55 protein-coding genes and 1 pseudogene (1 of these 56 running past the window's edge) are annotated in these 57,671 nt (G+C 57.0%); 41 read left to right on the top strand and 15 right to left on the bottom strand.

The window, feature by feature from the left end:
* Positions 1-244, top strand: partial view of a cob(I)yrinic acid a,c-diamide adenosyltransferase gene (locus VD17_RS16745; protein ID WP_046054747.1) — the final stretch only. Its footprint begins 338 nt before the window's first position; 244 of the gene's 582 nt are visible here — the last part of the coding sequence; its start codon lies off the left edge, out of view; it ends in the stop codon at positions 242-244.
* A gap of 137 nt (positions 245-381) precedes the next feature.
* Here the strand turns inward: VD17_RS16745 and VD17_RS16740 are convergent, their stop codons facing one another.
* From VD17_RS16740 to secA, 4 genes are all read right to left on the bottom strand, one after another.
* Positions 382-1,326 carry a Nudix family hydrolase gene (locus VD17_RS16740; RefSeq protein WP_046054746.1) on the bottom strand — a complete coding sequence of 315 codons (945 nt, stop codon included), beginning with the start codon at positions 1,324-1,326 and terminating at the stop codon, positions 382-384.
* Complete coding sequence (locus tag VD17_RS16735) at positions 1,323-1,955, bottom strand: glutathione S-transferase family protein (protein ID WP_046054745.1); 633 nt, start codon at positions 1,953-1,955, stop codon at positions 1,323-1,325. Before VD17_RS16735 ends, VD17_RS16740 begins: the two co-directional genes overlap by 4 nt.
* Positions 1,956-2,130: 175 nt before the next feature.
* Complete coding sequence (argJ, locus tag VD17_RS16730; protein ID WP_046054744.1) at positions 2,131-3,348, bottom strand: bifunctional glutamate N-acetyltransferase/amino-acid acetyltransferase ArgJ; 1,218 nt, start codon at positions 3,346-3,348, stop codon at positions 2,131-2,133.
* 122 nt (positions 3,349-3,470) lie between these two features.
* Entirely contained in the window at positions 3,471-6,206 is a 2,736-nt protein-coding gene (gene secA / locus VD17_RS16725; protein ID WP_046054743.1) for a preprotein translocase subunit SecA, read from the bottom strand.
* A 307-nt stretch (positions 6,207-6,513) separates the two neighbouring features.
* On the opposite strand from secA, the gene VD17_RS16720 reads away from it, so the two are divergent.
* On the top strand, positions 6,514-6,969 hold the full coding sequence (locus tag VD17_RS16720; protein ID WP_046054742.1) for a DUF721 domain-containing protein: 456 nt from the start codon (positions 6,514-6,516) through the stop codon (positions 6,967-6,969).
* 125 nt (positions 6,970-7,094) lie between these two features.
* On the opposite strand, the gene VD17_RS16715 is transcribed toward VD17_RS16720, so the two are convergent.
* The gene (locus VD17_RS16715) at positions 7,095-8,582 is read right to left on the bottom strand and encodes a helicase HerA-like domain-containing protein (protein ID WP_046054767.1); all 1,488 of its coding nucleotides are present in this window, start codon (positions 8,580-8,582) and stop codon (positions 7,095-7,097) included.
* 189 nt (positions 8,583-8,771) lie between these two features.
* Between VD17_RS16715 and VD17_RS33125 the strand changes: the two are divergent.
* From VD17_RS33125 to VD17_RS16695, 5 genes and pseudogenes are all read left to right on the top strand, one after another.
* Positions 8,772-9,803: pseudogene (locus VD17_RS33125) on the top strand (HAMP domain-containing protein); the annotation flags it as partial.
* A 93-nt stretch (positions 9,804-9,896) separates the two neighbouring features.
* Positions 9,897-10,661 carry a methyl-accepting chemotaxis protein gene (locus VD17_RS33120; protein WP_440130571.1) on the top strand — a complete coding sequence of 255 codons (765 nt, stop codon included), beginning with the start codon at positions 9,897-9,899 and terminating at the stop codon, positions 10,659-10,661.
* Between the two features lie 190 nt (positions 10,662-10,851).
* Entirely contained in the window at positions 10,852-11,973 is a 1,122-nt protein-coding gene (locus VD17_RS16705; protein WP_046054740.1) for a glycosyltransferase family 4 protein, read from the top strand.
* A 3-nt stretch (positions 11,974-11,976) separates the two neighbouring features.
* Entirely contained in the window at positions 11,977-12,741 is a 765-nt protein-coding gene (locus VD17_RS16700) for a DUF2334 domain-containing protein (RefSeq protein WP_046054739.1), read from the top strand.
* The gene (locus VD17_RS16695; RefSeq protein WP_046054738.1) at positions 12,738-13,733 is read left to right on the top strand and encodes a lysylphosphatidylglycerol synthase transmembrane domain-containing protein; all 996 of its coding nucleotides are present in this window, start codon (positions 12,738-12,740) and stop codon (positions 13,731-13,733) included. The genes VD17_RS16700 and VD17_RS16695 overlap by 4 nt, the downstream gene beginning before the upstream one ends.
* A gap of 61 nt (positions 13,734-13,794) precedes the next feature.
* On the opposite strand, the gene VD17_RS32210 is transcribed toward VD17_RS16695, so the two are convergent.
* Both VD17_RS32210 and purU read right to left on the bottom strand, forming a co-directional pair.
* A complete protein-coding gene (locus tag VD17_RS32210; RefSeq protein ID WP_185753166.1) occupies positions 13,795-13,971 on the bottom strand; it encodes a hypothetical protein in 177 nt (58 codons plus the stop codon).
* 86 nt (positions 13,972-14,057) lie between these two features.
* Positions 14,058-14,906, bottom strand: a complete 849-nt coding sequence (gene purU / locus VD17_RS16690; RefSeq protein ID WP_008147434.1) for a formyltetrahydrofolate deformylase — start codon at positions 14,904-14,906, stop codon at positions 14,058-14,060.
* A gap of 339 nt (positions 14,907-15,245) precedes the next feature.
* Here purU and mvaT point away from each other — a divergent pair, with 339 nt between their 5' ends.
* A complete protein-coding gene (mvaT, locus tag VD17_RS16685; RefSeq protein ID WP_046054737.1) occupies positions 15,246-15,623 on the top strand; it encodes a histone-like nucleoid-structuring protein MvaT in 378 nt (125 codons plus the stop codon).
* A gap of 101 nt (positions 15,624-15,724) precedes the next feature.
* Here mvaT and sbcB read toward each other — a convergent pair whose 3' ends face one another.
* Positions 15,725-17,155 (bottom strand): exodeoxyribonuclease I, encoded by a 1,431-nt coding sequence (gene sbcB, locus VD17_RS16680; RefSeq protein ID WP_046054736.1) that lies wholly within the window; start codon positions 17,153-17,155, stop codon positions 15,725-15,727.
* Positions 17,156-17,338: 183 nt separating this feature from the next.
* Between sbcB and VD17_RS16675 the strand changes: the two genes are divergently transcribed.
* From VD17_RS16675 to VD17_RS16640, 8 genes are all read left to right on the top strand, one after another.
* Positions 17,339-18,064: an RDD family protein gene (locus tag VD17_RS16675; RefSeq protein WP_046054735.1), complete on the top strand. Its 726-nt coding sequence runs from the start codon at positions 17,339-17,341 to the stop codon at positions 18,062-18,064.
* The gene (locus tag VD17_RS16670; protein WP_046054734.1) at positions 18,061-19,038 is read left to right on the top strand and encodes a stage II sporulation protein M; all 978 of its coding nucleotides are present in this window, start codon (positions 18,061-18,063) and stop codon (positions 19,036-19,038) included. The genes VD17_RS16675 and VD17_RS16670 overlap by 4 nt, the downstream gene beginning before the upstream one ends.
* Positions 19,025-20,569, top strand: coding sequence for a DUF4129 domain-containing protein (locus VD17_RS16665; protein WP_046054733.1), 1,545 nt, complete (start codon positions 19,025-19,027; stop codon positions 20,567-20,569). Before VD17_RS16670 ends, VD17_RS16665 begins: the two co-directional genes overlap by 14 nt.
* Positions 20,566-21,729, top strand: coding sequence for a DUF4350 domain-containing protein (locus VD17_RS16660; RefSeq protein ID WP_046054732.1), 1,164 nt, complete (start codon positions 20,566-20,568; stop codon positions 21,727-21,729). The genes VD17_RS16665 and VD17_RS16660 overlap by 4 nt, the downstream gene beginning before the upstream one ends.
* A gap of 140 nt (positions 21,730-21,869) precedes the next feature.
* Complete coding sequence (locus tag VD17_RS16655; RefSeq protein ID WP_046054731.1) at positions 21,870-23,012, top strand: tyrosine-type recombinase/integrase; 1,143 nt, start codon at positions 21,870-21,872, stop codon at positions 23,010-23,012.
* The gene (locus tag VD17_RS16650) at positions 23,012-24,691 is read left to right on the top strand and encodes a hypothetical protein (RefSeq protein WP_046054730.1); all 1,680 of its coding nucleotides are present in this window, start codon (positions 23,012-23,014) and stop codon (positions 24,689-24,691) included. Before VD17_RS16655 ends, VD17_RS16650 begins: the two co-directional genes overlap by 1 nt.
* On the top strand, positions 24,688-26,571 hold the full coding sequence (locus VD17_RS16645) for a tyrosine-type recombinase/integrase (RefSeq protein ID WP_046054729.1): 1,884 nt from the start codon (positions 24,688-24,690) through the stop codon (positions 26,569-26,571). The genes VD17_RS16650 and VD17_RS16645 overlap by 4 nt, the downstream gene beginning before the upstream one ends.
* Positions 26,568-26,996, top strand: coding sequence for a hypothetical protein (locus tag VD17_RS16640; RefSeq protein WP_046054728.1), 429 nt, complete (start codon positions 26,568-26,570; stop codon positions 26,994-26,996). Before VD17_RS16645 ends, VD17_RS16640 begins: the two co-directional genes overlap by 4 nt.
* A gap of 426 nt (positions 26,997-27,422) precedes the next feature.
* Here VD17_RS16640 and VD17_RS16635 read toward each other — a convergent pair whose 3' ends face one another.
* Positions 27,423-28,241, bottom strand: coding sequence for an abortive infection family protein (locus VD17_RS16635; RefSeq protein WP_046054727.1), 819 nt, complete (start codon positions 28,239-28,241; stop codon positions 27,423-27,425).
* A gap of 657 nt (positions 28,242-28,898) precedes the next feature.
* On the opposite strand from VD17_RS16635, the gene VD17_RS16625 reads away from it, so the two are divergent.
* From VD17_RS16625 to VD17_RS16610, 4 genes are read left to right on the top strand one after another with little or no spacing between them, the layout of a single operon-like run.
* Positions 28,899-29,198, top strand: coding sequence for a metal-sensing transcriptional repressor (locus VD17_RS16625; RefSeq protein ID WP_046054725.1), 300 nt, complete (start codon positions 28,899-28,901; stop codon positions 29,196-29,198).
* Between the two features lie 7 nt (positions 29,199-29,205).
* Positions 29,206-30,354, top strand: a complete 1,149-nt coding sequence (locus VD17_RS16620) for a nickel/cobalt efflux protein RcnA (protein WP_046054724.1) — start codon at positions 29,206-29,208, stop codon at positions 30,352-30,354.
* The gene (locus VD17_RS16615; RefSeq protein ID WP_046054723.1) at positions 30,355-30,792 is read left to right on the top strand and encodes a YqaA family protein; all 438 of its coding nucleotides are present in this window, start codon (positions 30,355-30,357) and stop codon (positions 30,790-30,792) included.
* Positions 30,789-31,532, top strand: coding sequence for a TraX family protein (locus VD17_RS16610; RefSeq protein ID WP_046054722.1), 744 nt, complete (start codon positions 30,789-30,791; stop codon positions 31,530-31,532). Before VD17_RS16615 ends, VD17_RS16610 begins: the two co-directional genes overlap by 4 nt.
* Positions 31,533-31,925: 393 nt before the next feature.
* On the opposite strand, the gene copD is transcribed toward VD17_RS16610, so the two are convergent.
* From copD to VD17_RS16590, 4 genes are all read right to left on the bottom strand, one after another.
* The gene (copD, locus tag VD17_RS16605) at positions 31,926-32,876 is read right to left on the bottom strand and encodes a copper homeostasis membrane protein CopD (protein WP_046054721.1); all 951 of its coding nucleotides are present in this window, start codon (positions 32,874-32,876) and stop codon (positions 31,926-31,928) included.
* A gap of 3 nt (positions 32,877-32,879) precedes the next feature.
* Positions 32,880-33,263 (bottom strand): copper homeostasis periplasmic binding protein CopC, encoded by a 384-nt coding sequence (gene copC, locus VD17_RS16600; protein WP_046054720.1) that lies wholly within the window; start codon positions 33,261-33,263, stop codon positions 32,880-32,882.
* A gap of 359 nt (positions 33,264-33,622) precedes the next feature.
* Positions 33,623-35,011, bottom strand: coding sequence for a heavy metal sensor histidine kinase (locus VD17_RS16595; protein WP_046054719.1), 1,389 nt, complete (start codon positions 35,009-35,011; stop codon positions 33,623-33,625).
* A complete protein-coding gene (locus VD17_RS16590) occupies positions 35,008-35,697 on the bottom strand; it encodes a heavy metal response regulator transcription factor (RefSeq protein WP_046054718.1) in 690 nt (229 codons plus the stop codon). The genes VD17_RS16595 and VD17_RS16590 overlap by 4 nt, the downstream gene beginning before the upstream one ends.
* 209 nt (positions 35,698-35,906) lie before the next feature.
* On the opposite strand from VD17_RS16590, the gene VD17_RS16585 reads away from it, so the two are divergent.
* The 7 genes from VD17_RS16585 to VD17_RS32955 all read left to right on the top strand — a co-directional run bounded on the left by VD17_RS16585 (position 35,907) and on the right by VD17_RS32955 (position 41,472).
* Positions 35,907-36,266 carry a co-regulatory protein PtrA N-terminal domain-containing protein gene (locus tag VD17_RS16585; RefSeq protein ID WP_046054717.1) on the top strand — a complete coding sequence of 120 codons (360 nt, stop codon included), beginning with the start codon at positions 35,907-35,909 and terminating at the stop codon, positions 36,264-36,266.
* Between the two features lie 170 nt (positions 36,267-36,436).
* Positions 36,437-36,973, top strand: a complete 537-nt coding sequence (locus VD17_RS16580) for a cupredoxin domain-containing protein (protein WP_046054716.1) — start codon at positions 36,437-36,439, stop codon at positions 36,971-36,973.
* Positions 36,974-37,070: 97 nt separating this feature from the next.
* Complete coding sequence (locus VD17_RS16575) at positions 37,071-37,325, top strand: DUF2933 domain-containing protein (RefSeq protein WP_185753165.1); 255 nt, start codon at positions 37,071-37,073, stop codon at positions 37,323-37,325.
* Positions 37,326-37,327: 2 nt separating this feature from the next.
* Positions 37,328-39,664, top strand: a complete 2,337-nt coding sequence (locus VD17_RS16570) for a heavy metal translocating P-type ATPase (protein ID WP_046054714.1) — start codon at positions 37,328-37,330, stop codon at positions 39,662-39,664.
* A gap of 156 nt (positions 39,665-39,820) precedes the next feature.
* Positions 39,821-40,864, top strand: coding sequence for a YVTN family beta-propeller repeat protein (locus VD17_RS16565; protein WP_046054713.1), 1,044 nt, complete (start codon positions 39,821-39,823; stop codon positions 40,862-40,864).
* A 183-nt stretch (positions 40,865-41,047) separates the two neighbouring features.
* Positions 41,048-41,230, top strand: a complete 183-nt coding sequence (locus VD17_RS16560; protein WP_046054712.1) for an ATP-binding protein — start codon at positions 41,048-41,050, stop codon at positions 41,228-41,230.
* The gene (locus tag VD17_RS32955; protein ID WP_028624357.1) at positions 41,227-41,472 is read left to right on the top strand and encodes an ATP-binding protein; all 246 of its coding nucleotides are present in this window, start codon (positions 41,227-41,229) and stop codon (positions 41,470-41,472) included. The genes VD17_RS16560 and VD17_RS32955 overlap by 4 nt, the downstream gene beginning before the upstream one ends.
* Here the strand turns inward: VD17_RS32955 and VD17_RS16550 are convergent.
* Complete coding sequence (locus VD17_RS16550) at positions 41,469-42,731, bottom strand: hypothetical protein (RefSeq protein WP_046054711.1); 1,263 nt, start codon at positions 42,729-42,731, stop codon at positions 41,469-41,471. The genes VD17_RS32955 and VD17_RS16550 overlap by 4 nt on opposite strands.
* Before the next feature lie 381 nt (positions 42,732-43,112).
* On the opposite strand from VD17_RS16550, the gene VD17_RS16545 reads away from it, so the two are divergent.
* The 12 genes from VD17_RS16545 (at position 43,113) to VD17_RS16490 (ending at position 54,912) form a co-directional block, all read left to right on the top strand.
* Positions 43,113-44,225: a hypothetical protein gene (locus VD17_RS16545; protein WP_221174435.1), complete on the top strand. Its 1,113-nt coding sequence runs from the start codon at positions 43,113-43,115 to the stop codon at positions 44,223-44,225.
* Between the two features lie 431 nt (positions 44,226-44,656).
* Positions 44,657-44,833: a YncE family protein gene (locus tag VD17_RS31630; protein ID WP_259674564.1), complete on the top strand. Its 177-nt coding sequence runs from the start codon at positions 44,657-44,659 to the stop codon at positions 44,831-44,833.
* A gap of 374 nt (positions 44,834-45,207) precedes the next feature.
* Positions 45,208-45,477: a DUF2933 domain-containing protein gene (locus VD17_RS16535; protein WP_046054710.1), complete on the top strand. Its 270-nt coding sequence runs from the start codon at positions 45,208-45,210 to the stop codon at positions 45,475-45,477.
* Between the two features lie 2 nt (positions 45,478-45,479).
* Positions 45,480-46,127: a methyltransferase family protein gene (locus VD17_RS16530; RefSeq protein ID WP_046054709.1), complete on the top strand. Its 648-nt coding sequence runs from the start codon at positions 45,480-45,482 to the stop codon at positions 46,125-46,127.
* 314 nt (positions 46,128-46,441) lie between these two features.
* Positions 46,442-47,317, top strand: a complete 876-nt coding sequence (gene ppk2 / locus VD17_RS16525) for a polyphosphate kinase 2 (protein WP_185753164.1) — start codon at positions 46,442-46,444, stop codon at positions 47,315-47,317.
* Positions 47,318-47,339: 22 nt separating this feature from the next.
* Entirely contained in the window at positions 47,340-49,766 is a 2,427-nt protein-coding gene (locus VD17_RS16520; protein WP_046054708.1) for a heavy metal translocating P-type ATPase, read from the top strand.
* 909 nt (positions 49,767-50,675) lie between these two features.
* Positions 50,676-51,308 (top strand): LemA family protein, encoded by a 633-nt coding sequence (locus VD17_RS16515; RefSeq protein ID WP_046054707.1) that lies wholly within the window; start codon positions 50,676-50,678, stop codon positions 51,306-51,308.
* Complete coding sequence (locus VD17_RS16510; RefSeq protein WP_046054706.1) at positions 51,305-52,150, top strand: TPM domain-containing protein; 846 nt, start codon at positions 51,305-51,307, stop codon at positions 52,148-52,150. Before VD17_RS16515 ends, VD17_RS16510 begins: the two co-directional genes overlap by 4 nt.
* A 2-nt stretch (positions 52,151-52,152) precedes the next feature.
* Entirely contained in the window at positions 52,153-52,650 is a 498-nt protein-coding gene (locus VD17_RS16505; protein ID WP_046054705.1) for a TPM domain-containing protein, read from the top strand.
* A gap of 61 nt (positions 52,651-52,711) precedes the next feature.
* On the top strand, positions 52,712-53,260 hold the full coding sequence (locus VD17_RS16500) for a general stress protein (RefSeq protein ID WP_046054704.1): 549 nt from the start codon (positions 52,712-52,714) through the stop codon (positions 53,258-53,260).
* A gap of 51 nt (positions 53,261-53,311) precedes the next feature.
* A complete protein-coding gene (locus tag VD17_RS16495; RefSeq protein ID WP_046054703.1) occupies positions 53,312-53,566 on the top strand; it encodes a heavy-metal-associated domain-containing protein in 255 nt (84 codons plus the stop codon).
* 116 nt (positions 53,567-53,682) lie between these two features.
* On the top strand, positions 53,683-54,912 hold the full coding sequence (locus VD17_RS16490) for an MFS transporter (protein ID WP_259674563.1): 1,230 nt from the start codon (positions 53,683-53,685) through the stop codon (positions 54,910-54,912).
* Between the two features lie 1,042 nt (positions 54,913-55,954).
* Here VD17_RS16490 and flgB read toward each other — a convergent pair.
* A complete protein-coding gene (gene flgB, locus VD17_RS16485; RefSeq protein WP_046054702.1) occupies positions 55,955-56,368 on the bottom strand; it encodes a flagellar basal body rod protein FlgB in 414 nt (137 codons plus the stop codon).
* Positions 56,369-56,772: 404 nt separating this feature from the next.
* Between flgB and VD17_RS16480 the strand changes: the two genes are divergently transcribed.
* Both VD17_RS16480 and VD17_RS31620 read left to right on the top strand, forming a co-directional pair.
* Positions 56,773-56,979 carry a co-regulatory protein PtrA N-terminal domain-containing protein gene (locus VD17_RS16480; protein ID WP_046054701.1) on the top strand — a complete coding sequence of 69 codons (207 nt, stop codon included), beginning with the start codon at positions 56,773-56,775 and terminating at the stop codon, positions 56,977-56,979.
* Positions 56,980-57,200: 221 nt separating this feature from the next.
* A partial coding sequence (locus tag VD17_RS31620; RefSeq protein WP_185753163.1) for a multicopper oxidase domain-containing protein occupies positions 57,201-57,671 on the top strand: 471 nt, incomplete at its 3' end.

Raw genomic sequence — 57,671 nt, 5'->3', positions numbered from 1 at the left:
GCTGGAGAATTTCATTTTGCCGGGTGGTTCGGCGTTGATTGCCCAGGCTCATGTGTGCAGAAGCCTGGCGCGCAGTGCCGAGCGACGGTGTCAGCATTTGAATACCGTCGAACCGTTGGCCGGAGTTGGGTTGGCGTACATCAATCGGTTGTCGGACTTGTTGTTTGTGGTGGCGCGGTTGATCGCCAAGCGGCAGGGGATTGCCGAGATTTTGTGGCAGCCAGCAGCAAAACCTCAGGTTTAGTCGGCGCTTGCCAGGCCGCCTTCGCGAGCAAGCCCGCTCCCACAATTGATCTTTGGTGCTCACAAATCTTGTGTTCACAGAAGATCCACTGTGGGAGCGAGCTTGCTCGCGATGAGGCCAGTAAACTCACCGCAAAATCAGGCTTCAGGCCAGAACGCCCGAATCCCCGCCACACCCTGTGCGCCCGCTTCCCAGGCTTTTTGAAGCTCTGCCGGGCCAACACCACCCAGCAAGAACACCGGTTTGCTGAAGCCTTCGATCAACGCGCAAGCCTGCTCCCAACCCAGCGGCTGAGCCCCCGGATGAGTCAGGGTCGGTTGCACCGGTGACAGGGTCACAAAATCCACCCCCATCTGCTCGGCCAACGCCAGCTCTTCAGCGTTGTGGCAGGACGCCGCCAGCCAGCGAGACGCCGGTAACGGGCGGCCAGCCGCCGCGTGCTTGCGCAGTTGCGCGGAGGTGATGTGCCAACCGGCGGACGGGAAATCTCCCAGCCATTCGAACGGCCCCTTGATCATCAACTGCGCCTTGCCGGCACACAGCCCCGCCGCGTCCACCGCCAGATCGCGGTACTTCGGATCGTAGCCGTTGGGTGCCCGCAACTGGATCAGCTTGATGCCGCCTGCAATGGCTTTCTGAATGCCGCGCAGCAAGGCCGGGGTTTCCAGGTCTTCCGGGGTAATCAGGTACTGCGCCGGTAACCGTGCAGCCGCAACAATCGGCTGGTTGGCCGCCGGAAACTCGTAATTCAGCAGATCGCGAGGCGCGACCCATTCCAACGGCTGGCCTTCGGCGCCGTGCGGTTCGCCGGTAAAGGCCGACACTTCCCAAACGTCCAGCAACACTTGCTTGTCCGGGTAGTCGTGCCGGACCTTGATCAGCGGGCGCGCCGCGTTGACCACGATGCCCAACTCTTCAAGGAGCTCGCGAGCCAGGGCGGTTTCGACGGATTCGTCGGCCTCGACCTTGCCACCGGGGAACTCCCACAGGCCACCCTGATGCTGGGTATCGGCACGGCGGGCAATGAGGATCTTGCCACTGCCATCGCGGATGACAGCGGCGGCTACGTGTACTCGCTTCACTGCCCGACCTCCTCCAGACCCGCCTTCTGCCACGCCTTGAAGGCTGGCCATTGGTAGATCGTTTCGACGTAGGCCGCGTCCGCTTCGGGCAGCCTCACCTGATAGGTGCGCAGGCGCACGGCGATCGGTGCGAAGAAGGCATCCGCCAAGGTCGCGCCGCCGAACAGGAACGGACCGGTTTCGGTGGCGGCGGCGCGGCACTCGGCCCACAACGCCAACATCCGCTCGATGTCGGCCTGAACGTCAGACGGGGTCGGCGACAGCGCAGCGTCGTGGCTCAAGTCGAATGGCATGTTGCCGCGCATGGCGAAAAAACCGCTGTGCATCTGCGCGCAGGCCGAACGGGCCTGGGCGCGGGCGGCGGTGTCTTTGGGCCAGAGGCCGGCGTCGGGGAACTGCTCTGCCAGATACTCGGCAATCGCCAGGGAGTCGGCGATGGTGCCATGTTCGGTTTTCAACAGCGGGACTTTGCCGGTCGGCGAGTGCTTGAGCAGACGCTCACGCGTATCCGGCTGGTTCAGCTTGATCAGTTCTTCGGTGTAAGGAACGCCGGCCAGGTCGAGGGCCAACGCGCCGCGCAGGGACCAGGAGGAATGCAGTTTGTCGCCGATGATCAGGTGAAGGCTCATGTTCGGGACCTTTAGATGAGGGGGACAGGCCAGTCTATTTAGTGACTGGCAGACCGTCATCGCGAGCAAGCTCGCTCCCACATTTGATCCTGTTGTTCGCACTGTTTGTGTTCACTGAAGATCTCCTGTGGGAGCGAGCTTGCTCGCGATTGCAGCGACTCGGTCTAGCGAGTGATCAAGTACGGTATTCGGCGTTGATTTTCACGTATTCGTGGGACAGGTCGGTGGTCCAGATGGTTTCGCTGCAATCACCGCGACCCAGCTCGATTCGGATTGTGATTTCTTCCTGCTGCATCACGGCCGCGCCCTGGGCTTCGGTGTAGGTCGATGCACGAGCGCCACGGCTGGCGATACACACTTCACCGAGGAACACGTCGATCTTGCTCACGTCCAGGTTCGGTACGCCGGCACGGCCGACGGCGGCCAGAATGCGGCCCCAGTTCGGGTCGGAGGCGAACAGTGCAGTCTTGATCAGCGGCGAGTGAGCCACGGTGTAACCAACGTCCAGGCATTCCTGGTGATTGCCGCCGCCGTTGACTTCAACGGTCACAAACTTGGTCGCGCCTTCGCCGTCACGAACGATGGCCTGGGCCACGTCCATGCACACTTCAAACACCGCTCGCTTCAGCTTGGCGAACAACTCGCCTTCGGCGCGGGTGATTTCCGGCAGCGCAGCCTGACCGGTGGCGATCAGCATGCAGCAGTCATTGGTCGAGGTGTCGCCGTCGATGGTGATGCGGTTGAACGACTTGTTGGCACCGTCCAGCAGCAGGTTTTGCAGCACGTCGCGGGAGACTCTGGCGTCGGTGGCGATGTAGCCGAGCATGGTCGCCATGTTCGGGCGGATCATGCCCGCGCCTTTGCTGATACCGGTGACGGTGATGGTCACGCCGTCATGCTGGAACTGGCGGCTGGCACCTTTTGGCAGGGTGTCGGTGGTCATGATGCCAGTGGCGGCAGCTTCCCAGTTGTTGACCGACAGGTCGTCGAGGGCAGCTTGCAGAGCCCCTTCGATTTTCTCGACCGGCAGCGGCTCGCCGATCACACCGGTGGAGTACGGCAGCACCAGGCTGGCGTCGACGCCGGTCAGTTCAGCCAGTTTGGCGCAGGTGCGCTCGGCGGCGGCAAGGCCTGGTTCGCCAGTACCGGCGTTGGCATTGCCGGTATTGGTCAACAGGTAACGCACCGGACCTTGCACGCGCTGCTTGGCCAGGATCACGGGCGCCGCGCAAAAAGCGTTCAGGGTGAACACGCCAGCGACCGTGGAGCCTTCGGCACAGCGCATGACCACAACATCCTTGCGCCCCGGGCGCTTGATGCCAGCCGAGGCGATACCGAGTTCAAAACCGGCAACCGGGTGCAACGTTGGCAAAGGACCAAGACCAACAGCCATGAATGCGCTCCTTAATAAATGATGTCAGCACCGCTTTCAGGAAGAACGGTGGTTTGAATGGCAAAACGCCGCGACGGCATAAGCCGGTCGCGGCGCGGGTATTTCAGCGTATGAAACGGGTTTTACTGGATCTGCCCGTGGCAATGCTTGAACTTCTTGCCCGAACCGCAGTAGCAAAGTTCGTTACGGCCCAGCTTCTGTTCATTGCGTACCGGAGCGATGGCAAGGGCGACATCGATCTCTTCACCTAGCAGTTCCGGTTGCTCAAGCCCCGGTGCTTCGTCGTGCTGGAACTGCATGCGCGCAGCCAGCGCTTCGGCTTCCTGGCGCAGGCGTTGTTCTTCTTCGATCGGATCTTCGCGGCGAACCTGAACGTGGGACAGCACACGGATCGAGTCGCGCTTGATCGAATCCAGCAGCTCGGAGAACAGCGTGTAGGACTCGCGCTTGTACTCTTGCTTCGGGTTCTTCTGGGCATAACCACGCAAGTGGATGCCGTGACGCAGGTGATCCATGGTCGACAGGTGGTCTTTCCACAGGTCGTCGAGCACACGCAGAACGATTTGCTTCTCGAAGGTGCGCAGCGCTTCGGCGCTCGCTTGCTCTTCTTTCTCGTTGTACGCGGCCAGCAGCTCGGCCATGAGCTTCTCGCGCAGGGTTTCTTCGTACAGGTGATCGTCTTCGTCGAGCCATTTCTGGATCGGCAGCGCCACACCGAAGTCGCTCTGCAACGCAGCTTCCAGACCGGCCACGTCCCACTGCTCAGGCAGCGATTGCGGTGGAATGTGCGCGCTGACGGTTGCGTTGAGCACGTCCTGACGGAAGTCGGCGATGGTTTCACCGATGTTGTCGGCAGCCAACAAACTGTTACGCATGTGATAGATCACTTTACGTTGTTCGTTGTTGACGTCGTCGAACTCGAGCAGTTGCTTACGAATATCGAAGTTGCGGCCTTCAACCTTGCGCTGAGCCTTCTCGATGGCGTTGGTCACCATGCGGTGCTCGATCGCCTCGCCAGGCTGCATGCCCAGGGCCTTCATGAAGTTCTTCACCCGATCAGAGGCGAAGATGCGCATCAGGCTGTCTTCCAGCGACAGGTAGAAACGGCTGGAACCCGCGTCACCCTGACGACCGGCACGACCACGCAGCTGGTTGTCGATACGGCGCGATTCGTGACGCTCGGAAGCAATCACCTGCAAACCGCCCGACTCGAGCACTTGCTGGTGACGTTTCTGCCAGTCGGCCTTGATCTGGGCAATCTGCTCAGGAGTCGGGTCTTCCAGGGTTGCCACTTCCACTTCCCAGTTACCGCCCAACAGGATGTCGGTACCACGACCGGCCATGTTGGTGGCGATGGTCAGTGCGCCTGGGCGACCGGCCTGGGCAATGATCTCGGCTTCTTTTTCGTGGAACTTGGCGTTCAGAACCTTGTGTTCGATGCCTTCCTTCTGCAGCAGCGCAGACATGTGCTCAGAAGTTTCGATGGTTGCAGTACCCACCAGCACCGGACGGCCCTGGGTCATGCATTCCTTGATGTCATTGATGATCGCCGCGTATTTCTCTTCGGCGGTCAGGAACACCAGGTCGTTGTAGTCTTTACGCGCCAGCGGTTTGTTCGGCGGGATAACCATCACCGACAGACCATAGATCTGGTGGAATTCGAACGCTTCGGTGTCAGCGGTACCGGTCATGCCGGACAGCTTGTTGTACAGACGGAAGTAGTTCTGGAACGTGGTCGAGGCCAGGGTCTGGCTTTCGGCCTGAATGTTCAGGTTTTCCTTGGCTTCGATGGCCTGGTGCAGGCCTTCGGACAGACGGCGACCCGGCATGGTACGACCGGTGTGTTCGTCGACCAGAACGACCTGGCCATCCTGCACGATGTATTCGATGTTGCGATTGAACAGTTTATGAGCGCGCAGACCGGCATAAACGTGAGTCAGCAGACCGAGGTTGTGCGCCGAATACAGGCTCTCGCCTTCAGCCAGCAGGCCAACGCGGGTCAGCATGTCTTCGATGAACTGGTGACCGGCTTCGTTGAGTTCAACCTGACGGGTCTTCTCGTCGACGGTGTAGTGGCCGGCCTTGGTGACTTCGCCTTCCACTTCTTCGATGTGCAACTCAAGCTGCGGGATCAGTTTGTTGATCTCGATGTACAGCTTGGAGCTGTCCTCGGCCTGACCGGAAATGATCAGCGGGGTACGGGCTTCGTCGATGAGGATGGAGTCGACTTCGTCGATCACGGCAAAATTGAGTTCGCGCTGGAATTTCTCTTCCATGCTGAACGCCATGTTGTCGCGCAGGTAGTCGAAACCGAATTCGTTGTTGGTGCCGTAGGTAATGTCGGCAGCGTAAGCCAGACGTTTCTCTTCCGGCGGCTGGAACGGCGTGACAACACCGACCGACATGCCGAGGAATTCGTAGAGCGGACGCATCCAGTTGGCGTCACGACGGGCCAGGTAGTCGTTCACCGTCACAACGTGCACGCCCTTGCCGGACAGTGCGTTGAGGTAAACGCCCAGTGTTGCCACCAGGGTCTTGCCTTCACCGGTACGCATTTCCGCGATCTGGCCTTCATGCAAGGTCATGCCGCCGATTAGCTGGACGTCGAAGTGGCGCATACCCATGATGCGCTTGCCGGCTTCGCGGGCGACCGCAAAGGCTTCTGGCAGCAGCTTGTCGAGGGTTTCCCCTTTGGCGATGCGGGCCTTGAACTCATCCGTCTTGGCACGCAATTGATCGTCCGAAAGGGCCACCATTTGCTCTTCGAAGGCATTGACGAGTTGCACCGTCTTGAGCATGCGTTTGACTTCACGCTCGTTCTTGCTTCCAAAAAGTTTCTTTAACAAAGGCGCAAACATATCGGCAGGATCTTCCACACTAAAGGGATGGAGGGCGGCCCCGTGAGTCGCCCGAGCAGCCCTCATGGCCGCATGCGAACGAGCATTCTACCCGGAAACGATGGTGAGGAAAGTGGCGTTGTTCCACGATGCATGCACTGCGCTATAACGGGGCTCACTTAAAATAAGGGCTTTTTGCGCAACTTCAAGCCATCCGCGGCAGAAGTTACTTGTTGATTTAATGGGTAAAGCGCGCGCAAAGCAATGGCTCGGGTGCATCCGGTGCTTTCTGCTACCATGGCGGCTCTGTTACTTCAGGTGTCTGATCATGGCATTTCGCCCTCTTACGGCCAGAGCACCCGCCGTCCTGCTTCGCGAAGCCAAACCGCTGAAAGCCATCTTCGGCCACGCTCAACGCCTGGGTCATTTACAACGTCTGCTGGAAAGCCAATTGCAGCCCGCCGCCCGCGAGCATTGCCATGTGGCGTCGTGGCGCGAAGGCAGTTTGTTGCTGATAGTGACCGACGGTCATTGGGCAACCCGCCTGCGTTATCAGCAAAAGCGTCTGCAACGGCAACTGCAGATGTTCGACGAATTCGCCAGCCTGACGCGGATTCTGTTCAAGGTTCAGCCTCCCACGGTTCAGCAAGGGGCGGCTGGCCATACCATCAGCTTGTCGACTGATGCAGGCGCGACCATTCAGGCCACAGCCGACGGGATCAGCGATCCGAATCTTCGGGCAGCGCTGGAACGCCTTGCGGCTCACGCCAAACCCAAGTCATGACATAGAACCCATGTGGGAGCGAGCTTGCTCGCGATGACGGTGTATCAGTCAACACATCCATTGATTGACAGACCGCCATCGCGAGCAAGCTCGCTCCCACAGTTTTGATTGTGCCCACTTATGAGTTAGCGACTTTTTTTACCGCCAAGTAGCGAGCCCATCAAGCCGCGCACCAACTGTCGGCCCAATTGATTGGCCGCCTGGCGCATCGCTGATTTCAGTGCCTGCCCCGCCGCGGTGCCGAGGAATTCCCCGGCCTTGTCGGTAAAGCTTGGCTCTTCGGCTGCCGGTTTGCCCGGCACAGCGTCAGGCTCTGGCGCCAGCCCTTTGCGCCCCATCAACACTTCATAAGCCGATTCGCGATCAACGGGTTTGTCATACCGCCCCTTGAATGGCGACCCTGCGATCAGCGCTGTACGTTCAGTCTCGCTCAACGGCCCGATCCGCGATTGCGGTGGTGCCACCAACACCCGCTGGACCATCTCCGGCGTGCCCTTGTCCTGCAACGTGCCGACCAGCGCCTCGCCAATCCCAAGTTCGGTCAGCACCGACAAGGCATCGAACGCCGGATTCGGCCGGAAGCCTTCGGCCACTGCTCGCAGGGATTTTTGCTCCTTGGCGGTGAACGCGCGCAAGCCATGCTGAATGCGCAAACCGAGCTGAGCCAGCACGTCATCCGGCAAGTCGCCCGGAGACTGGGTGACGAAATACACGCCAACGCCTTTTGAGCGTATCAGCCGCACCACTTGCTCAAGACGATCCTGCAACGCCTTGGGCGTACCGGCGAACAATAAATGTGCTTCATCAAAAAACAACGCCAGCAGCGGTTTGTCCGAATCGCCGCGCTCTGGCAATTGTTCGAACAGTTCGGCCAGCAGCCACAACAGGAACGTTGCGTAGACCTTCGGTGCTTCGTGCACCAGACGGCTGGCATCGAGCAGGTGAATGCGCCCGCGGCCCTCAGCGGTCGGCTGCAGAATGTCTTCGAGTTGCAATGCCGGTTCACCGAACAGCGCTTCGGCGCCCTGCTGTTCCAGGGTCGCCAGACGCCGCAACAGCGCCTGACTGGAACCGGTGGTCATCAACGCGGCGTCGTCACCGAGCAATTCGGGGTTGTCACGCAGGTGATTGAGCAGTGCCTTCAGGTCCTTGAGGTCCAGCAGCAACAGCCCTTCACGGTCCGCCACCTTGAACGCGGCGTACAGCGCCGACTGCTGACTGTCGGTCAGCTCCAGCAGGCTGCCAATCAATAACGGGCCCATTTCGCTCAAGGTTGTGCGCAACGGATGACCGGACTGACCGTGAATGTCCCACAGGGTCACCGGATACGCTTGAGGCGTGTGGTTCAGCCAGGGCATCCCGGCGATCCGCTCGGCGATTTTACCTTGAGGGTTGCCGGCGGCGCCCAGACCACACAGGTCACCCTTGATATCGGCGGCGAACACCGCCACGCCGGCATCGCTGAATGCTTCGGCCATCCGTTGCAAGGTGACGGTTTTGCCCGTCCCGGTAGCGCCCGCGACCAAACCATGACGGTTCGCCAGACGCATGGCCTGGGCAATGGGTTGCCCGGCGAGATCGGCACCGATAACGAGTTGTAATGAGTCAGGCATTTTGTCACCCATGATTAATCTTTGATCCTTCACGGCCGATAGGAATAAGCGAGAGACCCAATTGAAAGCAAGGTCCGACATTCCCCTATGGAGAGCAGGAATTACCGACTCGCTCCGTTGCGCACTCATTTTGCGCGCATTAACAGCAACGCGCCCCGAACTATAAGACCTTAGCGGACCCCTCAAGCCATGAACAAAAATCTGCGCTTCAGCCATAAAATCCTGCTTGCCGCCGCCCTCATCGTCATTGCCGCCTTCGCCTCGTTCACGCTGTACAACGACTATTTACAGCGCAATGCGATACGCCGCGATCTGGACAACTACTTGCAAGAGATGGGCAGCGTCACCGCGAAAAACATTCAAACCTGGCTGGCCGGCCGCAGCCTGCTGATCGAAAACCTGTCGCAAACCGTTGCCTTGAATTCCGATTCCGCCAATGTCTCCAACCTGCTGGAACAGAAGGCCGTGTCGTCGACCTTTATGGGCGCCTACCTGGGCAACAAAGATGGCACCTTCATCATCCGCCCGGACAGCAAGATGCCCGACGGTTATGACCCTCGTGCCCGCCCTTGGTACAAGAGCGCGCAAAGCACCAGCGGTTCTGCCCTGACCGAACCCTACATCGACCTGGCTTCCGGCCAGTTGGTGATTTCCATCGTTAATAGCGTACTCAAGGACGGTCAAAATATCGGCGTGGTGGGTGGTGACTTGAGCTTGCAGGTGATCACCGACAGCCTCAACGCACTGGACTTCGGCGGCATGGGTTATGCGTTTCTGGTCGGCGCCGACGGAAAAATCCTGGTCCACCCGGACAAAGCGCTGGTGATGAAGTCCCTGAGCGAGGCGTACCCGAAAAACACCCCGCGCATCAGCAGCGACTTCAGTGAAGTAGACGTCGACGGCAAGACTCGCATCGTGACCTTTACACCGATCAAAGGGCTGTCCTCAGTCAACTGGTACATCGGTCTGTCGGTGGACAAGGACAAAGCCTTCTCCAAACTCAGCGAATTCCGCGCCTCGGCGCTCATTGCGACAGTCATTGCCGTGGCCATCATCATCGCTCTGCTGGGCATGCTGATCCGCATCCTGATCCAGCCGCTGCACGTCATGACCCGCGCCATGGCAGACATCGCCGACGGCGAAGGCGACCTGACCAAACGCCTTACCATCGTGAACAACGATGAATTCGGTGTACTCGGTACCGCGTTCAACCGCTTCGTGGAACGCATTCACGGTTCGATCCGCGAAGTGTCGTCGGCCACCGGGCAAGTCAACGAAGTGGCTCTGCGTGTCGTGGCCGCCTCGAACTCCTCGATGTTCAACTCCGACCAACAGGCTTCGCGCACCAGCAGCGTGGCCGCGGCGATCAACCAGCTCGGCGCCGCCGCTCAGGAAATCGCCCGCAATGCCGCGCAAGCATCGAGTCAGGCCAGCGACGCCCGCAGCCTCGCCGAAGATGGCCAGCAAGTGGTGGATCGCAGCATTGCCGCGATGAATCAGCTGTCGAACATGCTCAGCGCCTCGAGCACCAACATCGAATCGCTGAACAGCAAAACCGTGAACATCGGGCAGATTCTCGAAGTGATCACCAGCATCTCCCAGCAAACCAACCTGCTGGCGCTCAACGCGGCCATCGAAGCAGCACGTGCCGGTGAAGCCGGTCGGGGTTTTGCCGTGGTGGCCGATGAAGTGCGTAACCTGGCGCACCGCACTCAGGAATCGGCGCAACAGGTGCAGACCATGATCGAGGAGCTGCAAGTCGGCGCCCGCGAATCCGTCAGCACCATGAGCGACAGCCAGCGCCACAGTCAGGACAGCGTCGAAATCGCCAACCTGGCCGGCGAGCGGTTGAGCAGTGTGACGTTGCGTATTGGCGAGATTGACGGGATGAACCAGTCGGTGGCCACGGCGACCGAGGAGCAGACGGCGGTGGTGGAGTCGATCAACGTCGACATTACCGAGATCAACACACTGAATCAGGAAGGGGTGGAAAACCTGCAGTCGACGTTGCGAGCGTGTGCCGATCTTGAGCAGCAGGCGGCGCGCCTTAAACAGTTGGTAGGCAGTTTCCGTATTTAGCGTCTGATAAGGCCTCATCGCGAGCAAGCTCGCTCCCACAGGTTCAGCGCAAGCCCCTGTAGGAGCGAGCCTGCTCGCGATGGCGGTCTGTAACACACCGCAAAAACCTCACTGACACCCCGCCACAAAACCCCAACCGAACATCTATCCTTCATAAAGGTCAACCAAGGGAGCTCAACGGACCGGAGGAATGTTCATCGTGCATATCGCTGACATAACCATGTTCTACGCCCCTGCCAGCGGTGGCGTGCGCACTTATCTGGATGCAAAGCACCGTCGCCTGAGCATCAAGCCGGGCATTCGCCACAGTCTGCTGATCCCTGGGGCTTACTTGAGTGAACAGGATGGCGTTTACACGGTTCCGGCCCCCGCCCTGCCCTTCGGCAAGGGTTATCGTTTCCCCCTCCGTCTCGCGCCATGGCGCAATGTTCTGCAGGATTTACAGCCCGACCTGATCGAGGTAGGCGACCCCTACCTTACTGCTTGGGCGGCCCTCGATGCCCGGCGGCAACTCGATGTCCCGGTGATCGGCTTTTATCATTCGGACCTGCCGCTACTGGTCAGCAATCGCATGGGCAACTGGGTCACAACGAACGTCGAAGCCTATGTCAGCAAGCTCTATGGCAACTTCGATCGGGTTCTGGCGCCCAGCCAGGTCATGGCCGACAAACTGATCGGGCTGGGGGTGAAGAACGTTTTCGTGCAACCGCTGGGCGTCGACTTGCAAACCTTCAATCCCACTGTACGAGACACGGGCCTGCGGGCCGCATTGGGCATTGATGAAAACACTCATCTGCTGATCTTCGCCGGGCGCGGCTCCAAGGAAAAAAACCTGCCGGTGCTGCTCGACTGCATGAAACACCTGGGCCGACGCTATCACCTGCTGCTGGTAGGTTCCTCGATGCCGGCCGCAGTGCCCGACAACGTGACCGTGATCGGTGAGTTCTGTACGGCGGCACACTTGGCGCGATTGATGGCCAGCGCCGATGCGCTGCTACACGCCGGTGACCAGGAAACCTTTGGCCTGGTGGTTCTTGAAGCCATGGCCAGTGGCATTCCGGTGGTGGCCGTGGCGGCCGGGTCCTTTCAGGAAATCATCACCGATCAATGCGGCTTGCTCTGCCCGCCGAACAATCCATTGGCGATGGCCAACGCGGTCCGCGAGCTGTTCAGTTCGGGCAGCGTCGTTTTGGGTAAACAGGCCCGCAGCCATGTCGAGCGGCATTACTCCTGGGATACTGTGGTCAACAGCCTGCTGGGGCACTATCACGCGGTGCTCGGCAGCCATTGGCCGCTGACTGCCAATGGTTGAGCCATGAACCCGCCCAGCCTGTTACTCGTGCTGCACGACGTCGCACCGCCAACCTGGGCCGATTATCAATCCTTTGTCGAAGCCGTCGACGCCTTGGGCGCGGTGCCGATGACCTGGTTGGTGGTGCCCAATTTCCACAAGCACAACGATCTGGAGGAGCATCCGGGATTTCGACGTTTGCTCACCCGTCGTATCGCCCGAGGTGACGAACTGGCATTGCACGGTTACTTTCATTGCGATGAAGATCCGCCCCCCCACACACCACGAGATTGGTTCATGCGCCGGATCTACACCCACGAAGGCGAGTTTTACGGCCTGTCTCAAGACGCCGCCCTCGCCCGCCTGCGCGCCGGTATCGAAGTGTTCCACCGTTATCACTGGCAGCTGGAGGGCTTCGTCGCTCCGGCCTGGTTGATGAGCGAAGGGACGCGCCAGGCCTTGCGCCAGTTACCCCTGAGTTACACCAGCGATCCGCAGCATCTGTATCGTCTGCCGGACTTCACCGCGGTCGACGCGCCGGGGCTGGTCTGGAGTGCGCGCAGTGCCTGGCGCCGGGGGTTATCGAAAGTCCTGAGTGATCAACGCGAACAACGCTGGCAGCAAGCACCGGTTATTCGTCTTGGCTTGCACCCAGTGGATATGCGCCATGAGTTCTCGCGCACTTACTGGCTGCAAACCCTCAAGCGCTTGCTCGACGAGGGACGTGTGCCGATGACCAAGGCTCGCTGGCTGGCGCTGCGAAGCGACCGTATGGGTCGCGCCGCATGAGTCGCGGGATTCTGCTGCTCGTCGCGCTGCTCGCTGCGGTGCTGATTCCGTCGCTGCTGGGCGGTAACGAAACCTGGTATCGACTGCGAAGCTTTCCGCTGACATGGTTACTGATCATGTTCGGCATGATCCTGCTGTGCTGGGTGCTGAACACGATGCGCTTGCGCCTGTTGCTAGGGGATCAGCGTAACAAGGTGGGCCCGCTCAAAAGTCTCGGGGTGGTGATGGCCGCCGAGTTCGCCTATTGCGCTACCCCCGGCGGCAGCGGCGGGCCGCTGACGATCATGGCGCTGTTGGCACGTAATGGCGTGCGTCCGGCCAGGGGCAGCGCCGTATTTGCCATGGATCAACTGAGCGATCTGCTGTTTTTTCTCTGCGCGCTGAGCGGGATCCTGATTTATGCGTTGTTCCAGCACCTCAGCCAACGCATGGAATGGTTGCTGACCGTCAGCGCCATTTCGATGTTCGGCGGGTTGTTCAGTTGCGTGGTGGTCGCCCGTTACCATCGAGTGCTGATTCGGCTGAGCGGTCGGTTGCTCGCTCGCCTGAATGTCAAAACCACCACACGCCTGCGTTGGGCGCGAAAACTCCTGCACTTTCTGGCGGCGTTCACCGACACATTGAAGTTGCCCTTTCAGACGCTCATCACAGTGTTTGCCCTGACCTGCCTGCATTGGGTCTTGCGCTATAGCGTGCTGTATCTGGCCTTGCGTGGGCTCGGGGCGGACTTGCAGTGGGCCTGGAGCTTTCTGATCCAGATGCTTTCGCTGAGCGCGGGGCAGTTCAGCCTGTTGCCGGGCGGTGCCGGGGCGGCGGAGTTGACGTCGGCGGCGTTGCTGGCGCCGATGGTGGGGAAATCCACCGCGGCGGCGGCGATTCTGATCTGGCGGGCGGTGACTTATTACTTTTATCTGGTGGTCGGTGGCCCGGTGTTTTTGCTGATGCTTGGGCGGCCGCTGCTGAAGAAGTTGATGAAGTTCAAACAAGCCTAAAAGATCGCAGCCTGCGGCAGCTCCTACATGGATCGCAAACCCTTGTAGGAGCTCGATCTTTTCAGGCGTCCCCGGATTTATCGTCGGGCTCGTTCTGCAACTGTTCCCACAACTCGGCGGCACCGGGAAACTCCGTGCCGTCTTCGGGGTTCATGTCATCCGGGTCGTAACGACTCAAACACCCCTCGCCCAACGTGGCAGGAGCCTTGGATGTCGCTTTGTCGAGTGGATCGGCCATGCTCATGTCCTCAGTGCAGAAACGGCGAAGGGCCTGAAGCGATTGAACGCCCAGGCCCTTCGAATTTCAACCGTGTTATATGGCTGTCAGAACACGACGGTTTTGTTGCCGTGCACCAGCACCCGATCTTCCAGGTGATAACGCAGACCACGGGCCAGCACCATCTTCTCGACGTCCCGACCGAAACGCACCATGTCGTCGATGCTGTCACTGTGGCTGACGCGAACAACGTCCTGCTCGATGATCGGACCGGCATCCAGCTCTTCGGTCACGTAGTGGCACGTAGCGCCGATCAACTTCACGCCACGCATCGATGCCTGGTGATACGGCTTGGCACCAACGAACGACGGCAGGAAGCTGTGGTGAATGTTGATGACCTTGTGCGCATATTCGCGGCACAACTCGGGCGGCAGGATTTGCATGTAGCGGGCAAGTACAACCACTTCGGCATCGTGCTGTTTGACCAGGCGCGAGACTTCGGCGAATGCCGGCTCTTTGTCCTGCGGATTGACCGGTACGTGGTAATACGGAATCCCGTGCCACTCGACCATGCTGCGCAAGTCGTCATGGTTGGAAATCACGCAGGAAATTTCGCAATCCAGCTCATCACTGTGCCAGCGATGCAGCAAGTCGGCGAGGCAGTGAGACTCGCGACTGGCCATCAGTACCACACGCTTTTTCTGCTCGGTATCGGTGATGCGCCAGTTCATCGAGAACTCTTCGGCAATCGGTGCAAACGCTTCGCGAAAGGCATCGATACCAAAGGGCAGCGAATCGGCACGAATTTCGTGACGCATGAAGAACCAGCCACTGAGATTGTCCGAGTGATGGCTCGCTTCAGTGATCCAGCCGTTATGTGACGCCAGAAAGTTACTGACTTTAGCAACGATACCGACGCGGTCCGGGCAAGCAATCACCAGCCGAAAAGTGCGCATGAGGGTCAGACTCCAGAACTTCGCAAAGGCGGCCATTCTAGCGATTGCGCAGCAAAACTGCAGTATTGATGACGTTTGGGCCGGCATAAAGGTGGGCGGCACAGGTTCTGGCAGCACCCGCTACCCGCGCGATGGTGTTCCTGTTGCCAATCTTCAAGTGCCCAATTGTGAACATCTGTGATGACGGCATCACACTATTTAACTACACCGGCAATTTATGCCCTATTCACCGTAACTAATTTAATAAAACTCCGGTTAAATGTTTACTTGGTGAAACACCCTGACTATTATTGCCGCACTGTCACCTGCCATCCAGCGCCCCAACATAAGGTAGTCCTCATGTCCTTGATCAACGAATACCGCGCCACCGAAGAAGCTATCAAAGAGCTGCAAGCCCGTTTGAAGAACCTGTCCCAAGACGACAAACTGCAAGCCGAGCTGGAATTCGAAGGCAAACTGCGCACCCTGATGGGCGAGTACTCCAAGTCTCTGCGTGACATCATTGCGCTATTGGATCCAGAGTCCAAAACCAAAGCGCCACGCGGCGGCGCAGTAAAAACTACTGGCACCAAACGTGCTCGCAAAGTTAAACAATACAAAAACCCGCACAACGGCGAAGTCATCGAAACCAAAGGTGGCAACCACAAAACTCTGAAAGAGTGGAAAGCCAAGTGGGGCGGTGACGTGGTTGAAGGCTGGGCTACCCTGCTGGGCTAAGCCGTAGCGCTTGTCGCAGATTCATCCGCGACAAAAAAAGAACGCCAGCATCTGCTGGCGTTTTTTTATGCCCGGCATTCAGCACCCGAACATTTTCGATTTCAAAGATTCAAACGTTTGCGTAATTCCTGGACATAATTCTGCCATTCATTCAGCACCTCTCGCTGAAACGATGTAGCCGTAATACTCCATTGGGCGGCGGCCTCTTCAAAAGTTTCCAGCGTATTTGGCGCCCCCCACTCGGGTGCTGACAAACGTTGCTGACAGAATATTCTCCAGCGTTCTTGCTCTTCGAAACTCAACGTATCGGGGAAGTTACGTGCGCGATATCGAAACAATAATTCAGGCAATCGTTCATCATCGAAAGGCCATTGTTGTTGCGCTAATTGAGCAGGGTCGGCAGACCGGACTTGCTCACAAAGACGCCGATCCCGATCACCGATAAAACCATCGTATAACTGTTGCTCAGGGTCTTGGCTCGAGGTGAAATCTTCGCTGGCGTAAATCGCCTGAACTTTATCTCGCCAAACTGTTTGTGCGTCACTTAGCCGCAGCGTGCGCTCTTGGTAGAGCGACATATCCAGCCCCAAACGTTGCTGATCTTCAGAGCGAAGTACCGACAACGGCGCCACCACCGGGCATTTATTGATGTGGATAAGTTTGAGCGGCACCGGCAACTCGCCCTCGGCCAAGTCATCGCGGCGGGTATACAGCCGTTGACGCAAGGTGTCGGCATCAAGATCCAGCAAACCCTGAGGGTCCAGGTGCAGATCACAGACAATCAAGGCGTTCTTGTTGCGCGGGTGCCAGGCCAAGGGCAGCACCACACCGACATAACTGCGCGCCGCTGAAAAGCGCCCTGAGATGTGCACCATCGGCTGCAACAACCGAATCTGATCCATCACCTTTTGTTTACCGCGCAACTGAAACAACCAGTCATACAACTTCGGCTGCTTTTCCCGGATCAGACGCGCCAGGGCGATGGTGGCTCGAACGTCCGATAGCGCTTCGTGAGCATTTCCGTGATCAATGCCATTGGCGGCGGTCAGGCGTTCGAGTTTGAGCGTTATCCGCCCCTCGTCGTCCGTCGGCCAAACGATGCCGTCAGGGCGCAAGGCATAGGCGGCACGCACCACATCGATCAGGTCCCAGCGGCTATTACCGCCCTGCCACTCGCGCGCATAAGGGTCGAAAAAGTTTCGGTAAAGACTGTAACGGGTCATCTCGTCGTCGAAACGCAACGTGTTGTATCCCGCCCCACACGTGCCGGGCGCCGCGAGTTGGGCGTGCACCCGGGTCATGAAATCGGCTTCGCTCAAGCCTTGCTCGGCCAGTCGGCCGGGCGTAATACCCGTGATCGCACAGGCCGCCGGATGGGGCAGGATGTCTTCACTGGGCTGGCAGTAAAGGTTGACCGGCTCGTCTATTTCATTGAGATCGAAGTCAGTGCGAATCCCCGCCATCTGGAGTGGGCGGTCGCTACGGGGGTTGATGCCAGTGGTTTCATAGTCGTACCAGAAGATAGAGGTCACGGGCTATTCCTGAACTGAAGATCGGCGAAGTCTAGGCGTTCACATCCCGCCCCGGCCAGTAATCTCGTCATTCAATCACCTCTGGCCACTTGCCGTGCAATACATAGTTATGTCGTTTCCCCCCGAGAGGCTGCTAGCATCGGACGGACATCGAATCCCGAACAGGCCACATCAAGGTTGCCCATGCTCGAGACCACAGCACTGCCAAGGAAAGCGACGCTGTCCCCGCCACTGGATACGCGGTATCAAGTCGAAACGCCGGAAGGCATCGACCTGCCACTGCGCCCGGCCGGGTTGATGGTTCGTGCACTGGCGTTCGCCATCGATCTCGGGCTGCGCGGGTTGATCGTTGGCGTGCTATTTATTGTCCTGGCGTTCCTCGGAAAACTCGGCGCAGGGCTCGGCTCGATTCTGTTGTTTGTGGTGAGCTGGTGGTACATGGTGCTGTTCGAAGTGCTCAATCAGGGTCGTTCGCCAGGCAAGCACTGGATGGGCCTGCGGGTGGTGCAAGACGATGGCACGCCGATCGGCTGGTCTGCTTCGCTGCTACGCAACCTGCTGCGGTTTGTCGACATGCTGCCGTTCGGCTATTTCCTCGGGGCTATCAGTTGCCTGCAACATCCCACTTTCAAACGCCTCGGCGATCTTGCCGCCGGCACGCTGGTGATCTACCGCGAACAACCGCTCGCCCGACCACAACTGCCCACCGCTCAGCCCCGGCGCCCGGCCTTTGCGCTGACGCTGACCGAACAACGCGCCATTCTCGGGTTTGCCGAGCGCCAGGGTGAACTCTCTGAAGCACGGGTCAAAGAGCTGGCGGCCATACTCGCGCAACCGTTGCAGGTGGCGGCGCCGGGGGCCGTGGACGAACTCAACGGCATCGCTTGCGGCTTGTTGGGCCCCACATGAAGCAAAGCCTTTTCGAAAGCCGCCACAAGGCCGAATGGGAGCAATTTGCTCTTGTGCTTGAACAACTGGAGCAAGGCAAGGAAGCCGAACGAGTCGCCGGTTTCCCAAGTGATTATCGTCGTCTCTGCCAACACCTGGCGCTGGCCCGGGAACGTGGTTACAGCAGCTTTCTGATCGACTCGTTACAGCAACAAATGCTGCGCGGGCATCAACAGCTTTATCGCCACCGCAGTCGACTGGGTGCCAACGTGCTGAGCTTCATCCTGGCTGACTTCCCGCGACTGGTGCGCGAACAGTGGCGTTTCGTACTCGCCGCCGGCCTGATGTTTTTTGGCAGCCTGATCGGCATCGCACTGCTGGTGTATCTGTTCCCCGACCTGGTCTACAACCTGATCCCGGCCGAGCAAGTCAGCGAAATGCAAGGCATGTACGACCCCGAGGCCGGTCACCTGGGGCGCTCGGCGGAACGGGCGGCCAGTGAAAACTGGGTGATGTTCGGTTACTACATCATGCACAACATCGGCATCGCCTTTCAGACCTTCGCCAGCGGTTTGCTGTTTGGCCTGGGCAGCGCGTTTTTCCTGTTCTTCAACGGTTTGATGATTGGTGCGGTGGCCGGGCACTTGACACACATTGGCTATGGGCAAACCTTCTGGGCATTCGTGGTTGGCCACGGCGCCTTCGAACTGAGTGCTATCGCCCTGGCCGGTGCCGCCGGCCTGCAACTGGGTTGGGCATTGATCGCGCCGGGGCGCCTGCCCCGCTCCGAAGCCCTGCGATTGGCAGCACGCAAGAGCGTATTGCTGATTTGCGGGGTCATGTTGTTTCTGCTGATTGCGGCGTTTATCGAAGCTTACTGGTCGTCCACGGTCGGGGTCGCGCCAATGACCAAGTACCTGGTCGGTGCAGCGCTCTGGTTGTTGGTGGCGACTTATCTGCTGTTTGCCGGACGGCCCCGCCATGCGCCTGAGTGACGCCACGGTTGTCATCCGCCCGCGCACCACCTGGGAAGCCATGGACCTGGGCGTCCTGCTGAGCCAGCGACACCGGCGCCTGCTGATGACCAGTTGGGCCATCGTGACCTTGCCGATTTTCGCCCTGCTCAGCTGGGTGCTGTGGGATTCACCCTCCCTCGCCGTATTCATCTTCTGGTGGCTGAAACCGGCGTTCGACCGCCTGCCGCTGTATATCCTGTCCAAAGCCATGTTTGGCGAAACGCCCACGCTGAAGCAGGCGTTGCGCCAGTTTCCGCGGCTGCTCAAACCGCAACTGCTGGAGAGTCTGACCTGGCGACGCCTGAGCCTGAGTCGCAGCTTCCTGATGCCGGTGGTGCAACTCGAAGGGCTGAGTGGTCAGCCACGAAAACAGCGCTTGCAGGTGCTGTTGCAGCGCAACGCTGGTGCCGCGCGGTGGCTGACCATCATCGGCGTACACCTGGAAAGCGCGTTGTGGATCGGCCTGATGGTGCTGTTCTATATGTTCTTGCCGCAACAGGTCGAACTCGACTGGAGCTGGCAGACCTTGATCACCGCCGCTACACAAGACTGGCGATGGCTGGAACACCTGACCAATGCCTTTTACGCACTGGTGCTGATTGTCTGGGAACCGGTTTATGTCGCCTGCGGCTTCAGCCTTTATCTGAATCGGCGCACGGTGCTGGAGGCCTGGGATATCGAGTTGGTGTTCCGCCGCATGCGTCAACGCTTGACCAGCGCCGCCGTCTCCCTGCTGCTGGCGGCGTTTCTGTTGATGCCGACAGCGCAAACCGTGTGGGCCGCCGAGCCAGTCATTTCACCCGATAGCCCGCGCCTGCTGGACCAGCCATTGACCAGTCAGGCATCCCGGGACAGCATCAAGGCGATCCTCGATCAGCCTCCGTTCAAGAACAAGGAATCGGTCACGCGCTATCGGTTTGGCGAAGAAAAACCAGCCGCCGATACCGCGGACGATGACCTAACAACCGAATGGCTGGAGGCGCTGCTCAAGCTTCTGGACAACCAACGCTTCGGCGCAGCGGCCACGCTGATTGAAGTCGTGTTGTGGGGTGTCGTGATCGGTGCCATTGGTTTATTGATCTGGCATTACCGTGACTGGTTGCAAGCCTTCGTCAGTCGTCGACCGGGCTTGAACAGCAAGGTCGCGCGGCCGTTACCGCAACAGGCTTTCGGCCTGGACCTCAACCGCGAAACCCTGCCTGCCGACATTGCTGCCAGCGCCGAACGCCTCTGGCAAACCCACCCTCGCGAGGCCCTCGGATTGCTCTATCGCGGTCTGCTCAGCCACTTGCTGCACGACTTCAACATGGCGTTGAAACCCGCCGACACCGAAGGCCAGGTCCTGGAGCGCATCGAACACCTGCAACAACCTGCCTTGCTGGCCTTCAGTAAAAACCTGACCGGGCACTGGCAGAACATGGCCTACGGGCATCGCCTGCCTCCCGCGCATCTGCAACAGGAACTCTGTGACGGCTGGCGAGCCCTGTTCGGCCCGGGAGCGTTGCGTTGAACCGGCAACGCTGGCTGGCGGTCGGCGTGTTCATCGCCGTGCTATTGATCGCGCTGAGTGTTTATCTGTACGTCAAGGCGACGCCCTATCAGACAGACATCGATCACGGCCCCTCACCCGAAGCCCAGGCCAACCCTTATCTCGCCGCCGAGCACTTTTTGCGCAAACAGGGCCTGACCGTCAGCCACGCCAACAGCCTCGACATCCTGCCGACCCTCGAGCCGCATCAGCACAGTCTGTTATTGCTCGGGGACCGGTACAACATGACCCCGCGCCAGATCGATCAGCTGTTGAACTGGACCCGGGCCGGCGGGCGTCTTTTGTTTGTTGCCCAGTCGTTGTGGGATGAGAAGACCGGCCAAAGCAATGACCTGCTGCTCGACCGGGTGCAACTGCACCAGTCGCTGAGCAAAGACCTCAAGGACCCGCCGCCCGGGAGCGACGACGATCCTTACCCCAAGCTGACCAAGCTGTATCTGGAAGACGAAAACGCGCCGGCCTACGCCGGTTTCGATACCGCATTCCATCTCGAAGACCCGAAAAACCTCGCCCAGGCCTGGGCCAACAGCGGCAAGGCCACGCACATGATGCAACTCAATCACGGGCTCGGTTCGATCACCGTGGTCACCGACGCCGACCTGTGGAAAACCCCGGCCATCGACCAGTACGACAACGCCTGGCTGCTCTGGTACCTGACCGCGGACACGAACGTGACTCTGCTGTTCAACACCGATCACGACAGTCTGCTGACCTTGCTCCTGCGCTATTTCCCTCAGGCGCTGGTCGCCCTGATCGCCCTGATCGGTCTTGGCTTCTGGCACGTCGGCGTACGGCAGGGTCCGCTGCTGGAGCCGGCCCCAAGAGCCCGCCGCCAACTTCAGGAACACCTGCGCGCCAGCGCCGATTTCATGTTGCGGCGCAACGGTCAGCAGCACCTGGTGCAAGCCTTGCAGCACGACATCTTGCGTCGTGTGCGGCGCCGTCATCCCGGTTTCGAACAACTCGGCGTCGCCGAACAATGGCTGGTGCTCGCACGCCTGACCGGCCAACCCACACGCGCTATCAGCCAGGCCATGAGCCCGCGACCGAAGCAGCGGCTATCCAGCGCTGAATTCAGCCGTCAGGTCGCCCACCTGCAGACCTTGAGGAACGCCTTATGATCTGACACTTTGAAAGAGTTAGATTGCTGTGATATTAGAAACCAATATTTAGAAGCTCAGGTGCTTTAGGGTCGATCTAATGCCCTAACTGGTCAGAGCGGACAAAGTGATTAGTTCTGATTAATTACAGAGGACGGCATATGGAGCTTGTGTGGGCGACTGAGGATTTTGTGATCGGTGGGCAACCTTATCCAGGGTTTCCCATTCTGCTATGGGACTCGATGGAGAGTTGCGTTCCGGCCAATCAGTTCTTTCGACACTACCTGCTTCGCGGGGTCATCGGCTCGAAGCGTTCCTGGCCCAGTACCGGACGCGCACTGTACGATTTCTTCAGCTTCCTGGAGGCTCATGAGATTGACTGGCGCGACGTGGATCGTGGCGAGGCCAAGAGCCTTGTGGCGGCCTATCGGGACTACTGCTTGGTGGCGTGCAAGCTGGCACTCAATACCACTCGTCAGCGCCTGATTTACGTCTGCAAGTTCTACGAGTACGCGCTGAAGGAGGGTTGGGTGAAACGCCTGCCCTACGCCTTTGAAGAACGCACCGTAAGACGCGAAACAGGCTTTCTCGCTCATCTCGATGCGAGTGGCAGCAAGGCAATGGCAAACGATGTTATGCCGCGTAGCCACAAAACCCTGCCAAAGTTCCTGAACATGGCTGAGATCAATTCACTTCTTGCCGCAGCGGAGAATCCCCACCACAGGATGATGATGCGTCTGGCGCTGCATACAGGTCTGCGCCGAGAGGAAGTAGCTGCCTTCCCGCTGGCCTATGTTTTCGATCCGACTGGACGAACTGAACGCAACTTCCGCATTCGGCTCAATCCGTTCGATGGCAGCGGCATGGTGACCAAGGGCAGCAAGCCGCGAGATATTTACGTCAGCCGAAAATTCATGGCCGAACTCTATCGCTATGTGACGAAGGTGCGCGGCGAACGCGCCACGCTGAGCAAGACCCCGCAAAAGGCGCTGTTACTCAACCAGTCCGGGGAACCCTATGGCGACGGCGGCAAGAGTCTCAACCGGATCATTAACGAGACCGGCAAGCGGGCTGAAATCAAGGTCCATACGCACATGCTTCGGCATACCTATGCCACCCATACCCTGGTCAGCCTACAGCGCAACCCTGCGAATGGGCTGGACCCCCTTGTGCTCGTTCAGCGGCAACTCGGCCACAGTTCGATTCAGACAACCATGGTGTACCTGCACCTGGTCAACGAACTGGCCGACGAGGCAGTGCTTGCATATGAAGATGAATTGAACGCACTGGCGGGTGCGGCTTGATGGGCAAGCGCAAGGTATTTGCCAAGACCGATCTCAGCGTTCCGCAAGTCGAGCACAGCCGCGACATGGCAGGCAATGTGGTCCTTCTGCCCGAGGCCATTCCTCCGACCAGCACCACAGTCCAATTCGGGCGGAACTCCACCAGCAGATGTAGCTTCGACTTTGCCCGCTGGTACGGCGCAGGCATCGACTCCATCACCTACGCTTGCCAGCGCCAGATTGAACGCTTCCTCGCCGGCCAGGACGGCGTCGTCGCAGTAACCACCTTGGCCGCCTACGGCCAGAATGGCCTGCGCCATTTCCTCGACTACTGCGTGCTGCGGGCAACGGCTTTTGGCCGTAACTTGGCCTTGGCCGATGTGAATCGGGACTTGATCGACGGCTATCTCGGCCATCTTGCCGGGCTGGGCGTGGTGACTATAACTCAGAAGACCAGCTATACGCAGACCAAGTCCGTGCTAGTCGCCTTAGGGCGACGCGGGCTAATCCCCGTTGTCACATCCGGCGATGCGGCCACCTTCCCACGCAATCCCTTCCCAAACAGCAACAGCAAAGCCAAGGGCGAGACGGCGCTGTCCAAACCCGAGCGGCAAGCGTTCACCCTGGCGCTGCGGCATGCCATTAAGCCGATCTGGGCCAATAACACGCCTGTGACCGGCGAATTGCTAACTTACGCCCTGCTGGTCGTGGCGCTGCACACCGGACGCAACACCACGCCACTTCTGGAAATGAGCCGAGACTGCCTGCGCCCGCACCCCAAGGACGACACCGTATTCCTGGTGTTGTGGAAACGGCGCGGCTACAACACCAGCAAGGTGGCGCTGCGCGCCGAATCGGATGCCGAGCGTCTCCTGGAGTCCACGCCGAGCGTGAGAACCAACGTGGAGCGCCTGATCCGCCGCGTGATGGCCTTGACCGCCCCTCTGGATGCGGAGGCCCCGGACGACCTCAAGGGCCGAGTGTGGCTGTATCGCAGTCGGGGCGGCAAGGGTATCGGTCAAGTCACGGCGTTGAGCGATGCAATGTTGGCGTGGGCGATAAATCGCCTAGTAACCGATCATGGTCTGATCGACAGCGACGGAAAGCCACTGCGCATCAACATCTCGCGCCTGCGCAAGACCTTCGCCAACCGCATCTTCGAGCTGACTAATGGCGATTTGGCGACCACCGCCGTAGCTCTCGGCAATACCCCGCGGGTGGCCGACCAAAGCTACCTGGCGCCCGACGAGGATGCCCGTCGCAACTGGCAGTTCATGGGCGAGGTAATGGTGCAGGAGTTGCTAACCCAGACCATTGGAGCGACTTATAAGGACACCCCCATGGGCCGTTGCGCCGACCCGGTGAACGGCCAGTACGCCCCGAAGCGCGAGGGAGCGACCTGCATGAGCTTCATGAACTGCTTGCGCTGCCAGCACTACGCAGTGACCGCTGAGGATCTGTACAAGCTGTTCAGCTTCTACTTCCGCGTCCTTACCGAGCGCTCGCGCATGGACAAGCGGCGCTGGGCACGGGAGTACGCCCACATCCCCCGCTTGATCAATCACTACATCATCGCCGAGGGGCTGCTGCGCGGCACCTTCAAGGCCGCAGCGGTGGAGGCTGCCCGTGAGCTCGCCCGCGCCCAACCGCACCCTTTCTGGTCGGTTGATCTGATCGACAGCCTAGAGGTCTTTACATGAACGACAACGCCCTGACGGCGCTACACTGGCCCCCCCTCGCCACCCAGCCGGGCGATGTGCGTCAGCTCCCCGAATCCGAACGCGACGCCCTGATCATCAGCGCTACACAGGTCGATGGGCAGTGGGTCATCCTCAGCCGATACGGCGACGACACTTGGGAACTCGACGGCTTCACCACCAACGTACGGGCCTGCCAGAAACGGCTGGACTTCGGCATCTTGCCGCCGGCGTTTCGGGCGGTGATGAAGGCGCTGCTGTATCGCTACCTACGGCGTGGACGTTTCGGAGCGGGTGGGCCTAAAGGCGGCACAGTGCAGCAATGTTTCACTGATGCAAAGCCCTTCCTGCGTCACCTGGAAGCGCTGAAGCTTGACCACCTGGGAGCAGTGACACCGATGATCTGCGCGACTTATGTGGCCGCCTGCAAGGCCCATCGCCAGCCCAGCCGATCCAAGGGCAAGCCACTATCGCAGCGTGGGCTGCAATGCCGTTTCATCGCCGTCGAAGCGCTCCACGAACTGAGCCAATACACCGATGACCCTATGCCACAGCATCCTTGGCCCGAGACTTCTGCGCTTGAGATGGCCGGGATGATTGGAAGGATCCGAGGCGTTAAGACGCCGCTGATCCCTGATGATGTCTTCTGCGTCCTGTTCGATCGAGCCCACCAGCAAGTTGAATGCGGCCAGCAATTGCTTGACCTGCGCGATGCATTGAATGCCCTCGCCGGGCAGTGTAAGGGTCAGAGTGGCAGAACTATTAATTATGCCATGAACCGCCACCTGAACTCCGTTGGTTGGGAGGACGGCCTGAACGCCTTCAATAAAGCATTGCTCGATCTGCGCACGGCCTGCTACATAGTCCTGGCCAGCACCTCAGGCTGTCGCAACCACGAGCTGGCAAACGTGCAGTCAGGCGCGCACCACCGCACCCAAGACGATGAGGGCACCGTCTACCATTGGATGCGCTCACGGTCGGAAAAGACCGATGTTGGTCTCCATAACTGGATGATCCCCGAGGCAGCCGTGCGTACCCTGCGCCTGATGGAGCGCTGGTGCGCGCCATATCAGGAAATGATCTCTTCTAAGATAGTGCAACTGCGCCGCGCCAACTTAAATGATCCTCAGATCGCGGAGGCGCAGAAGCACCGCCATGCACTCTTTCTCTGCGAATCTTCAAAAGGTAATGGAGCACGCACGCTTTCCAACTCTAATTGGAACCCAAACCTCAAGGCATTTGCGAAAGACTGCGGTCTGAGTTGGAACCTCACCAGCCACCAGTTCCGCCGTAAGTTTGCCAACTACGCCGCGCACAGCCGCTTCGGTGACCTTCGCTACCTCAAGGAGCATTTCGCGCACTGCTCGCTGGACATGACTCTAGGCTACGCCATGGACGAGAGTTGGGGACAGCATCTGGACCTTGATCTGTACGCCGATATTCAGGGTGAGTTGGAAGATATAAAACTCGGCGTCGTCGATAACTGGCTGGGTGACGAACCCTTGGCCGGGGGCTACGGCCGCGCGCTCAAGCAATGGCAGCGGGAGCCGCAGAACCTGCTGATCTTCAAGGATCACGCCTCGATGCTGAAGTCCATTGCCGAGAGCACCGCAATTCGCAGCAACGGCCATGCCTGGTGCACGGCGGACAATGACGGTTGCGTCGGCAATACCCTTGAGCGTACCCGCTGCGGCAACTGCAACCATGCCGTGATCGGACGCGGCCACGCGGCCATCTACCAGCGACTCTACGATGATCTGAAAGGGCTTCTGCATTGCCCGGACATTGGCGAGGGCGGCCGCCAGCGCGTTGAGCGCGACCTAAATCGCTGCCGTGACGTACTGGTACAGTTGGGAATGGACCCGGAGATTTTAATCTCATGAAATCCAAGGACAAAGCGACCAATTATAAGCCTGCTGAGGATCGCGAGAAGGATCTGAAGCTCGCCCTTCTCCGCATCCAGAAGGGTCGTACCCACACAGGCGAATCCAAGGTTACCATCGCGGCAGTCGCCCGCGAGGCGGGCGTATCGACGGCGTTGATTCACAACTACTACCCACGAATTGCCGAGGCTATCCGAGAGGCTCAAGGTCGCTCCAGTCGCGCCATGCGTGATGTGAAACAACAAGACTTGATTGCGGAACGCAAGAAGTCCGCAGCCCACCGTCAGGAGATCGAGGAGTTGCGGGGCAAGGTCGCCAATCTCGCATCCATCAACGAAGTGCTAACGGACGAGAACCGTGTACTCAAGGCTAAGCTGAGCGACCGCAAGGTGGTCGACCTGCCTTCAAGGAAGTTGCATGAATAGGTCGATTTCGCGTAGTGCGCAATCGCACTCTTTTGCGTCGAGGGAAAGGTCCAGTACAGAAATATCCTTATAAACCGAGGCGTGTATTGCTCCGTGTAAACCACTTTTATTCCTTGTTAACCACAGTGGTTTACAGTGCAAAAATTAGGGTTACAGAATTATGGTCTGCCCCGGCTTCGTAGGTTTCCGGCCTTTAATCGACACCTGGAAACCATCCCTGCGTCGACCCAAACCGAGTCCTTCCTACGGACTCGGCCCCACTTTCAAGGCGGGCTTGGGGGTTCCTGAGCGGGAAATTACTCGACCTCTGTGATGAACAATGAACGGTTCTGGTCAATGTTTGCTTGAAGTTTTTGGTCCTGAGCCGCCTTGATCCAACGTACGGCCATTTTTCCTTGAATAAATTGGGTTCGTCAAAGGCTGATACTAAAAGGGTATGGTTTCGTCCCACGGAGGGAGGTCATTCTTTTGCGCCAGGCTGTTGGCCTTGATACCTGCCTCAAGTGACTTGATGAACCTGATGGACGACGCCACGTGGTTGAAAATCAGCAAGCTTTCGTCGTAATTCAGGATCGGGTTGTCATGCGCGAGACTCTTGTTGTTCCGCACATCGTTGAAGGCTTCCAGAACCGAGATGCTGGACTTCAGGATGCGGTCTGTCATTGCCGACTCAAGGTGGCCGCGTTCGCGAAGGGCTTTCACATACTCGCCAAAGACTCTATGTAGAGGCTTTTCTCTGCTTATGCTGATGCCATGCTGCTCACAAGTAACCCGAATAAATTTGTTAACGAAGGTATGCAGGCGGTCGAGTCCTCCCTCGGGCTGGTTTTTCTCTATGGCTTCACGCACATGCTCAGCAACGACTTCAAAGTCACGGTCATCAGCAATGGCAGTTAGTGCATCCAGATCCGCAACCGACTGATCGCTGAGTAATCGCATTGCGATCTTTCGGCAGTCGTCTGTCAATTGCGGACTGCTGTCACCGAGGCGATCTATCTGCACACCATAGGTAATGAGTCCATCAAGAACCTTCCCTACCGTGGGGTTGGGTGCAATATCCCAAAAAGCCCGCATCCTCTTGGCCTTGGAGTCGCTTCCACTTCGATACTGAACTGCATCAATACCAATACGGTAATCGATAAAGAAATCTGCGTAGGTACGATCCGAGAAGTCTAGGACATAGCCGCTTCCCATCCCCAGTAGCTTTTCGAGCTTTCGCCGCTCGAACGCGCTAATTACGGCCATTCTTCTTTTTCCTATGCGTCTAGAGTGGGGTAGGAACCCCGATCAAATGCCTCATGTCACGCTCGAACTTACCGTAATCATAGGTCCACTCCAGTGCGTCTAGAACATCCATGGCCAGCGACCTATAAGGGGGCGCCATTTCAAAACGACCAGGGTTCTGTTCGTTAAGCTTCTGAAATGTCTCTACCCATGTGCTGCAACCAGAAATCACCTTGCCGTTATCGTTCCGCAGTGGCATTAGGCGCGTTTCTTCATAGTGCATCGACTGATTGCGGCCATGCCAAATCAGGTCCCTAACGCATGTAGATGAAATACTTGCCCCTGTAGGAGCGTGGTCAGGGGTCAGGGGTCAAGGCTGAGTGATAGTGATCAGAGCAACTCGCGCACGACATCTCGGCCTGCTCTTCATGGGGGTAATAGGCGTCTTGCGCAATCTCCCAGGCAGGCGGTTTCGTCGTTACCGACAACGTATAGGTATGCCCGGCCCAGGCCACAAACATGGCGAGAGCAAGTGCGAATACCACTGTCGTTGTCAGGGATCTGCTGAGCATAGTGTCCGAGGGTCTAACTCGTTTGTTGTGGCCGCGATACGCTTGATCCTATCCCCCTAGGGGGGATAGGATCAAGCGTAATTCATTGAGGCCTGAGGCTCAAGTCATGAGTGAGCAAGAACACGAACATAGCCATCCCAACACCCACCAAAGTCATGAGGCGATCATCAAGCGCCTCAAGCGGGCGGACGGTCATTTACGCGGCGTCATCACCATGATCGAAGAGGGTCGTGAGTGCGTTGACATTGCTCAGCAGTTGCATGCCGTGGAGAAGGCAGTGTGTCAGGCCAAACGAACGCTCATCCAGGATCACATTGATCACTGTTTGGAGGACACCGTCTCCACCCTGAACAACGGCGAGCGTGCTCCGCTAGAAGCTTTCAAACAAATCACCAAGTACCTCTAGGCCTGACATGCCCAACTTCGCTGAACTCTTGCAACAGGGTGGTTCGCACGCCTGGCTGTACTTCCCGAGCGCCATTCTGCTCGGTGCTCTGCATGGCCTGGAACCGGGCCATTCAAAAACCATGATGGCGGCCTTCATCGTGGCTATCCGAGGCTCGGTCAAACAGGCCGTTTTGTTGGGTTTGGCCGCGACGCTGTCGCACACCGCTGTGGTATGGTTGGTCGCCATCGGCGGCATGTACCTAGGCAAAGGTCTGGACGCTCAAACCACGGAGCCTTACTTCCAACTCGCGTCCTCCGCACTGATTATTGTGATTGCGCTCTGGATGCTGTGGCGCACCTGGCGCGGCGAGCAGATGTTCAAGTTCGAGCAAGGTGATGATCACCATCACGGCGAGCATAAACATGGCCATCATGATGAAACCCACCGAATCGATACCGGCCATGGCCGTGTCGAACTGTCGATCTTCGAACAAGGCATGCCACCGCATTGGCGCCTGAAGACATTGACCGGACACGCCTGGGCTGCCTCAGATGTTCGCCTGATGACTACTCGTCCAGACGGCACCACTCAATCGTTCTCTTTCGTCGAGCGCGAAGGCTTCTTGGCGTCGGCAGTCGATATCCCGGAACCGCATGAGTTCAGTGCTCGCTTGAGTCTGGGCCATGCGGGGTACTCCCATGATTACGACCTGGAGTACCAGGAGCATGATCACGGGCACGCACATTCGGAGCTGGAAGGTTTGGAATTGTCGATTGACGGCTATCAGGATGCGCATGAGCGTGCCCATGCCAACGATATCCGCAAGCGCTTTACCAACCGTGAAGTCACCACAGGCCAGATCATCATGTTCGGCTTGACGGGAGGGCTCATTCCTTGCCCAGCGGCCATCACCGTTCTGCTGCTCTGCCTTCAGGTCAAAGAAGTAGCCTTGGGTGGCGTGCTCGTCCTGTGCTTCAGCATTGGTCTGGCGCTCACACTGGTAACCGTCGGTGCAGCAGCCGCTATTGGCGCCAAGCAGGCCTCCAATCGCTGGCCGTGGCTGGGCACCGTGGCTCGTCGTGCACCGTACCTTTCCAGCGTGTTGATCATCGGTGTTGGCCTGTACGTCGGCTTCCATGGTTGGATCGGTCTGAGCGCACAAGGCGGCGTTTGAGTGTTTGAACTCACCAACTATTTGGGTCTGTTCCTGGCGGCATTCGGTGCCGCCACGTTGTTGCCAATGCAGTCTGAAACCGTGTTGGTCGGGATGTTGCTCTCCGAGCAGTACGTCGCTTCTACGCTCTTGGCGGTCGCCACATTCGGCAACGTGCTTGGCTCTGCACTGAACTGGGTGCTGGGCCGTTCCGTTGAACGATTCCGCCACAAGCGATGGTTCCCCGTGAGCGAGAGCAAGCTCGAAAAAGCTCAGCAGTCCTATCTGCGCTATGGGCGCTGGTCATTACTGCTGAGTTGGGTGCCGATCATTGGTGATCCGCTGACGGTCGTCGCTGGAGTCATGCGCGAGCCATTCTGGAGTTTCCTGCTGATTGTCACCCTGGCCAAGGGCGTGCGTTATCTCGTGCTGACCGCAGTCACACTGGGGTGGACATGACGACGGCTCGTACAGCCCAGCATTCCTCACTCAAGAAGCGAAGCAGCAGCCTGGATCTGATCAAGTGGGTGGCGATGCTGACCATGGTCATCGACCACTTGCGTTTGGTGTGGCCGGAAATGAGCAATCTGTTCATTCTAGGAAGGCTCTCGTTCCCTCTTTTCTGTGTCGCTATTGCAGCCAATGTGGCGCGCTCCAAACCGGGCGAATTGCTGACTGCCGCGAATGGGCGCTACCTCGCTTTTATGCTGTTATTCGCCGCCATTTCAGAAGTGCCTCATCGCTACATCAGCACCTCGGGAACATTCAACGTATTGGTTACCTTGGCGTTGGGATTGGTGATTGCTTGGGGATGGCAGTATCGCACCTTGTTGAGCGGTGCTATGGCGTTAATTGCTGCCGCAGTTGCCTACGTGCTGGATGATCCATTGATGTATGGCTTCTATGGTGCACTCGTTCCAGCGGCTGTCTTGTTGGCGATCAAGAGGCCCAGTCTGCTTTGGTTGCTGCCAGCGGTTCTATGCCTGTTGAGCAACACTCGCAGCAGCATTGTCACCCGGGCCTTGGATTTGGAAATCTATTCGTTGATGGCTTTAAGCACCGCTTTTGCTGCGCCCTTGATCGGGCTTTGGCTTTTGCGCCAGACGCTCACCTTACGTGTCTGGCCGGTGCGGCAATGGGGCTACTGGTTTTATCCGGCCCACCTTGCTGCTTTGCAAGCTTTTCGGTTACTGATCTGAGTGGGCTTATTAAATCTTGGGAGCCTGATGCCTTCAACTAATTGGAGGCAAAGATTGCTCGTCGAGATGAGAGCTCCATGCTGCATAGGCGTCCGAATGTCGCTTCACAGCCGCAGATCATTTTTCACCGGAAAGCTCGCGAGCTGATACCAGCATCATCATTTGATTTGTAGCAGCATTGTTCGTTTAGCGCCCAAGTAGAGTTATTGTAATTCATGGGGGCTGAGGTGAGAAGCAAACACCACCCCAGAGGAGCTGCTCCTTTACAACAAAGGATTTACGCCGCCGCGACTGGTGCCAGGTTGCCATAGATTGAAAATCTGATGCGGGAGAGGCGCCATTTCGCATTTGGGACGTAGGCGCTTCAGATAGCTGTAGACATCATGTGGATTATTAACTCTGCACCGTGCTCATCTCCATCTCCATCTCTGGGCTCAAGGTTCCTAGCCAAGCGACTAGGCACACTATGATTATTGCTACCGAGAACTCTATGGCCATACTGCGCCGCAAAACATTAACGACGCCAGTGTATTCTCCGCTCTGGATCGATCGTTCTAAAAGTGGGCTCAAGTGAAAACGGTTCAGCGTAGCTAATACAACCATCGCTGCAAATAGTAAAATTTTCAAACAAAGTAGCACGCCATAAGTAGTAAACGTTATCCCATCCAATGTTGGGCCTACAATGAAAAGATAATTTACTATGCCCGTAATACCTAGACTCACTACGATCAATGCACCAGCTGATTCAAACTCGGTAAGAACTCGGGAGAGAATTCGTACCTCTTGTTCGCCATTTAGAATCTTCGTGCGCAGCAGTAAAGCGAATGCGGCCAGAGCCCCCATCCAGCCACCGGCTGCCAAAAGGTGAAATATATCGCTAGTGAAATGTATATAACGACGATTGCCTTCGTCCATCGCGCCATGCCCTGTCCACGCTAGGGTAGCGAGAGCAGTAGCACCGAGGACTGTAACCGCCCACAGACTCAGGGTGGGGAAGCGTTTGTTAAGTGTGACGGCAATACCTGCCAGCACAAGGGCTGCTATTCGGACCATCCAAGTGAGCCCGACGTCGGTACCAGTGATAACCATCTCAAAAATGTGGCGATGAAGCTCAGTGAGTTCTGAGACGCCGCTCATTGCTTTCGCAAGTAACAGCATAGAGGCAAGGGACAGAAGCACACCAATAGCTACTGTGCTGAAAAGGAGCGACTCAAAGTTCAAGACAGTGCCGGATACCCGCTCTTTTCCCCTGAGGCTATACAAACCAAAAATTGCTAATCCGAACAGCAGCATCAGGTCTAAATAAAGGGCGAGGCGAAGGGCGATGTTGATTGAGTCGCTCATGGATCATTTCACTTTAAAAGAGAAGTTGCCTGTGATGGGATGTGTGTCGGAAGAGACCGCCCGCCATTCGACCTTATAAGTACCCGTGGTTAACGGAGCGGCAGGCGTGATAACCATCATTTTCGGATCGTCGCCGCCTGCGACACCAGCCTTAACGCCCATTGGAGAGTTCGGCATGCCAGGCATGTCGGTCATGATCAGTTTTGCCCCTGAGAACTGTGTCGTGAGGTTCTCGGAGAAGTGCAGCTCAATTTTCGAAGGTGCTGCGGAAGTCGAGCCCTCCGAAGGGGTGGAAGAAACCAGCTTTGGATGCGCTTGAGCGACTGCGCTCAGCAGCAAACCAGCGGTAAGCGCAACAGCTACGGTGGTAGTTTTAAAGAATGACATGCAAGACTCCTCACAGCTTGAGCTGTTGGTTCGAGGTTTGGGTGGGGGAGATCTAGTTTTTACTTCTCAATTCCGGTTAAAACCACAGTCGAATACTAAACGTATGCTTCGTACTGAACCCAGCAAGCAGATCAGGATGACCGCGTTATAGAGCTAAGACACGATGCCACATGACTGTCGACTGTTCGATTACATTTCAGTAAGCTTTGCGCGTGCTCTCTGGTCCAGAATTGAGGGTTGTCATCGTGGCTTTTACTTTCACGATGTACGTTACCTTGGCTTTCTCTCTGAAACCTGTTGGTCAATCCTCCTAGGAGCAACGGACGCTACCTTTGGTCCGATGCAGCGTTTGAACGAGGTTAGGCACGTTTCAATCCGGCACTAGGAAGCTCCATATGGAAGGCTGTTTTTCGATTGGATGAGGTACACCAGATCTTGCCTTCATGGGCTTCTACGATCGATCGCGTAATTGAGAGCCCCAGCCCAGCGTTGCTGGGGCTCCCTTCGCGCCGTGCCGGATCCACGCGATAAAATCGATCGAAAAGCTTTTCAAGGTGTTCGGACGCAATGGTTTCTCCCGGGTTTTCCACAACCACCAATGTCGACATCCCTTTTTGTTGGATATCGACATTGATGGTCTTTCCCTCCGGGGTGTACCGCAGCGCATTAGAAAGCAGATTCGAGATAGCTCTGTGCAACATCAACACGTCGCCCCAGACACTTCCTTTTCCTGAAACCGTAAGGATGATACCGCGCTCATCGGCCAGCAGCCGGTAGTACTCGAGCAGCTTCTCCACGACCGCCAATAGGTCTATCGGCTTGTTCTCATGGGTGATCAGACCGTTGTCGGATTTAGCCAGAAAGAGCATGTCATCGATCATCCGCGACATACGCTTCAAGTCATCCAGATTCGAATACAGATTGTCTTCGTAATCCTCGATATCCCTTTTTCTAGAGAGCACCACTTCGGTATGGGTCATCAGATTACTGACCGGTGTGCGCAGTTCGTGAGCAATGTCCGCTGAAAAATTCGACAGTCGTACAAAAGCATCATCCAGACGTGACAACATCGCGTTGAACGACGACACCATCTGCTGAAGCTCTTTTGGAACAGACGCTAATGGGATGCGTTCTTTAAGTGATTTGGCCGACATCGAGGCCGCGACCCTGGTGACCTGGCGAATAGGGCGCATACCGCTGCGTGCAACCATCCACCCCAGCCCCGCACTGACGAACGCGCTGATCACCAGCCCTATCCAGAACCACCGCTGAAGCGTCGCGAAGAAAAACATGTGCTGAGTAACATCTAAGATCAAGATCACGGTCAGCGGCTTGTCCTGACCGGTCACCATCGCTTGTGCCGTCAAACCACGGAACTTCTGCTCTTGGTCCTGCCATTCCCAGACATTGTTGTTTGTCGTCGTGCGGAACTCCTCCGGAACATTGATTGGCCCTGGATCAGCGAAAAGCAGCCTCCCGTCATTGTCTAGGATGAGGGCTGTCAGATCACGGTGAGCCCCGAGCAACGCCTGTAACTCGGGCCTTAACTGGCTGAATTGATCGATACTGTTCAGCTCTCCCAAGATTCTCTGGGTCGAATGGAGCTTTTCGTTTAGAGCTTGTTGATCCAAAATTTTGAAGTGATGTCGGCTGAGGTGGTTAAAGCTTACTCCGGCGACGGTGAGCACAACTGTTACCGCAAGCATGAACATCAGGCTCATGCGTGTAGTCAGGGATAGGCGATTCATTTCGATTCCGAATCCGGTGCATCAAGCATATAGCCCATACCACGTGAGGTGTGGATCAGCTTGACCTCAAAGTCGTCATCAATCTTCGCCCTGAGTCTGCGCACCGCAACCTCGATTACGTTGGTATCGCTGTTGAAATTCATGTCCCAAACTTGCGAGGCGATGAGCGACTTCGGCAGCACTTCGCCCCGGCGACGGAGCAGCAGCTCCAGTAACGCAAACTCCTTGGCCGTCAGGTCTATGCGTTTCCCTCCCCGAATGGCCCTGCGTTTGAGCAGGTCAACCTCTAGATCGGCCAGTTTCATATTGGTTGGCGAGGGCGCGCCATTACCGCGACGGAGCAGCGTCCTGACTCGAGCCAGCAACTCAGAAAATGCGAACGGTTTGATTAGGTAATCATCCGCTCCGAGCTCAAGCCCCTTAACGCGATCTTCAACACGGTCTCGCGCAGTCAGAAATAACACCGGTACGTCTTTTCCTGCCGAACGCACCTTCTGAAGCACTTCCCACCCATCCAGGCCAGGCATCATGACGTCCAGAATCAGTAGGTCATACGCTTCGCTCAAGGCGTGTTGCAGGGCCTCAGTACCATTGGTGAAACGATCAACGTTGAAGCCAGCCTCAGTAAGGCCCTGTTGCAAGTAGATACCTATTTTCGGTTCGTCTTCAGCAACCAGAAGTCTCATGGGAGTGGCTCTAAAAGTGATGAGGGGGCTGAGTTTGCAACGAATTAGCCCATCCAACCAGAAACTGACAGAAATGTAATTCTGGCTTCAGGTAGATGTCAGCAAGCGTTGTCTAGGGTTTCCACATGAACACCTTCAAGTGCTCATCCGACTCTCCAGCACGAAAATTTTAAAGGAATCCGACAATATTTCCACTAAGGAGCAGCCCCATGAACTACCTCAAAACTTTGTTTTTTGTGAGCTCAATATTCGTCTCGGCCTCGGCCTCGGCATGGGCTGAGGGCGGCGGAGACCGAGTGATGGAGCGCATGGAAAGCATGCGTAATAAAGCGGAAACCGTTCTGATTCAAGCCGAAAAAGCCCCTGCGGGCCAACGCCATGTGCACATGGCAGAGCACATGAAAATGCTTGGCGAGATTATGAAGGAGCTCCATAACGATCATCCCGACGCATCAATGACAACTCAACAGCATCTCGCCTGGATGGAAATGCACGACAAAATCGTCGATGACGTTTTGAACCAAATGCAACGCGAACACAAATTAATGCTTTCAGAAAACCATCAGTAAATACCCTGCTTTTAAGGCTTTCCGTAATTAATCCCGGTTACAAACGGCGTCGTTTCGACGCCGTCGATTGATTTCGAAAACTGACAGAAATGTAGTGTTCAGATCAGCCAACTGAAAACTTAGTTTCTTTAGCATAGCCCGTGTTTTTCTCGCTCATCCTTGAGGTCACTATGAAAGCTAAATTTGTTACCCCCGTTATCGCGGCAATGGCTCTATTCTTCGGTGCTACAGCCATGGCCAGTTCGGGTCATGGCAAAGATGACATTGGTCAACCTGGAACCGCTGCCGAGGTTACCCGCACTGTTGAGGTGAAAATGGGCGACATTTTCTTCGGCCCTAAAAACATCAATGTCAAACCCGGAGAGACGGTTCGATTCGTCCTGCGCAACGAAGGCTCGCTGCTGCATGAATTCAATATTGGTAACGCAGCTGCACATGCTGCTCACCAAAAAGAGATGGCAGCCATGATGCAGAACGGCACGCTGCCCCCCAGTGGGCACGGGCCAGCGATGGCCGACATGGAACATGGCAGCGGGGGCATGAAAATGGTCGGGATGGAGCACAACGACCCGAACAGCATTCTGATCGAACCAGGTGCAACCAAAGAGCTTATCTGGACCTTTTCCAAGAGCACTGGATTGGAGTATGCCTGCAATATGCCGGGCCACTACCAGTCCGGAATGGTTGGTCAGTTTGACGTGAAATAAACGTGGCTTGATCTATATCACTGTCTCAAAGCGAACGTTGACTACTCTCAGTCGCATAGGCCACCGCAATTCTTGCGAGGACAGTGGGGACTACATCATGACTAACCATCCGCATTCGATTGAAAACGCTCCTTCGCCTTTCTGGAGGCGCAAAACGGGTGTCGTACTGATCATGCTGGTTGCGATCGGGGGTTTCTACGTGGTCCGAGAACACTTCAGCCATGCCTCGCCTTATTTACCCTATCTGATCTTGTTGATTTGTCCCTTGATGCATTTTTTTGGGCATGGCCATCAGGGTCATGGTCGACATGGTGACCAGGCAGAAACCAACAAGGATGAGAAAGGAAACTAGCCATGCCCAACGCCACGAGCCACCACGACCATAATCACTCCCAACCTGTAAGTCCCCACGATGGTGATCTACATGATCCGGTGTGCAGCATGACCGTCACGGAGCAGTCTGTTCACAAGTTAACGCACGAGGGCCGGCCTTATTACTTCTGCAGCGCCAAGTGTCAGGGCAAGTTTGCGGCGAATCCGCTGCAATACCTCACGCTTGCACCACCGGCGGAGACCGCGCCAGCGGCCGCCGGCACCATCTACACCTGCCCGATGCACCCCGAGATACGTCAGGACCATCCGGGCAACTGCCCCAAATGCGGCATGTCCCTGGAGCCCTTGCTGCCGGAACTCGACGACGATGAGAACCCCGAATTGCGCGATTTTCAGCGCCGCTTCTGGTGGACCTTGCCGCTGACAGGCATGGTCTTTGTTCTCGCCATGTTCGGCCACCGTTTCCAGTGGATGGACATGACCGTGCAGAGCTGGGTCGAACTGGTGCTGTCGATCCCCATCGTCCTGTGGGCCGGATGGCCGTTCTTTACGCGCGGGTGGCAGTCCGTGGTGAACCTCAGTCCGAACATGTGGACCTTGATTGGTCTGGGCACCGGTGCGGCTTTCGTCTATAGCGTGGTCGCGACGGTTACGCCACAGGTGTTCCCGGCCTCGTTCATCTCCATGGGCCGCGTCGCCGTGTACTTTGAAGCGGCCGCCGTGATCATCTCGCTCACGCTGCTGGGCCAGGTGCTCGAACTCAAGGCCCGGTCGCAGACCTCGGCGGCCATCAAGTCGCTGCTGGGCCTGGCGCCCAAGACCGCCCGCCGCATCCGGGAGGACGGCACCGAAGAGGATATCCCGCTGAACCATGTACATGTGGGCGACTTGCTGCGCGTTCGCCCTGGCGAGAAGGTGCCAGTGGACGGCGTGGTGATTGAAGGCGGCAGCTCGATCGATGAATCCATGCTCACGGGCGAGCCGATACCGGTCACCAAGCGCGTGGGCGACAAGGTGATCGGCGCCACGCTCAACACCAGCGGCGCACTGGTGATGCGCTCTGAACATGTAGGCGCGACCACAATGCTGGCCCAGATCGTGCAGATGGTGGCGCAGGCACAGCGTTCCCGGGCGCCGATGCAGCGCATGGCCGACGTCGTCGCGGGCTACTTTGTCGTCACCGTTATGGGGATCGCGCTGCTGGCCTTCCTTGGCTGGGGCCTGTTGGGTCCCGAGCCGCGCTGGGTGTTCGGCCTGATCAACGCGGTGTCGGTGTTGATCATTGCCTGCCCCTGCGCGCTGGGCCTGGCCACGCCGATGTCCATCATGGTCGCCACCGGTCGCGGCGCAACGCACGGCGTGCTGTTCCGCGATGCTGCAGCGATCGAAAACATGCGCAAAATCGACACCCTCATCATCGACAAGACCGGCACCCTGACCGAGGGCCGTCCGACGTTCGAGCGCGCCGTGCCTGCGCCCGGCTTTGATGCCGACGAGGTGCTGCGCCTGGCCGCCAGCCTGGACCAGGGCAGCGAGCACCCGCTGGCAGAAACCATCGTGCGCGCCGCCCGCGAGCGCGGCATGCTGCTCGACAAGCCAGAGAATTTCGAGTCCGGCTCGGGCATCGGCGTGCATGGGCAGGTGGCAGGGCGTCAACTGGCGCTGGGCAACACCACGCTGATGGAGCAGATCGGCGTCTCGGTCGCTGGCTTGGTGCCGCAGGCCGAGGCCTTGCGCGCAGAAGGCGCCAGCGTGATGCACCTGGCAGTCGATGGCCAACTGATGGGCCTGCTGGCCGTGTCCGACCCGATCAAAGCCAGCACGCCGGAAGCCTTGGCGACGCTCAAGGCTTCGGGGCTGCGCATCGTGATGGCGACCGGCGACGGCCTGACCACGGCCAAGGCTGTTGCAGCCCGCCTGGGCATCGACGAGGTGCATGGCGAGGTGAAGCCGGCCGACAAGCTGCTGCTCGTGGAAAGGTTGCAAAAGGAAGGCCGCGTGGTGGCCATGGCGGGCGACGGCATCAACGATGCGCCGGCGCTGGCCAAGGCCGATGTCGGCGTGGCCATGGGCACCGGGACCGACGTGGCGATGAACAGCGCCCAGATCACGCTGGTCAAGGGCGATCTACGCGGGATTGCGATTGCGCGCGCATTGTCGGAAGCCACGGTGGGCAACATGAAGCAAAACCTGATGTTTGCCTTTTTGTACAACGCGCTGGGCATTCCGATTGCGGCCGGCGTGCTGTATCCGCTGACCGGCTGGCTGCTGTCGCCGCTGATTGCCGCGCTGGCCATGAGCTTGAGTTCGGTGTCGGTGATCGGCAACGCTTTGCGGCTGCGAAACAGACGCGTATGACTCCGCTGTTTTGGTGGTATCGACGGCGGCGGCTGTCACGGCCAAGGAGGTGAATCACAAGATTAGCGGCGGCGTGGTCGGTAATGGCATCCAAGACGGGCCGCCGCAGGCTGAGGCCTGACGATAGAAGTTTTATTTTCTCAATAAGGATTAATCATGATGACAAGTAAAGGTAAGTGGATTTTAACGGCAATACAGGTCGGGCTGCTGGCCTGGTCCGGCGCTACATGGGCCGCTGACAAGGTGTATGTGGCCAATGAGGGCGCTGACACGGTCAGCGTGCTCGATGCCGCGTCGTTCAAGACACTGGCAAGCGTGCGCGTCGGCAAGACACCGCACAACGTGCAGGTATCGCCTGACGGAAAGGTCGTATGGGTGACCAATAACGGCGAGCCTGATCAGGCGGCTGGCTCTGTGCATAAGGAAATGGCCAAAGGTGAACACAGCGCGATGGCGACGGTAGGAGCCGTTTGGGCCATTGATACCAGTAGTGACGCGGTAATCGCCAAGGTGCCGGTCGGCACGCACCCGGCCCATGTGGTGGTGTCGCCAGATGGCCGCCTTGCCTACGTCACCAACGGCGGCGACGACACGGTGAGTGTGATTGACACATCGGCGCAGCGTGTTGTCGCCACGATTCCGGTCGGCAAGTTTCCCCACGGTCTTCGCATCAGTCCGGACGGCAAGCAGGCCTACGTCGCCAACCTCAAGGGCGGCACCGTGTCGGTCATTGATACCATCAGCCAAAAGGAGATCGCGCAGGTGCAGGTAGGCAAGGGTCCGGCTCAAGTCGGCTTCACGCCGGACGGTCGTCTTGTCTTGGTGTCGCTGTCGGAAGAAAACGCCGTCGCCGTGATCGACCCGGACACGCGCCAGGTGATTCGCAAGGTTGCCGTCGGAACGGTGCCTATCCAGCTGTACGTCACGCCGGATTCGCGCACGCTGCTGGTGGCCAACCAGGGCACGCCCAAGAAGCCTGGCAAAATCGTCAGCCTGATCGACCTGGAGAGTTTCAATGTCGCCAAGACAGTCGTGACTGGCGCCGGTGCTCATGGCGTGGTCGTCGACCGTGACGGACGGTATGCATACATTACCAACACCTACGCCAACTCGGTCTCCGTGCTCGACGTGAAGGAGCGCAAGGTTGTGAAGACCGTTCCTGTAGGCAAGGGCCCCAACGGCATCAGCGTGACGCCTTGACGGTTTGACGGTTTGACCGTCGCGTGCAGCCGCAGGGAGCGTGACCCAAGCCCTGGAAAAAATCCGCGAAGCCCGCAACGCCGCCTGCGAGCAGGCGTTTAGCCTGCTGTTTCAGAATCCCGTTATGTTCGACACATAGCGATCACTCACGAAGCGAATCGGGTAACTGACTATTTGTCTCTGATGGCTGAAAACAAGGGCATCGTTTTGGAAGTGACCGGAGATGCAAAAATCTTGGGAGACCGTTTGCTGGTGCAGCGTGCAATCACCAATCTGGTGTATAACGCTGTCCGTCATGCCGCTTCCAATTCAACGGTCACCTTATCCATCGCTGCAGAAGGCCCAAGCGTTACCTTGGCGGTGTGACCAACGTGGGTGAGGGAATCCCCCAGCCCATCTGGCGCGGGTCTCTGATCGCTTTTACCGCGTTTTCCGGCCGTGCGCGCTCCGGTGGCGGTACCGGGCTCGGCCTGGCCATTGTGCGTTCCATCATGTTGTCGCATGGCGGACAAGTCCGGGTGCGCAGCCAAAAGGATGGCGAAACGCCTTTCACATTGGTATTTCCGGCTTTTGAAGCAGTCCGCCAAGCCTCGACCAGGAAAAGTTAGAGCAGTTGGGAAATCTCCATCAACGGTTTGATACTGGAACCGAATCGCCCAATCGTTTCCCTATGCTCTTTAAGTTGGCTGTAGGGAAGATACCGGATACCCAGCTCGGATACCCGCGAGAAAGCGGGTCTCTTGAGTTGCTGCGCAACCTCATCGCGGCGATTGTCGGGTGCGACCAGAAACAAGGTGCTGGCGGCGCCGACCTGTGTACCCAGGGCAAGGTCTAGCATGCGTACGATCCCCGAGTAAATGGACGTGGAGTGCTCGACTTCAAACGCCGCTGCAACCTGTGCGCTGCCCCGTTCGAGCCAGACGACGTCAATCAGTCGAACCGAATCCAGGCCTTGCCCATTGCCACCCGGCCATTGCTGCAGGCAGCCGTCCCCCAGAAAACCGTCTGCGTATTCGCGTCCGCGATCATTCGATGCAATCCAGACATCGAAGCCCAGCGACATGCCCATGTCTCGCAACCAGCCTTGGATCTGGGTATGGGTGGCATCACTCTCCCGAGCCAGCAACCATTGCTTTTGCGCGGCGGCCGACTCTTCACGGACGCGTTGAAGATCGCGCTCCCACAGGGCAATCACGCCAGGGTCCTCCAGACGCGGGGGCGCAGCGTAACGGCCGCTGCCGACATCAAACATCAAGCCGGCGATAGCACCCAAATCATTGGACAGCTTGTGGCGGTGTTGTTCGTTCAGGCGAATCAGTCCCTCGCGCATGGAGAGGTAATGGTCCCATCGGCCCAACTTCACGTTGCTTCCCGTGACAGCATTGAAACCGTTGACGATAGCCGTATTGAAGGGACAAACCAGAGTCGGATGAATAAAATAGAGCAGATTGGCGACGGCTGGTCCCAGGCCCTTGATCTTGAGCGCATCGATCTTTTGGATCGCTTCAATCACGGCCTCCGCGGTGTCGCAGCAGTCGCAGGCATTCAGCAGCCTCGCAAAAGCGCGTTGATTGATCTCATGCTCATAAATATCCGGGATGCGCAGTTTGGGTTTCCACAAGAAAGCATGGTCAGCGCCTTTGAATATTTGCCGTTGCTCAGCAACCGACCCCACGACCGTCTGCAAGGACGAGCCTCGATAAGCATTTCCGAAAGTTCCCGCATCGATATCGCGTACCACCTGGCCAATACCCCGCCGGATCGAGCGAAAGTTCTTCAGGCGTTCCTCCCAGAGAAACCAGGTGTTGTACGTGCCGTGGGGATCTGCCTTCCAGTAGTCAATCAGTAGGGCAACGGTGTTATGCATTGGATTTCCGTCCGTTTCAGTTCGCTTGACTGTATCGGACTTTGTCGTATTCAGCGACAAGGCCATCAGCGGGCCGCACCGGGGATTTTAATTTTTCGGGCTGCGCGATTACTATGGGGTCTGTATCAACGCACGGGATCGAATTTTCACGTTCAACGCAGCCTTACCTGGGTCGGTACATGGTTATGAATACCAGCTTGCCGCCGCAAGACCTTTGCGCATCAAGCGGCGCTGTTGAGTTATTGAACCAGGAGTGCTTCTGTCTCAGCCTTGACCAGAATGCATTGGCTCATGCGCTGGACTCGGAGCTGGGTTCGACAGCGCTGCCCCTACCTGTTTGCCTCCCGGCCTGTATTCGTGGCGGCGCAGCAGATACAGCGCATGGCGGAAGTCGTAAGGGCTGTTGAGTCTGTGGTGGTCATGCCCGCATACCGCGAGCTTGTCCTGGCGGGGGCGCCAACCGTCGCGCAGCTGACCTTGACGGGTCCGCTTGGCGTTTTCTTTGGCTATGACTTCCACCTCAACGACGGCCCCCTCGGACTCATCGAGATCAACACCAACGCTGGTGGCGCGATGCTCAATGCCGTGATGGCCCGGGCACACCGGGCTTGCTGTGCTGAATTGGGGGCGATGGCACCCACGCTGGCCCAGATTGAATTCTTCGAAAAATCCATGGTGGAGATGTTCCGTCACGAGTGGCTGCTTGCCGGACGTAGTGGGCCGCTAAAAACCATTGCCATCGTCGACTCATCACCTCAGGATCAATATTTGTACCCTGAGTTTCTGCTCTTCCAACAATTATTCGAACGACACGGCATACGTGCAGTCATTGCCGATCCGGCCACTCTGGACTGGCGTGAAAGCGCCTTATGGCACGACGAACTGGTCATTGATCTGGTGTACAACCGGCTGACAGACTTCTACCTGGTGCAACCCACCAGTGCGGCTTTGTGCGAGGCATATCTCCATCAAGGCGTTGTGTTGACGCCGCATCCTCAATCCCATGCCCTTTATGCCGACAAACGCCGGCTAGCCCTCTTCAGCGACGCGGCGCAGTTAGAGTCTCTCGGTGTGCCACAAGCCATCCAAGAAGTGTTGTTGGAGCACGTTCCCCACACAGAAGTGGTTATGGCCAGCGATCAGCAGCGTCTATGGACGGCGCGCCGCAGTCTTTTCTTCAAACCAGCTGCAGGATTTGGCAGCCGAGCTGCTTACCGGGGCGACAAGCTCACCCGAGGAGTCTGGCAGGATATCCTGGCGGGCGACTATGTGGCGCAGGCGATTGTCAAACCAAGCGATAGATCAACCGGGGAGGTCAACTTGCCCATACCCATGAAGTTCGACCTCCGCGTGTACGCTTATGACGCCAAGGTGCAATGGGTGAGCGCCCGCATGTATCAGGGCCAAACCACCAACTTTCGCACCTCCGGCGGTGGCTTTGCGCCCGTCTACACAACCCCCGAAACATCTGGGTCGACCAAGTCAGCGTTGTAGCGATTGGTGGCGGTCGAGGTAGAGCAACCGGTTACTTTCTCATCTTGTCTGCCGGATGTCCGTGCTTTGCCAAAAACTGGTCAAATTGCGCGCTTTCCTTTTTCTGAGCCGCAATGATGCTTTGGGCTACACCCTATACTCAACCCGAACACGACAAGCGAAGTGCTTTATGGAGCGAATAGAGAAAACGGAAATTTTCGTACGCTAAGCGCTCTGTCTGTCAGGTGGTCGTAGAGGTGGACGCCATAGCGTCAGAAAATGCAGGAATAGACCCTACTCTGACGGGGGCGAGTAATCGTCCTGACGCCTGATTGAGGTGTACTCCAACCGGACATAGCCCGTGTCACAAAAGGCTTGAAACCGGTCGGTTGTCGCTTAGTGTACGGAAATTTCCGTTTTCTGCGATCTCCCCTTATCGCTCTTGGCGCGCGATGGCCATCAGCAGCGACGGCGCTTATGTGTTTGTAAGCAATATCGAGGCCGGCACCTTCTCTGTGATCGATACTGCCAGCCGCACAGTGGTGGCCAGCCATAAAGTCGGGGCCGGACCCAATGGCATTAGCTACAAGTGCTCGAGTGAGCAGCAAACAACCGCTGGTTTGACTTAGGTCAGTTCTGGTGCTGCTTAGAGGTCTAAACTGAACATCGACATGGCTTAACAGGTCTATGGAATGCTCATGTACTGGTTCCGTCATCACCGCCGCAGTCTCATGCACCTCACCCTCACGGCTCGCGGCGCCGGTCTCTGCCGTCCTGGGAATGAACCTGGATTTCGTCCGGCTGCTGCCGCGGCTGTTCCCCACACCGACGCACGCAGGTGGTACGGCGATGATCAGCAGCTTATTGCCGAGTTGGCTTTCCGCAATTCCACATCGCAGGGTGCATACCTCATCGTCGCCGCGCGACTGCTCGGCCTACGGAAGTTCGGAAAACCTTAGCGTACGATTTTTTCCGAACTCTGTAGGCTCCCAAGGAGAATCTAGTGAAGCACGACCGCCTCCAGCAAAGCTCTGAGCCACCAAGCTTTTGGAACTCGCGCTACTTGATCGGGTTGATCGTTTTTGGCGCCATTGCTACGTATTTTCTGTTAAGCGAGCACCGTGCCCACTTCTTTGGCGCGCTGCCGTTTCTACTGCTGCTGGCGTGCCCGCTGATGCACTTCTTCATGCACGGCGGTCATGGTCACCATCACGGAGACCCGTCGGCCAAAGCCCCCCCTGGACCATCGCAGCCGCCAAAGACTGGAGATTAGTCATGCACGACACCCCGGCTTACGGACTGTGGACGCTCGTCATCCTCAATTCGGCCATCTTCATCATGTTCGCGTTCAGTTTCTTCAAGCCTCAGACCGCACGCGACTGGCGCACTTTCGGGGCGTTCGCAGCCTTCATAGTCGCTCTGTTCGTCGAGATGTACGGCTTCCCGCTGACCATCTACCTGATGGCGGGCTGGCTTCAGACGAAGTTTCCGAGCCTCGACCTACTGTCCCACAACACCGGCCATCTGTGGTCGACGTTACTCGGAGAGAAGGGCGATCCGCACTTCGGTGTGCTGCACATCGCCAGCTATGTCTTCCTTGGCTTCGGCTTCTATTTACTGTCTAGCGCGTGGAATGTCCTATACCACGCGCAGCAGCGCAAAGGTCTCGCCGTGTCAGGCCCGTATGCGCACATCCGCCATCCGCAGTACGTTGCGTTCGTACTTATTCTGCTGGGCTTTCTGTTCCAGTGGCCGACGTTGCTGACCTTGCTCATGTTTCCTATTTTGCTAGTGATGTATGCGCGGCTGGCTATCACAGAAGAGGCGGAGATGCGTAAGCAGTTCGGCGCGGAGTTCGAAGATTATGCGGCGAGGACGCCACGCTTTCTGCCGGCGCTGCGCAAGCGGCTATCAGCCACCTGAAGCGATGTTGCCGGAAGGCTCGCTGGCACTCCTTTAACTCCGTTTATTCCGGCGGCTATGGATCAACACTTGGATCGCGTTAGCAGGTTCAACGACGCAAGCAATCCCATTCCATCTGTCGATTGCTCGGGTCTTGTACCTCAGCAGAACGAGCTTAATGTCAGGGAGGTACCCGTATCGGGTGCGTGTGCAGACAGCGCGTAAGCGCCTAAAAAATCTGCGTCCGTGACACCGACCAAGATCGAATCGGTGGTCACCAAAATCAGTTCTGCCCTGAAGGTCCGAACGACCGAGCTGGACCATGGAGTTCTTCTATGAGCAAAAAGAAAAAAAATGTCAGGGGAAGAGATGCAGTCGCTCTGTCGGTTGCAGGCGGCACAGGTATTACGCCGGCTGAGCTTATCGTCAGCAGGGGGCAAACCGAGGCATTGATCTCACATAATGACTATGCAGCTCAGCTGCGTGTTTTGCAGATTGAGCTGGTCAAGCTGCAGAGGCACTTTATCGGCTGCGGCGATAGGATTCTCGTACTGCTGGAGGGACGAGACGCCGCCGGTAAGGACGGCAGCATCAAGCGCGTCGTGGAGCACCTAAGCCCGCGCGAAACGCGCGTCGTGGCACTCGACAAACCCTCTGACCGCGAGCGCAGTGGATGGTACTTCCAGCGTTTCGTCGTCCACCTCCCCGTGGCTGGGGAGCTGGTTCTGTTCAATCGAAGTTGGTACAACCGTGCTGGCGTCGAGCATGTGATGGGCTTTTGCTCTAAGGAGGAGCATGAGGAGTTCATGCAATCGGTGCCGAAGTTCGAGGAAGTGCTCGTCAACTCAGGTATCAAGCTGCTGAAGTATTACCTCGATATCAGCAAGGACGAGCAGCGGCGCCGACTAGACGAGCGGCAACGTAATCCGCTCAAGCAATGGAAGACGAGTCCGATCGATGCTGTCGCCATTAAACGTTGGAAGGCCTACTCCGCCGCGCGCGACGAAATGCTGATGCGAACGCATACCGTTATCTCACCGTGGCGCATCGTACGGGCTGACAATAAGCGGCTAGCGCGCCTGAATCTTATACGCGACGTCCTCTCGCGACTACATTACGCGGGCAAGAAGAACAAGCTCGTCGAGCCGGATCGAGACATCGTATTCGAATTCACGCCCAATTGCGTCGACGCTCAGAAACTGGCGCGCTGATGTCTGCCCTTCAGGAGCGAACATGAAAACAAGCACCTTCGAAGTAGGGGCGTTAGTCTCCACACTGAGCGCGGCTGGCGTCCATCGACAGATCGCAATGTTATCGGGTGTCCATCATGTCGACGTGAACTATGTGGCCGGCAGTGCCACCGTGCACTTTGACGAAGCGAAAACGTCGCATCAAGAGATCCGCCAACGCATCATTGACTGCGGCTACCATTGCCGAGGTGAACTCGTTCCCGCTCACCTCTGCGAGCCTACAGATCACAAGACCGCAGAAGCGCATAAAGGCCACATGGCACATGGCGGTAGCAAGGGACATGAGCCAAAGGAAATGGAACCGGGGAGTGATCCCCATGCGGACCACAACGTCAAGTCCACGCTACCGATGAGCGACATGACGCACGATATGGGTCATGCGCCCGGCATGTCGATGCAGGACATGGCCAACGATATGCGTAATCGCTTCTTCGTTGCCCTGTTGTTCGCAATTCCTGTCTTCTTATACTCGCCGATGGGCAAGATGTTCGGCGATTTCGCAACTCCATTCGACCTCAATCGGAAGGTTTTTCTGTTCATCGCAGCCACTGGCGCAATCGCCTATCCGGGTTGGCCTTTCTTCATCGCAGCCTGGCGTGCTGCGCGGAACCGGGTGGTCAACATGGCGACCCTGATTTTACTCTCGGTCGGCACCGGGTATGTGTTCAGTGTGGGGGCCACCTTCCTCTACGAAGGTGAGGTGTTCTATGAAGCGGCAGCCGTGCTGCTGGTCTTCATTCTACTGGGCCACTGGCTTGAGATGCGCGCACGCGCGGGTGCCTCGGATGCGATCCGGGCCCTTATGGATCTGGCCCCGCCGATGACCACGGTGCTACGCGCTGGCGTCGAGACCGAGGTGGCCACCTCGGAGGTGCTGACGGGCGAGACGGTCATCATCAAGCCGGGCGATAAGATTCCGGTTGACGGTGAAATCATCGAAGGTAGCTCTGAGGTCGATGAGTCTATGCTGACCGGAGAATCGATGCCCGTGAAGAAGGCTCCTGGTGATGCAGTCATTGGCGCCACGATCAATAAGAGCGGTAGCTTTCGCTACAAGGCCACCAAGGTTGGCGCCGACACGGCGTTGGCCCAGATTGTCAAACTCGTCCAGGAAGCCCAAAACTCCAAGGCGCCCGGGCAGCTTCTCGCTGATCAAGCCTCGCAGTGGCTGGTTCTGGCAGCCATTGCCATTGGTTTGCTCACTTTCGGCGTGTGGTTCTGGGTCCTGGACCAGCCACTGCTGTTCGCTTTGACGCTAACGATCACGGTGTTCGTTATTGCCTGCCCCGACGCTCTGGGCCTCGCCACCCCGATGGCCATAATGGTCGGTACAGGGCTCGGCGCTATGAACGGTATCTTGTTCAAAAACGCCGCCGCACTTGAGAACGCTACCAAGCTAACCGTCATCGTTTTCGACAAGACGGGCACTCTCACACTAGGGCAGCCTGACGTGGTAGAGATGGTCACCGCCCAGGACGTCACCGAAGCTCAGTTGCTGGCTACCGCTGCGGGGGTAGAGAAGTTCTCGGAGCATCCCTTGGCGTTGGCGGTGCTCAAAAGATTGGGGACCTCGCAGGCCGAGGTCGCGACGGGATTTACCAACATCGATGGTCAGGGTGCTCACGCGATGATCGACGGTGAGAGGGTACTGCTCGGTAACTTCAAGCTGATGGAATCCGAAGACATCCCATTGCAGGCGCTGGCCACTGAAGCCATCCGACTCCAGGGTGGGGGCCGAACCGTCGTGTATGTCGCTCGCGCAGGGAAGCTGATCGGTCTAATCGCCATCGCCGATGCCGTACGGCCGACCTCCATGGTGACGATCGCCAAGTTGCAGGAGCGCGGTATAAAGGTGGCGATGATTACCGGCGATAATCAAGCCACGGCCGATCGCATCGGCAAGGAGCTTGGTATTGACATGGTGCTGGCCGACGTGCTCCCAGGACAGAAAGCATCCAAGCTTAAGGAGCTTCAAGAACAGGGACACAAAGTTGGCATGGTAGGCGACGGCATCAATGACGCGCCGGCCCTGACCCAGGCCGATGTAGGTTTCGCGATCGGTGCCGGCACCGACGTGGCTATGGAAAGCGCGCAGGTCATTTTGATGAAAAGCGACCCGTACGATGTCGTCGGTGCTATAGAACTGTCACGTGCGACCCTGCACAAGATGCATCAGAACCTATGGTGGGCTGTTGGTTACAATTTGATCGCCTTCCCTCTGGCAGCCGGCGTCTTCTACCCGTTTACTTTGTCGCCAGAAATTGCAGCATTATCGATGTCGGGTAGTTCGGCCGTCGTGGCAATCAACGCTTTGCTACTCAAACGGACCAAGCTCGCCGGTATCAAGCGTGTACGGCCACAAATTACACCTACGGCCGGCGCGCAGACTTCCCCGGGCGTCTCGTTATAAGCCGGCCGATGTGTCCCACGGGCCCGATCATGCGGCAAGGAGGAACCGACACTGTCGCGACCTATAGCAAGCCTTGCTGCCGCAGTGTGGCTGGCGAGGTCAGTGGATTGCCAGGCAGGTGATGTAGCTCATGCTGAAGTGGCGACTCCCTGCCCTCAAAACAAATACAGCGCTACCCGAGCCAGTTCTATAACACCCTGCGTTTCGGTATGAACTATCAAGAGCCAGGGCAGTGTGAAGTAGCCGCCGATATTTGATGTCATTCCTGTTTCAGGCGCAAAAATCTGTAAAGCTACTGAAAATCAGACCTCTGCTCTCTTGACTCATATTTTCCCTTGAGCCACAGCTTTGCAGGGTGCAAATCACAAGCGACGAGCGGATGAGGTTCATTCTGGTTACTTTGACCTAGATCAATCTATCTTTTCCCTCATCCTCGTACTGTAAATGTATCCACTATCCATAAGAGAAGAGGGAAAACTCATGAAACTGAAATTTTCCCTCAGATTTATATCTACTCTGACTGTAGCCCTGTCAGCTTGCATCTGACTCAACCAGTATGACCAATACTGTCCAGACTTCAGCGGGAAAAAATATCTGAAGAGCGTGATACGTTGATGGCCGAACACATGAACGCTGCGCAGGATGACATGTCTAACCTAAATGGAATGGGTGTGAAATCGTCGAACACACAATAGCGTCACTGCAATTGACGCACAAATAAATACAAACGGTGATGGATCCAACCTGATCTCATCGGCAGCAATGTGATGAGCGGCATTACCGCACCGTGGCGAAGAATTTTTATAAGTAACACTAAGTCATCGCAACCAAAACATGGCAAGGATATTGCCGAAAGGCGCAACAGTCACAATGTTGTCCGGTTTGAAAACCTGTTTTTGGAAAAATAAAATGCGCAAATTATTGATCCTCCTGACAACGGTGGTTGCTTTAAACCTAAGTGGCTGCGGTTACAACACATTCCAGAGCAACGACGAGCAAATCAAAGCGAGTTGGTCTGAGGTAGTAAACCAATACCAGCGTCGGGCAGATTTGGTACCCAATCTGGTCAATACCGTCAAAGGCTATGCTGCGCATGAAAAAGAAGTACTAATCCAAGTGACGCAGGCTCGGGCACAGGCGACTTCCATACAAGTGACGCCAGAGGTGCTTAACGATCCGGCGGCCTTTGCTAAGTTTCAGGCCGCACAAGGTGAGCTTTCTGGAGCGTTGTCCCGATTGCTGGCAGTGAGCGAAAACTACCCGCAACTGAAGGCAGACGCCGGTTTTCGCGATTTGCAGGCGCAACTGGAAGGCACCGAAAACCGCATCGCAGTGGCACGCAACCGTTACATTAAGTCAGTGCAGGAATATAACGTCACGGTCCGCTCGTTCCCCTCCAATTTGACGGCTATGGTATTCGGATACAAAGAGAAGCCTAATTTCACGGTAGCAAACGAAAAAGAGATCGCTAAGCCTCCCGCAGTAGATTTTGGCTCAGCACCTGCTCTTTCCCCAACCGGGAGTCAGGGAGTAGCCAAGTGACCGCAGTACGCACGACAAGCACGGCGGCGTTGTTTGTCTTAATACTTTGCTGGTCCTTCCTCGTGGGGGCTCAAGTTGCGGTCCCCCCACTGACTGGCCGGGTCACTGATCAGACCGCAACGCTCACCGCAGATCAAACAGCCAGCCTTGAGCAAACTTTACGGACATTTGAAGCCAAAAAAGGCACTCAACTCGCAGTTCTCATTGTCCCCAGCACCCAGCCGGAAGCGATCGAACAATATGCTTTACGAGTTGCTGACCAATGGAAGTTAGGTCGGAAAAAGGTGGATAACGGTGCAATCCTGGTCATCGCGAAGACCGACCGTGCGCTTCGCATCGAAGTAGGCTACGGGCTTGAAGGCGTGCTCAATGACGCCACCAGCAAACGCATCATCAGCGAGATCATCACACCGAGCTTCAAGCAAGGAGACTTCTACGGTGGCATTGCTGCCGGGCTCGATCAGATGATCCGGGTAATTGATGGAGAGCCGTTGCCGGCACCCAACGCACAAACTATCGGCGGTGTTACAGACATTCGCCAGTTTGGTCCGCTCATTTTTATTCTTGCGCTCGTGATCGGCAGTGTTCTGCGCCCCGTTTTGGGTAGATTTCCAGGCGCGCTGGTCACTGGAGGTGTTGTGGCCGTTATCGCATGGTTGGTGGCCGGCGCATTGTTCATCGCGTTGGGCGCGGGCGTGATGGCGCTCTTGTTTACGTTGGTCGGTGGCGGTATGGGTGGATACGGCATGGGGGGGCATCGTGGAGGATTCGGGCAAGGGGGTGGTGGCTTCGGCGGAGGCGGAGGCGGGTTTGGCGGCGGCGGCGCATCGGGAAGGTGGTAACGATGAATATCAAACGCATTTTGAACCATCTTGTTATGACCCATTGGCAGGTCAAACGGGCTTTTCCTCCTGAAACGTTGATAGCGATCGAGCAAGCCATCAAAGCAAGTGAGGCTGCACACGCCGGAGAAATCCGTTTCGTCGTGGAGGGTGCACTGGATAGCACGCCGCTTTTCAAAGGCCAGTCCGCGCGAGAGCGCGCTATCGATGTGTTTTCGCAGTTACGTATATGGGACACCGCTCACAATAACGGTGTGCTGATTTATCTTTTGCTCGCTGACCGGGACGTGGAGATTGTGGCCGATCGCGGGATACACGCGAAGGCAGGCCCTCAAGAATGGCAAAGCATTTGTCGCCAGATGGAAGCCGCATTTAAAGATGCCAACTACAAAGGCGGTGTAGTCAGCGGTATTCAGGCGGTTACACAACATCTGATCAAACACTTTCCCGTTGCCGGCGGTGAGCCGAATGAATTACCGGATAAACCAATGGTTCTCTGAGGAGCCCTCTATCGCTGGTGCCAACCAAAAAACTCAAGCACGCTCAACCGAGGAACAGAGCATGACACTCCAACTGGATCAACATGACGCTGTAGTCGCTGTATTCGTTCATCATCAGGATGCAGAGGACGCTGTCCGCAAACTTGCTGCCAGTGGTTTCGACATGACGCATTTCAGTATCGTCGGACAAGGTTTTCATTCCGAGGAAAAGGTTGTGGGTTTCTACAACGTCGGCGACCGAATTAAATTTTGGGGTAAGAAGGGCGCATTTTGGGGCAGCCTTTGGAGCCTGTTCTTCGGCGGAATATTTCTGACCATTCCTGTGATCGGGCCTGTCATGGTGCTTGGTCACTTGGCAGGGATCGTCGTTGCCGCTGTCGAGGGTGCAATTCTGGTCGGTGGGTTGAGCGCGCTTGGCGCTGCGCTTTTCAGCATTGGCATTCCGAAGGACAGCGTCATACAGTACGAGCAAGCCGTCAAAGCTGATGGATTTCTTGTTGTAGCCCATGGCTCCTCGGACGAGATGGCGAGATCCAAAGCGATCCTTGAGTCAAGCAATCCGGCAAGTATTGATCTGCATGAGAGTGTGAAGGTCCATGCAGGAGACTAAAAGCGTATTACTGCGATGTTTGTATTCCCTATCATGAAAAGGAGTATCACCATGCAAAATCAAACGTTGAACGTAACGGGTATGACGTGTGACGGCTGCAGCAGCAATGTGGCGAAAGCGCTGAAAGCAATTCCCGGAGTCCATGACGTAGTAGTGTCGCTTTCGACCGGCGAGGCTGCGGTGCGCTATGACGAGCAACTGACCTCACCCGATCAACTGAAATCGGCCGTGAAAGGCGCGGGCTATGGCGTGGATATGGCTAAGGCCCCGTCCAGTCATCAATCCAAGGGCGGTTGCTGCGGCTAACTCGTCCCTATGATGCCCAGCAGTCAGACCGCAGGCATGACTCGATGGCCTGTGGCTACATGAGGGTCACCAGCGTGCGCTCAGCAGGTTTGCCCGTCGCGACTATGGCCACGCTTATGCTTAGCGTGTTCACTGTGTCGATTGGCTTTGGCATCGTGCTTCCACTTTTGCCCTACCTGATTGAGCGACTCCTGGGCGCGGGAGGTGATGCTGCGCAGGTTTCCCGGCACACGGGATTACTGACGGCTGTCTATACTCTTTCACTTTTTCTATTCGCCCCCCTGTGGGGTCGACTTTCCGATCAACGCGGCCCGCGTGGTGTACTGCTTATTGGACTCCTCGGCTTTGGTGTAACCATGTTGGTATTCTCGTTTGTTGAGAGTCTCGTCGCTGTATACGCCGAGCGTTTTCTGAGCGGCATGTTCGCCGCAGCCGTGACGCCTGTAGCTGCGGCGGTGATAGGAAACGTCAGGACGACTGAACAGGGGCGAGCCCGTCGGCTTGCGCTTGTCAGCGTGACGGGAATTAGCGGCTTCCTGCTCGGGCCGATGCTGAGCGTGTTCGTAACGCGATTTGCCGCAGATACCTTCAACCTCGCCTTGCCGCCAGGATCAGTCGCGGTTCCGCTCGCGGCGACGGGGTTACTCGCCTTTTTAGTGGCTGGTGGAGTTGTGTTTTCTCTGTCAAGTATCGAAGTCCTTGGTCGGTCAACGAAGATATCGAAGGCCTCGGCCGATCAAAAAACATGGCTAGTGCCAAAACTCCTCATCCTCACTTTCATCGTTTCGGTCGGCGTCGGGGTCTTCGAGGTCGGGCTCGCACTGCGTGGTAAACAGGAACTCGGTTTGAGTCCATATCAAATTGCGCTGATGTTCGCCGAGTGCAGCTTGGTCATGTTTGTGATGCAGGCAATCGCATTCTCACCCTGGTTTAAGCCGGACACGACCCGCTGGCTCATCGCCCCCGCGCTCTCCGTGCTCACTGCCGGATTGTTTCTCGTGCCATGGGCGTCTGATTTTAAGTTAATGCTGGTCGTGATCGGTGCGGTTGCGGCCAGCGCCGGCATCCTGTCGCCGATCCTCACGTACTGGATCTCGGCCAAGGCTGGAAGCGCACAGGGCTGGGAACTCGGCAAGCAAACGGCTGCGTCCAGTCTTGGGACAACCTTAGGATCGGCAGCGGGAGGAATCCTCTACAGCGCTGTCCTTCTCCCTAGCGCCTCTTTCGTCTTGAGCGCGAGCTTCACAGTACTGGGTTTCCTGTTAAGCCTCGGGTTGCCGCGTTTACTCATGCTTCCCCATTCATGCCCTCACCCGATATCCGTGCATTCGAGCAAGCAAAAGTGAAGATGAGAACAGAATGGGAACCCGGCTTCTCGGCGCAGAAAATGTCCGCGCTGATCCCACTTACGAACTGATCCCCAGTGGAATACCTAAGAAATCGTGATTCGGATGTTCGAGTAACTACGATGAGTTCGCATAAACTCCACTGTGGAGCCGGGCGTTCAAGGACAGGTCGAGGTTTGCGCCCATCCTTCAGTGAAACCTAAAGTGATTTACGCGGAAACCTTTATAGATAAATAGCTTGCAACGCAAATGTCCTAAATTTTGACTTATCTCGGTATGACTACCATTAGCAAAATCACCAAAGCTATTCAGGCGTTGGATAATGAGGCAAAGGTTTTGGTGGGTCGGCTGCCGGCAAGGACAACGTTGAAAGTAGCGAAAACCCTGAGCGAGTCCGCGCAGCTGTGGAAACGTTGGATTTCCCTTCCAAAATCAGCGCCTGAGGGTGCTGATCCGCTCCAGCGTTAACGCTCCCATACACGGCTCTCCCTGGGCTCATTTCAGATATGAGCCCAGGGCCGAGATGAGCTGATCCACGTCTTCTTGGCGCTTTCCTGGAGTAATAGCTTCAGCACCTATCCAGCCAGCCTCGTTGGTTCAATGAGCACAATGTTGTAGGGATGATGGGGCGACATCGGCTGACACTGATATTACGCTTAGGGAAACTCTTATATGGACGCCTCCCGGAGCTCAATACCATGCTGGCGTATAGGTAGGAGCAGTCTTATATCCGGCCTGTTGTGCAGGCCGGAAAAACCTGCTGGCCCTGATGGGATCCGCTGACGAGGCCACATCTGAAAATCGAGCTGAAGGCTGTGCCCGTGGCTAATATTCCCTACCAGGTTTACCCCGTCACGTTCTGATTAGAGGAAAAACTATGAATTAAAAACAGTAAAGGTCTGCTTTTCGACCGAGTCAGAATTTTTTGAACCTCGTGCGCAGAGGACATCAAAAAACGGTGGGTATTTCAGACCTTCATTAGGGCAATCAGGGCTGAGTCAACCAGCCTGTTCTATAATGCGATTATTGATTTTTTTGGCAACTACTCCCCACGAAAAGCCTTAATCAGGCCTTTAAATGAACCATTGAGTCGAGTGAACGCTGCCTCGAAATGAATTTCATTTTCCGTATACTTCGCAAGTTCGACTTGCTGGTCCACGGTATTTTGGTCAAGGGACGGTTGATTTGGAGTTCTGTAAAGCAAAGCACTCCCATCAATTTCGCCTGTTGATCCGTTCCCAGCAATATGTTTTAGGTTTGTTGTTTGTAACGAAAACTGAGTATCCGCCACCCGTTTTGACTGCTCTGCAAGCAAGGCAGGAAAATCCAAGTCGCGGGCCTTGAAGTTGGGTGTATCGGCGTTAGCGATATTATTGCTCAGTACCTCAGCTCTTTGGCTGCGATAAATTAACGCTCTTTCCGCAGAGCCAACGACTTTTTCAAAATTAATACTCACGCCTGATCACCTGTGTGAAAGTGGAATTACCAGTCCCAACGCAATACGCATATCGAACACTCAAGGTTAAAAGCAATGCGTCCGCGTCGGCGAATTTCAGATCCTGTTCCGCTGTTCCAAAACCGTCGATTCTCCTTGAAAATGACTGGAAGCTTACAAAATCGTAATATATAAATTTTTAAGCGGTTAAATGCGCTGCAATGTTGCGTGGATGAGCGAGACCTTAGGGATTAAACCACCTGCTGTTCAAGAAGAAAGTGTCAACCTGACACAACTGTAATATTCACCTAAGGTTCCTGACAGGGGATGAGTCCTAAAGTTATATCGAGCCTTGAGCTCGGCCCCAAGAATCACCTTTAATGTGAATTCAACGGGGTGACCAAAACTTATTCGAGGATACCCCCATGAAATCCATGAAAACCCTGTTTGTCATAGCCGCTCTGGCCGTCTCTTCTCTGGCGATGGCCGAAGGTGGTGGTGACCGGACATTCGCACGCATAGAAGCGGCCAGGAAGAGCTCCATGGACGCGCACCAGGTTGCGCAGAAACAAGGCACTCAAACGCCGGTAGTGAAGAGCAACGCCAAGGCGGCCGACCAGGCCAAATATTGAGCGGCTTGATGCAATCCCAAGCTGACAGAAATGTAATCACCGTGATGGTTAAAATGTGGCAATTTCTCAGCTCGCCTGCCGTATGAGTTTCGTCATTTGCGGCGGCGGGCAAGGCTCATAAGGATTCGAGACGAACTCCTGAGAGAATCCCCCCAACCTGTAAGCAAAACGCACAGTGTGTTTCGCACGGTTTCCCTTTTGACTGACTGGACATAAATGGCATGCATTCCAAAACCTCTAGGCGGACATTCGTCAAAGGCCTGGCCGCTGGTGGCATTCTCGGCGGTCTTGGTCTGTGGCGCACGCCTGTATGGGCAGTGACCAGCCCTGGCTTTCCGAGCGTACTTACAGGTAACGAGTTTGATCTGTTTATTGGTGAAACCCCTGTAAACATAACTGGCTCGCCGCGCACAGCCATGACCATCAATGGTTCGTTGCCCGGACCTTTACTGCGCTGGCGCGAAGGCGAGACGGTCACACTGCGTGTGAAAAATCGCCTAGACCAGGACACCTCCATCCATTGGCACGGGATCATTCTGCCCGCCAACATGGACGGTGTACCGGGTTTGAGTTTCCATGGCATCGCGCCCGATGGCATGTACGAGTACAAATTCAAGGTGCATCAGAACGGTACGTACTGGTACCACAGCCACTCTGGTTTGCAGGAGCAAGCAGGCGTTTACGGTCCAATC

This window comes from Pseudomonas fluorescens (assembly GCF_000968015.1).
GTDB classification, from domain to species: Bacteria; Pseudomonadota; Gammaproteobacteria; order Pseudomonadales; family Pseudomonadaceae; genus Aquipseudomonas; species Aquipseudomonas fluorescens_W.
The sequence above is the reverse complement of the archived record's forward strand: the minus strand, read 5'-3'. Positions and strand labels throughout refer to the sequence as shown.

Excerpts from the sequence above, each read along its gene's own strand:
- VD17_RS16735 (WP_046054745.1), bottom strand. The coding sequence starts at position 1,955 with ATGAGCCTTCACCTGATCATCGGCGACAAACTGCATTCCTCCTGGTCC.
- argJ (WP_046054744.1), bottom strand. The coding sequence starts at position 3,348 with ATGGCTGTTGGTCTTGGTCCTTTGCCAACGTTGCACCCGGTTGCCGGT.
- secA (WP_046054743.1), bottom strand. The coding sequence starts at position 6,206 with ATGTTTGCGCCTTTGTTAAAGAAACTTTTTGGAAGCAAGAACGAGCGT.
- VD17_RS16720 (WP_046054742.1), top strand. The coding sequence starts at position 6,514 with ATGGCATTTCGCCCTCTTACGGCCAGAGCACCCGCCGTCCTGCTTCGC.
- VD17_RS16715 (WP_046054767.1), bottom strand. The coding sequence starts at position 8,582 with ATGCCTGACTCATTACAACTCGTTATCGGTGCCGATCTCGCCGGGCAA.
- VD17_RS33120 (WP_440130571.1), top strand. The coding sequence starts at position 9,897 with ATGTTCAACTCCGACCAACAGGCTTCGCGCACCAGCAGCGTGGCCGCG.
- VD17_RS16705 (WP_046054740.1), top strand. The coding sequence starts at position 10,852 with ATGTTCATCGTGCATATCGCTGACATAACCATGTTCTACGCCCCTGCC.
- VD17_RS16700 (WP_046054739.1), top strand. The coding sequence starts at position 11,977 with ATGAACCCGCCCAGCCTGTTACTCGTGCTGCACGACGTCGCACCGCCA.
- VD17_RS16695 (WP_046054738.1), top strand. The coding sequence starts at position 12,738 with ATGAGTCGCGGGATTCTGCTGCTCGTCGCGCTGCTCGCTGCGGTGCTG.
- VD17_RS32210 (WP_185753166.1), bottom strand. The coding sequence starts at position 13,971 with ATGGCCGATCCACTCGACAAAGCGACATCCAAGGCTCCTGCCACGTTG.
- purU (WP_008147434.1), bottom strand. The coding sequence starts at position 14,906 with ATGCGCACTTTTCGGCTGGTGATTGCTTGCCCGGACCGCGTCGGTATC.
- mvaT (WP_046054737.1), top strand. The coding sequence starts at position 15,246 with ATGTCCTTGATCAACGAATACCGCGCCACCGAAGAAGCTATCAAAGAG.
- VD17_RS16675 (WP_046054735.1), top strand. The coding sequence starts at position 17,339 with ATGCTCGAGACCACAGCACTGCCAAGGAAAGCGACGCTGTCCCCGCCA.
- VD17_RS16670 (WP_046054734.1), top strand. The coding sequence starts at position 18,061 with ATGAAGCAAAGCCTTTTCGAAAGCCGCCACAAGGCCGAATGGGAGCAA.
- VD17_RS16665 (WP_046054733.1), top strand. The coding sequence starts at position 19,025 with ATGCGCCTGAGTGACGCCACGGTTGTCATCCGCCCGCGCACCACCTGG.
- VD17_RS16655 (WP_046054731.1), top strand. The coding sequence starts at position 21,870 with ATGGAGCTTGTGTGGGCGACTGAGGATTTTGTGATCGGTGGGCAACCT.
- VD17_RS16650 (WP_046054730.1), top strand. The coding sequence starts at position 23,012 with ATGGGCAAGCGCAAGGTATTTGCCAAGACCGATCTCAGCGTTCCGCAA.
- VD17_RS16645 (WP_046054729.1), top strand. The coding sequence starts at position 24,688 with ATGAACGACAACGCCCTGACGGCGCTACACTGGCCCCCCCTCGCCACC.
- VD17_RS16640 (WP_046054728.1), top strand. The coding sequence starts at position 26,568 with ATGAAATCCAAGGACAAAGCGACCAATTATAAGCCTGCTGAGGATCGC.
- VD17_RS16635 (WP_046054727.1), bottom strand. The coding sequence starts at position 28,241 with ATGGCCGTAATTAGCGCGTTCGAGCGGCGAAAGCTCGAAAAGCTACTG.
- VD17_RS16625 (WP_046054725.1), top strand. The coding sequence starts at position 28,899 with ATGAGTGAGCAAGAACACGAACATAGCCATCCCAACACCCACCAAAGT.
- VD17_RS16620 (WP_046054724.1), top strand. The coding sequence starts at position 29,206 with ATGCCCAACTTCGCTGAACTCTTGCAACAGGGTGGTTCGCACGCCTGG.
- VD17_RS16610 (WP_046054722.1), top strand. The coding sequence starts at position 30,789 with ATGACGACGGCTCGTACAGCCCAGCATTCCTCACTCAAGAAGCGAAGC.
- copD (WP_046054721.1), bottom strand. The coding sequence starts at position 32,876 with ATGAGCGACTCAATCAACATCGCCCTTCGCCTCGCCCTTTATTTAGAC.
- copC (WP_046054720.1), bottom strand. The coding sequence starts at position 33,263 with ATGTCATTCTTTAAAACTACCACCGTAGCTGTTGCGCTTACCGCTGGT.
- VD17_RS16595 (WP_046054719.1), bottom strand. The coding sequence starts at position 35,011 with ATGAATCGCCTATCCCTGACTACACGCATGAGCCTGATGTTCATGCTT.
- VD17_RS16590 (WP_046054718.1), bottom strand. The coding sequence starts at position 35,697 with ATGAGACTTCTGGTTGCTGAAGACGAACCGAAAATAGGTATCTACTTG.
- VD17_RS16585 (WP_046054717.1), top strand. The coding sequence starts at position 35,907 with ATGAACTACCTCAAAACTTTGTTTTTTGTGAGCTCAATATTCGTCTCG.
- VD17_RS16580 (WP_046054716.1), top strand. The coding sequence starts at position 36,437 with ATGAAAGCTAAATTTGTTACCCCCGTTATCGCGGCAATGGCTCTATTC.
- VD17_RS16575 (WP_185753165.1), top strand. The coding sequence starts at position 37,071 with ATGACTAACCATCCGCATTCGATTGAAAACGCTCCTTCGCCTTTCTGG.
- VD17_RS16570 (WP_046054714.1), top strand. The coding sequence starts at position 37,328 with ATGCCCAACGCCACGAGCCACCACGACCATAATCACTCCCAACCTGTA.
- VD17_RS16565 (WP_046054713.1), top strand. The coding sequence starts at position 39,821 with ATGATGACAAGTAAAGGTAAGTGGATTTTAACGGCAATACAGGTCGGG.
- VD17_RS16560 (WP_046054712.1), top strand. The coding sequence starts at position 41,048 with ATGGCTGAAAACAAGGGCATCGTTTTGGAAGTGACCGGAGATGCAAAA.
- VD17_RS16550 (WP_046054711.1), bottom strand. The coding sequence starts at position 42,731 with ATGCATAACACCGTTGCCCTACTGATTGACTACTGGAAGGCAGATCCC.
- VD17_RS16545 (WP_221174435.1), top strand. The coding sequence starts at position 43,113 with ATGGCGGAAGTCGTAAGGGCTGTTGAGTCTGTGGTGGTCATGCCCGCA.
- VD17_RS31630 (WP_259674564.1), top strand. The coding sequence starts at position 44,657 with ATGGCCATCAGCAGCGACGGCGCTTATGTGTTTGTAAGCAATATCGAG.
- VD17_RS16530 (WP_046054709.1), top strand. The coding sequence starts at position 45,480 with ATGCACGACACCCCGGCTTACGGACTGTGGACGCTCGTCATCCTCAAT.
- ppk2 (WP_185753164.1), top strand. The coding sequence starts at position 46,442 with ATGAGCAAAAAGAAAAAAAATGTCAGGGGAAGAGATGCAGTCGCTCTG.
- VD17_RS16520 (WP_046054708.1), top strand. The coding sequence starts at position 47,340 with ATGAAAACAAGCACCTTCGAAGTAGGGGCGTTAGTCTCCACACTGAGC.
- VD17_RS16515 (WP_046054707.1), top strand. The coding sequence starts at position 50,676 with ATGCGCAAATTATTGATCCTCCTGACAACGGTGGTTGCTTTAAACCTA.
- VD17_RS16505 (WP_046054705.1), top strand. The coding sequence starts at position 52,153 with ATGAATATCAAACGCATTTTGAACCATCTTGTTATGACCCATTGGCAG.
- VD17_RS16500 (WP_046054704.1), top strand. The coding sequence starts at position 52,712 with ATGACACTCCAACTGGATCAACATGACGCTGTAGTCGCTGTATTCGTT.
- VD17_RS16495 (WP_046054703.1), top strand. The coding sequence starts at position 53,312 with ATGCAAAATCAAACGTTGAACGTAACGGGTATGACGTGTGACGGCTGC.
- VD17_RS16490 (WP_259674563.1), top strand. The coding sequence starts at position 53,683 with ATGCTTAGCGTGTTCACTGTGTCGATTGGCTTTGGCATCGTGCTTCCA.
- VD17_RS16480 (WP_046054701.1), top strand. The coding sequence starts at position 56,773 with ATGAAATCCATGAAAACCCTGTTTGTCATAGCCGCTCTGGCCGTCTCT.